Below are 55,352 nucleotides of genomic sequence, written 5' to 3' on the forward strand. Positions count from 1 at the left end.
GCAAGATGCAACTCACGGTAACTCAGTTTCTCACCGTGTTTTAGGTTCTACTGGTCAAAACCAGACTCCTGGTCGCGTATTCAAAGGCAAAAAAATGGCTGGCCATTTAGGTGCTGAACGCGTAACTACACAGGGTCTTGAGATCGTTGCTATCGACACAGAACGTTCAGTTCTAGTTGTTAAAGGCGCGGTTCCTGGTGCTACTGGTGGCGACGTAATCGTTCGTCCTACGATCAAGGCCTGAGGGGAAATAACGTGAATTTAAATACTGTTTCCGGCTCTGCTGTTGAATTATCAGAAGTTGCGTTCGGTCGTGAATTTAATGAAGCTCTTGTTCACCAAGTGGTTACAGCTTATTTAGCTGGTGGCCGTCAAGGTTCAAAAGCTCAGAAATCACGTGCAGACGTTTCTGGCGGTGGTCGCAAGCCATTCCGTCAAAAAGGTACTGGCCGCGCTCGTGCTGGTTCTATTCGTAGCCCAATCTGGGTTGGCGGTGGTAAAACTTTTGCTGCTCGTCCACAAGACTGGTCTCAAAAAGTAAACCGTAAAATGTACCGCGGTGCTATGCAATGCATCCTAGCTGAACTTGTTCGTCAAGATCGCTTAGTTTTAGTTGAAGAGTTTGCTGTTGCAGCTCCAAAAACTAAAGAATTGCTTGCAAAACTTAACGACTTGAATGCGACTCGCGCATTGATCGTTACTGATGCTGTTGATGAGAACCTGTATCTTGCTGCGCGCAACATTCCACACGTTGATGTGGTTGATGCTGCTGCAATCGATCCGGTTAGCTTGATTGCGTTCGACAAAGTTGTTATGTCTGTAGCTGCTGCTAAGAAAATTGAGGTAGAACTCGGATGAACAACGAACGTATCTATCAAGTCCTGCAAGGACCTGTATTCTCAGAAAAAGCACAAGTTTTAGGTGAAACTGCTGGTGTTCAAGTGTTTAAAGTTGCATTAAATGCAAACAAGCTTGAAATCAAAAAAGCAGTGGAACAACTCTTTGGTGTGGAAGTTGTTAAAGTTAACACGACTATCACTAAAGGTAAGTCTAAACGCTTTGGTAAAACATTAGGACGTCGTTCTGATGTTAAAAAAGCATACGTCACCCTGAAAGCTGGCCAAGATGTTGAAATGGCTGACTTGGGCGATACCGCTGAAAGCACAGCGGAATAAGGACGAGAATTATGCCTATTCAAAAATGTAAGCCAACGTCTCCAGGACGTCGCTTTGTAGAGAAAGTGGTTCACGATCACCTTCACAAAGGCGCACCATACTCTCCGTTGGTTGAAGCTAAAAAACGTACTGGCGGCCGTAATAATAACGGTCACATCACGACTCGTCACGTTGGTGGCGGTCACAAGCAGCACTACCGTCTAGTTGATTTTAAACGTAACAAAGATGGTATTCCTGCAACTGTAGAGCGTATCGAATACGATCCTAACCGTACTGCACACATTGCACTTGTATTGTATGCTGATGGTGAGCGTCGTTATATCATCGCTCCTAAAGGCCTTCGCGCTGGCGATAAAGTACAGTCTGGTAACGATGCTCCAATTCGTCCAGGTAACTGCTTGCCGCTTCGCAACATGCCTATCGGTTCTACTCTTCACAACATCGAACTTAAAATCGGTAAAGGCGCGCAGTTAGCTCGTTCAGCTGGTACTTCAGTTCAGCTGTTGGGTCGTGACGGTTCTTACGCTATCGTTCGTCTGCGTTCAGGCGAGATGCGTAAAATTCACGTTGAATGCCGTGCTGTGTTAGGTGAAGTATCTAACTCAGAAAGCAACCTTCGTTCACTAGGTAAAGCTGGTGCATCACGCTGGCGTGGTGTTCGTCCTACCGTTCGTGGTATGGCGATGAACCCAGTTGACCATCCACATGGTGGTGGTGAAGGGCGTAACAAAGGTATTCAACCTGTAAGCCCATGGGGTCAAAAAGCTAAAGGGTACAAGACACGTACCAATAAGCGTACGACTAAGATGATTATTCGCGACCGTCGCGTTAAGTAACAAGTAAAGGAATCTGACAATGCCTCGTTCTCTGAAAAAAGGCCCATTCGTCGATGCGCACTTGTTCGCTAAGGTTGAAGCGGCTATCGCGGCTAATAACCGTAAGCCGATCAAAACTTGGTCGCGTCGTTCGATGATCCTCCCGGATTTTGTTGGTTTAACAATTTCTGTACACAATGGCCGTAACCACGTTCCTGTGATCGTTTCTGAGCACATGGTTGGTCACAAGCTTGGTGAATTTGCACCAACTCGTACCTATCGCGGTCACGGTGTTGACAAGAAATCTAAACGTTAATGGGTGCTATGATGGAAGTAACTGCTAAATTACGCGGTGCCGCTATCTCGGCACAAAAAGCTCGTTTGGTTGCAGATCTTATCCGCGGCAAATCTGTTGCGCACGCTCTTAACATCCTTAACTTCAGCAACAAAAAAGCTGCAGTTCTAGTTAAGAAAGCGTTGGAATCTGCGATTGCAAACGCTGAACACAATAACAGTTTAGATGTAGACGACCTTAAAGTTTCTACGATCTACGTTGATGAAGGCATGAGCCTGAAACGTATTATGCCACGTGCTAAAGGCCGTGCAGATCGTATTACTAAGCGTACTTGTCACATCACCGTTAAGGTAGGGGTTTGATATGGGTCAGAAGGTTCATCCAATCGGTATCCGCCTAGGTGTTGTGAAACGTCATAACGCTAACTGGTATGCGAATCCGAAACAATACGCTGAATACTTGCTTAAAGATCTTCAAGTTCGTGAGTTTTTGATCAAAAAACTTAAAAACGCGATGATCAGCAACATTCTTATCGAGCGTCCTACAGGCGCTGCTAAAGTAACTATTAGCACTGCTCGTCCAGGTATCGTAATCGGTAAAAAAGGCGAAGATATTGAGAAACTACAACGCGAATTAACATCTATCATGGGTGTTCCTGCGCAAGTAAGTATCAATGAAATTGATCGTCCAGACTTAGACGCGCGTCTAGTTGCTGAAGCTATCGCTTCTCAATTGGAAAAACGTGTAATGTTCCGTCGTGCTATGAAGCGTGCGGTTCAAAACACAATGCGTGCTGGTGCTAAAGGTATTAAAGTAGAAGTTTCGGGCCGTTTAGGTGGTGCTGAGATTGCTCGTACTGAGTGGTATCGTGAAGGTCGTGTACCTCTACATACGCTTCGTGCAGATATCGACTATGCGACTATGCGTGCTGAGACTACTTACGGTACGATCGGTGTTAAAGTTTGGATCTTCCGTGGTGAGATCTTGGGCGGCATGAAACAAGTCATGAACCCAGCTCCAGCTGAAGAGCGTCCAGCTAAACGCGGTCGTGGTCGTGGTGAAGGTCAAGAGCGTCGTGGTCGTCGCAATGATCGTTCTGCTGAAAAAGGAGAATAATCCATGTTGCAACCTAAGCGTACTAAATTCCGTAAAGTGCAGAAAGGCCGTAACACTGGTCTAGCACACCGCGGTAGCACAGTATCTTTCGGTACTATTGCACTTAAATCAGTTGAACGTGGTCAAATGACTGCGCGTCAAATTGAAGCAGCGCGTCGTACAATTAGCCGTCGTATTAAGCGTGGTGGTAAGATCTTTATCCGTGTATTCCCGGACAAACCGATTACTTCTAAGCCTCTTGAAGTGCGTATGGGTAAAGGTAAAGGTTCTGTGGAATATTGGGTTTGCCAAATCAAACCAGGTAAAGTCTTGTACGAAATTGATGGTGTTAACGAAGAATTGGCTCGCGAAGCGTTTACGCTTGCAGCAGCTAAACTTCCGTTTAAAACCGCTATCGTGACTCGGACGGTAATGTAATGAAAACTAAAGATCTACGTGAAAAGTCGGTAGAAGAGTTGACAGCTTTGCTTGATGAGCAACAGCTTAACCAATTCCGTCTTCGTATGGCGAAAGCAACTGGTCAATTGGGTAAATCGCATGAAGTTGCACTTACTCGTCAGACTATTGCTCGTATTAAGACCCTCCTTACCGAAAAACAGGGGAACGGACAATGAGTGATAAAACAGTCCGCACGTTAACTGGCAAAGTTGTAAGCGACAAGATGGATAAATCTATCGTTGTTCTTATTGAACGCCAAGTTCAACACCCGTTGTATGGCAAATTAATCCGCCGTTCAACAAAATTACATGCTCATGATGAGAACAACACAGCGAAAGCTGGTGATGTTGTAACCATTAAAGAAAGCCGCCCAATTTCTAAAACTAAGTCTTGGACTCTAGTTGAAGTTGTTGAAGCAGCTGCTGAGTAATTAACGTTCTTGTTGCATCATCGGTCAATTTCGAGTACTCTTTGAGCCTTTCGAAATTTCGACCGGTGTTGCTCGGTTTTGGAGTAGGGCAATGATTCAGACCGAAACTATGCTCGACGTAGCAGACAACAGTGGTGCACGCCGCGTACAATGTATTAAAGTACTTGGTGGCTCGCATCGTCGTTATGCTTCTGTTGGCGACATTATTAAAGTTACTGTAAAAGAAGCAATTCCACGCGCACGTGTTAAAAAAGGTGACGTGATGAATGCGGTTGTAGTTCGTACAAAATTCGGTATCCGTCGTGCAGACGGTTCAGTGATTCGTTTCGACGATAACGCTGCTGTTATTTTGAACAACAACAAAGCGCCGATTGCAACTCGTATTTTCGGACCAGTGACTCGTGAACTTCGTACTGAACAGTTCATGAAAATTATTTCATTGGCTCCTGAAGTTCTATAAGAGGCGATCATGGCTAAGATTAAAAAAGGCGATCAAGTAATTGTGATCGCAGGTAAAGAAAAAGGCAAACAGGGTACTGTTCTGTCTGTTTCTAATGACCGTGTTAAGGTTGAAGGCCTTAACTTGGTGAAGAAGCATCAGAAGCCGAACCGTGCTACAGGCGCTGAAGGTAGCGTTGTAACTCAGGAAGCTTCGCTTCATATTTCAAACGTGGCAGTTTTTAATGCTACAACCCAAAAGGCTGACCGTGTTGGTTACCAAGTGATTGATGGCGTGAAAACTCGCGTATTCAAATCAAATGGTGAATCAGTGGCGGTAGCGAAGTAATAGGTTGATATAGGCCATGGCCAGACTTAAAACACGTTACAACGACGAACTTAAAGCCCAATTACAAGAAGTATTGGGCGTTAAGAATGTGATGGAGATTCCTCGCATCACTAAAATCACGATCAACATGGGTGTTGGCGCAGCTGCTGCCGACAAAAAACTCCTTGATGGTGCTCTTTCAGATATGCAAGCTATCGCTGGTCAAAAACCAGTACTTACGTTAGCTCGTAAATCAATCGCTGGTTTTAAAATCCGTGATGGTTGGCCGATCGGTTGTAAAGTTACTTTACGCGGCGAACGTATGTACGAATTCTTGGACCGTTTGATCTCGATTGCGATCCCTCGTATCCGTGACTTCCGTGGTTTCTCTGCGAAATCATTCGACGGTCGTGGTAACTACTCAATGGGTCTTAAGGAACAAATCATGTTCCCTGAAATCGATTTTGACAAGATTGATCGTATTCGTGGTATGGATATTACCATTACTACGACTGCTCGCACCGATGACGAAGGCCGTGCGCTTATGCGTGCATTCGGCTTCCCGTTCAAATAAGAGGTCGATATGGCTAAGAAAGGTATGATTAATCGCGAATTGAAACGCGAAGCTACTGTTGCTAAATACGCTGCAAAACGTGCTGAATTAAAAGCTGTTATTGCAAACGTAAATGCATCAGACGAAGAACGTTTCGAAGCGATGATGAAATTACAAGCATTACCACGTAATGCATCTCCAGTACGTCTACGTAACCGTTGTGGTTTAACTGGTCGTCCTCATGGTTACTTCCGTAAGTTCGGTTTAAGCCGTAACAAATTACGTGAAACAGTAATGCAAGGTGATGTACCTGGCGTTGTTAAGGCAAGCTGGTAAGGAGCACTATAGATGAGTATGCAAGATACCGTTGCCGACATGCTAACACGTGTTCGTAACGCACAAATGGCAAAGAAACAAACTGTTTCTATGCCTAATTCTAAGTTGAAAGTAGCAATTGCTAACTTACTTCAACAAGAAGGTTATATTTCAAACGTAGAAGTTGCGGATGCTGAAGGCAAACCAACTCTTACTTTGACTTTAAAGTATTTCGAAGGCAAACCAGTTATCGAAACTGTGAAGCGCGTAAGCCGTCCAGGTCTACGTCAGTATCGCGGTAAAGATGCACTTCCTAGCGTTAAGCAAGGTTTAGGTATTGCAATTGTTTCTACAAGCAAAGGCATCATGACTGATCGCGCTGCACGTGCTGCAGGCGTTGGTGGTGAAGTTATTGCTTTTGTTTCTTAATAGGTGATTCCTCATGTCTCGTGTGGCTAAAGCCCCAGTAACTGTACCTAACGGTGTAACAGTTACTCAGAACGGCCGGCAGGTCGAAGTGAAAGGCACTAAAGGTACATTGTCTTTCAACCTGCATGCGCTGGTCGAGCTTAAACAGGAAGACGGTATTCTAGCTATTGCTCCAGTACAAGAGTCGAAAGACGCTTGGATGCAAGCTGGTACTGCTCGCGCTGTGCTTAACAACCTTGTAAAAGGTGTTAGCGAAGGTTTCGAACGTAAGTTACAGCTTATCGGTGTTGGTTATAAAGCTGCGGTTAAAGGTGACGTTGTTCATCTTAACCTTGGTTTCTCTCACCCGATCGATTATGCACTTCCTGCAGGTGTAACTGCTGAAACTCCAACTGCAACTGAAATCATTCTTAAATCTGCTGATAAAGCAGCTTTAGGACAGGTTGCTGCAGATATCCGTGGTTACCGTCCACCAGAGCCATATAAAGGCAAAGGTGTTCGTTATTCTGACGAAGTTGTACTTCGTAAAGAAGCTAAGAAGAAATAAGGCGCGAGGTTCTTATGAACGAAAAGAAACAATCCCGTTTGCGTCGTGCGAAAAGCACACGCTTGCACATCCGTGCATTGGGTGCGACTCGTTTGTGTGTAAACCGCACTCCGCGTCACATCTATGCTCAAGTTATCTCTGCAGATGGTGGCAAAGTATTAGCGCAAGCTTCTACTTTAGACGCTACTCTACGTGCGGGTACAACTGGTAACGTTGAAGCAGCTCAAAAAGTAGGTGCTTTAATCGCAGAACGCGCTAAAGCAGCTGGTGTTACTAAAGTTGCATTTGACCGTTCTGGTTTTAAATATCATGGTCGTATCAAAGCCTTGGCTGATGCTGCTCGTGAAAACGGCTTGGAGTTCTAATCATGGCTAAAGTTGAACAAAACGAAGGTCTTGTTGAAAAGCTGGTTGCCGTTGATCGTGTAGCCAAAGTTGTTAAGGGTGGTCGTATCTTCTCTTTCACAGCATTAACTGTTGTGGGTGATGGTAATGGTCGCGTAGGTTTTGGTCGTGGTAAAGCACGTGAAGTTCCAGCTGCTATCTCTAAAGCACTTGAAGCTGCTCGTCGCAATATGATTACTGTTGACCTTGTTGATGGTACGTTACAGCACCCAATTCATGCACGTCACGGCGCTAGCCGCGTATTCATGCAGCCTGCCTCTGAAGGTACAGGTGTAATTGCTGGTGGCGCTATGCGTGCAGTTCTAGAAGCTGTAGGCGTACGTAACGTGTTGACTAAATGCCGTGGTTCTACTAACGCTGCTAACGTAGTAAACGCAACTTTCAATGGTTTGCGTGATATGACTACTCCTGAAAAGGTTGCTGCGAAACGTGGTCTTTCAGTAGAACAAATTCAAGGGTAATCAATCATGAAAACGATTAAAGTTACCCAGACTAAATCTGCATCGCACCGCTTGAAAAATCACAAGCTTAGCCTGCAAGGTTTAGGTCTGCGTCGTATTGGTCATACTGTAGAAGTGTTAGACACACCTTCTAACCGTGGTATGATCAACCAAGTCTACTATATGGTTAGTGTAGAGGAATAAGCCATGACTCTGCGTTTAAATACAATTGCACCTGCAGAAGGTGCTAAACGTGACAACCTTCGTTTAGGCCGTGGTATCGGTTCTGGCGTTGGTAAGACCGGTGGCCGTGGTGTCAAAGGTCAAAACTCACGTAAGAGCGGTGGTACTCGTCCAGGTTTCGAAGGCGGTCAAACAGCACTTTATCGTCGTTTGCCTAAATTCGGCTTCACTAGCCAATTAGCTTTGAAAACTGCTGAAGTACGTTTATCTGAGCTTGCTAAAGTTGAAGGCGACATCGTGTCTCTTGAAACTTTAAAAGCTGCGAACGTTGTACGTAAAGACATGATCCGTGCTCGTATCGTACTTTCTGGTGAAATTACTCGTGCATTCACTGTTCAAGGTGTTGCATTGACTAAAGGCGCTAAAGCTGCTGTTGAAGCTGCTGGCGGCAAAGTCGAGGAGTAATCCCCAGTGTCTATGACTCCTAGTTCTTCAGGTCATGTCAACATGATGAAAGGCCAACCATTTCATGTGAAATACCGTGAAATTATTCGTCGAATGATGTTTCTCATTGGTGCGTTGTTGGTGTTTCGACTAGGAGCGCATATTCCAGTACCAGGCATCAATAATGCTGCGTTAGAAAACTTGTTTAATGCAAACCAAGGTACCATCCTTGGTTTGTTTAACATGTTCTCTGGTGGTGCATTAGAACGAATGTCTATTCTTGCTCTCGGGATCATGCCATACATCTCTGCGTCGATTATCGTGCAGTTGATGTCAACTGTGGTTCCTTCGCTGGAAGCTTTAAAGAAAGAAGGCGAGCAAGGCAAACGTAAAATTAATCAATACACACGACAAGGTACATTATTCTTAGCGCTGGTACAGGCTATAGGTATGTGTGCAGGCCTGATCAGTCAGGGGATTACCCTGAATACTGGTTTGGCTTTTTATGTTCCTGCAGTAACCTCACTGGTTGCGGGGACCATGTTCTTGATGTGGTTGGGTGAACAGATTACCGAGCGTGGGGTGGGAAATGGTATTTCCATGATCATCTTCGCGGGTATTGTTGCCGGATTGCCTAATCTGATTATGCAATCTTTCTCCTCTGTAGATAATGGCCAGACCAGCCTGATTGGCTTGGTAATTTTTGGTTTGTTATCTCTGGGTGTTTTGGCAGCGATCGTGTTTATTGAGAAAGCGCAGCGTCGTATTCCGGTAAACTATGCTCAAAAACAACAAGGTCGTCGTGTATTTACTGCACAGCAGACACATTTGCCATTAAAAATTAATATGGCGGGTGTGATTCCGGCAATTTTTGCCAGCTCATTACTTTTGTTCCCTGCGAGCTTAGGTCAGTGGGTGGGTAGTGCAGATCCAAATGCTGGATTTATTAAGCGTAGCCTGCAAGATGTAGCATTGGTATTGTCGCCTGGTCAGCCGTTGTATTTGGTGCTCTTTGGTGCGTTAATTATCTTTTTCTGTTACTTCTATACAGCACTGGTATTTAGTCCTAAAGAAGTGTCAGAGAACTTGAAACGCAGCGGAGCTTACGTGCCTGGTATACGTCCAGGTGAGCAAACTGCTCGTTACTTAGATCATATTCTCAATCGTTTGACGTTTATTGGCGCGATTTACATCACCGTCATTTGTTTGATGCCGATGGTATTGCAAAGTTCATTTGGTATTCCATTCTATTTGGGTGGTACCTCTTTGCTGATTGTTGTGGTAGTAGTGATGGACTTTATGGCTCAGCTGCAATCACACCTTACTTCGCACCAATACGATAATCAAACGTTAATGAGAAAAACGACTGCTCATCCTAAGGGATAAGCGCACTTGAGGTTTCATCATGAAAGTACAAGCTTCTGTTAAGAAAATTTGTGGTAGCTGTAAAGTTATCCGTCGTAATGGGGTTATCCGCGTAATTTGTAGCGCAGAACCTCGTCATAAGCAGCGTCAAGGTTAATCTGATTAAGACCTGTTGATTTCTGTAGGCGAATTAGGTTATTATCCGCCCCTCAAGATTTTTGTGGGGCGGTTGATTATCTACTGCCTTTTTGGAGAAAATTGAATGGCTCGTATTGCCGGTGTAAACATTCCGGATAACAAGCACGCTGTTATCTCTCTAACGTATATCTTTGGTATTGGTCGCCATACTTCAAAAGCTATCTTAGCTGCTGCTGGTATTGCTCCAACTACTAAGATCCGTGAATTAGATGACGCTCAGCTTGATGCGATTCGTGCAGAAGTTGCTAAGGTTCCGACCGAAGGTGATTTACGTCGCGAAATTTCCATGAACATTAAACGTTTAATGGATTTAGGCTGCTACCGCGGTCTTCGTCATCGTCGCAGCTTGCCTGTCCGCGGTCAACGCACCAAAACTAACGCTCGTACCCGTAAAGGTCCGCGCAAACCTATTAAGAAATAAGATTTCTGGAAGCTAAAAGATGGCTAAAGATACTCGCGCACGCAAGAAGGTCACTCGTACCGTCTCTGAAGGTGTCGCACACATTCACGCTTCTTTTAATAACACCATTGTGACTATTACCGATCGTCAAGGTAATGCACTGGCTTGGGCCACTTCAGGTGGACAAGGCTTCCGTGGATCACGTAAATCAACTCCGTTCGCTGCTCAGGTAGCTGCTGAAGTTGCTGGTAAAGCTGCTTTAGACTACGGTTTGAAAAACTTGGACGTCCTTGTAAAAGGTCCTGGTCCTGGTCGTGAATCTGCGGTTCGTGCTTTAGGTGCAGTGGGTTATAAAATTAACAGCATTACCGATGTGACGCCAATCCCGCACAACGGTTGCCGTCCACCTAAAAAACGTCGCGTGTAAGGAGAAACATTCATGGCTCGTTATATTGGTCCAAAATGCAAACTCTCTCGTCGCGAAGGGACAGACCTGCAACTTAAATCAGGCGTTAAACCGTTTGATGTTAAGACAAAAAAACATGCGAAAGTTCCTGGCCAACACGGCGGGGCTCGTGGTGGTAAACAATCTGAGTACTCACTACAATTACGTGAAAAACAAAAAGTACGTCGCATGTACGGTGTTTTAGAGCGTCAATTTAGTAACTACTATAAAGAAGCTGCTCGTGTTAAAGGCGCAACTGGTGAAAACCTGTTGAAGCTACTTGAAAGCCGTCTTGATAACGTTGTTTATCGTATGGGTTTCGGTTCTACTCGTGCAGAAGCTCGTCAGTTAGTATCTCACCGTAGCATCACTTTGAATGGCCGTCGTGTTAACATTGCGTCTATCCAAGTTAAAGCGGGTGATGTGATCGCAGTTCACGAAGGCGCTAAGCAACAATTACGTATCAAAAACGCAATTGAATTAGCTACTCAACGTGGCATGCCTTCTTGGATGGAAATTGACCATTCTAAATTAGAAGGTACGTTCAAAGCTGCACCGGATCGTTCTGATTTACCTGCTGAAATCAACGAAAGCTTGATTGTAGAATTGTATTCTAAATAATCCTTGAGGAAGCAATATGACGCGTACTGCAAATGAGTTTCTAACTCCGCAAGCGATCAAGGTCGAAGCGGCAAGCGGGACCTCGGCAAAAGTTATTCTAGAACCATTAGAGCGTGGCTTTGGTCATACTCTTGGTAATGCTTTACGTCGCATCCTTCTTTCTTCTCTACCTGGCGCAGCTGTGGTAGAAGTTGAGATTGAAGGGGTCGAGCACGAGTACAGTACTTTGGAAGGCTTGCAGCAGGACATCGTCGAGCTCTTGCTGAACCTAAAAGGATTGTCGATTAAGCTGTTCGATCAAAATGAAGCTTATTTAACATTAGAGAAACAAGGTGCAGGCGACGTAACTGCGGCTGACCTTCGTTTACCTCATAATGTTGAAGTGGTTAACCCTGAACATTTGATCGGTACTTTAAGTGCCTCAGGCTCATTGAAAATGCGTCTGAAAGTGGCTCAAGGTCGTGGCTACGAGACTTCTGATTCACGCTTCCCAGAAGGTGAAACTCGCCCAGTGGGTCGCTTGCAGTTAGATGCGTCTTACAGCCCAATCAAACGTGTTTCATATACCGTGGAAAACGCGCGTGTAGAACAACGTACTGACCTTGATAAACTGATCATTGATCTTGAAACTAACGGTACTGTAGATCCTGAAGAAGCGATCCGCAAAGCTGCAACTATTTTGCAGCAACAAATTGCGATCTTCGTTGACCTTCAGAAAGATCAAGCACCTGTTGCTCAAGAGCCTCGTGAAGAAGTTGACCCAATCTTGCTTCGCCCAGTAGATGATCTAGAGCTAACTGTTCGTTCTGCTAACTGTTTGAAAGCAGAAAACATTTACTACATTGGTGATCTTGTACAGCGTACCGAAGTTGAGTTGCTTAAAACTCCTAACTTGGGTAAAAAATCGCTTACTGAGATCAAAGATGTTCTGGCTTCTAAAGGCTTACAACTCGGCATGCGTTTAGAGAACTGGCCACCGGCTAGTCTCCGTATGGACGATCGTTTCGCCTATCGTAGCCGTTAATTAAGTAGGACTATCACCATGCGTCATCGTAATAGTGGTGTGAAATTAGGCCGTACAAGCAGTCATCGTAAAGCGATGTTCCAAAACATGGCTAACTCTTTGTTCGAGCACGAGTTGATCAAAACAACTGTGCCTAAAGCAAAAGAGTTACGTCGTGTAGCTGAGCCTTTAATCACTTTAGCTAAAAACGATACAGTAGCAAACCGTCGTTTGGCGTTTGCTCGTACTCGTTCAGCAGCAACTGTTGGTAAATTATTTACCGTTCTTGGCCCTCGTTACAAAGAGCGTAACGGCGGTTATCTACGTGTTCTTAAAGCGGGCTTCCGTGCAGGTGATGCTGCACCGATGGCTTACGTTGAGCTAGTAGATCGCGAAGTTAACTAATTTCGTGAAGAATAACGCAAGTTGTTCGAAAAGGTCGGTTGAATAAACCGGCCTTTTTTAATGCCTGTATATTTTAATTTAAAGTGATTCAGTTTCAGATAACTGATCTGGCCTCAAAAGATAAAAAAATAACGCCTTTTTAATAAACTTGACATTGTGTATTGTCAGTTTTGTGATTTAATAAAAACAGATAGCATCGCTTAGGTAAAAGAACAAGATGGAAAAGCAGGTAGATATTTTAATCGTGGGTGCGGGGATCTCGGGGATTGGTCTGGCAGCGCATCTTTCTAAACATTGTCCACAACGCTCTTTTGAGATTATTGAACGCCGCGAAAGTATTGGCGGAACTTGGGACCTGTTTAAATATCCGGGAATCCGTTCTGATTCGGATATGTCGACTTTTGGTTTTAATTTTAAACCCTGGAAGAAAGAAAGCGTGCTTGCCGATGGCGCATCCATCAAAAATTATCTGACTGAAGTGGTGGATGAGTTTAAGCTACAGCCGAAAATCCATTTTCAGCATCGGGTCTTAAGTGCCAATTATGATTCTACAACCTGCAAATGGTCAGTAGAGATCGAGGATGCACACGGTAAGAAGCAGATCTGGATCGCCAACTTTGTACTGGGTTGTACCGGTTATTATAATTATGATCAGGGTTTTCAGCCGGAGTTTCCAAATCAAGATGCATTCAAAGGTGAATTTATTCATCCGCAACATTGGCCGGAAAATTTAAACTATAAAGGCAAAAAAGTGGTCATCATTGGCAGTGGTGCGACCGCGATTACCTTGGTTCCTGCGATGGTGAAAGGTGGAGCAGGGCATGTCACCATGTTGCAACGTTCCCCAACTTATATTGCTTCTGTACCCTCGGTCGATTTTATTTATTCAAAAATGCGTAAATATCTGCCCGAGGAGGTCGCTTACAAGCTGACACGTGCGCGTAATATCGGCATGCAGCGCGGGATTTATGCTTTGGCACAGAAACAGCCAAAATTATTAAAATCGCTTTTGCTTAAATCGGTGCAACTTCAGCTAAAAGGTAAAGTGGACATGAAGCACTTTACCCCGAATTATGAACCTTGGGATCAGCGTCTGTGTGTGGTGCCGGATGGGGATCTGTTTAAAATTTTACGTGAAGGGCAGGCATCGGTTGCAACGGATCAGATAGAAATCTTTACCGAAACGGGAATTCAGCTGAAATCCGGTCAACATCTGGAGGCTGATATTATCGTCTCTGCCACTGGCCTGAATATCCAAATTCTCGGCGGGATTCTGGCGACGATGGATGGTCAGCCTATCGATACCTCACAGCATATGCTGTATAGAGGCATCATGGTCAGTGATATACCGAATATGGCGCTGATTATTGGCTATATTAATGCCTCCTGGACACTTAAAGTCGACATTGCAGCTGAGTATATTTGCCGTCTGTTGAATTATATGGATCAGCAAGGTTATGCGCAGGTGATTGCTCAGGGAGATCAGAGTGAATTGCTTCAGGATACCGTCATGGGCAGTCTCAGTTCGGGTTATATTGCCCGTGCTGCAGACGTGATGCCAAAGCAGGGCAAACATGCACCGTGGAAAGTCAGCAATAATTATCTGGCAGACCGTAAGGAGCTCAAACAGGCTTCGTTTGAAGATGGCGTGCTGAAATTTAGAAAAAACAGCAATGCTTTAAAGCATAAACCGCGTCTGGTTTCTTAAAGTTATATTTTTGCATACAGAAAAAGGAGTCCTAAGAGACTCCTTTTTTATGAATCCATTTTAAAGTGAACGGGCGATGAGTTCTTTCATGATTTCATTGGTACCCGCATAAATCCGATTGGCACGGTTGTCGATATAGGCACGGGCAATTGGATATTCCAGCATATAACCATAGCCGCCATGCAATTGCAGACATTCATCAACGACTTTGCTGTACATTTCTGAAATCTTGTATTTGGCCGCAGCAGCGGCATCTACGCCTAGTTCGTGATTGAGTTGCAGCTGCATACAGCGATCCAGATAAGTGCGGCACACATCGATCTCGGTACGTAGTTCTGCCAGTTTAAAACGGGTATTTTGAAAATGGCTGATGCTCTTGCCAAATGCCTGACGTTCCTTGGTATATTTCACTGTATGGGCAAAAGCGGCTTCAGCGCCTGCCTGACAGATAATCGCCACAATCAGGCGTTCCCAAGCCAGTTCTTTCATCAGCATCATAAAGCCCATGCCTTCCAGACCGAGCAGGTTTTCTGTGGGTACCCGAATATTGTCAAAGAACAGTTCGCAGGTATCCTGACCTTTCATGCCAATTTTATTCAGCGGCTTGCCTTTACTAAATCCGGCACGCTCTGCTTCGACCATAATCAATGAAAGATTGGCTGAACCTTTGTCATTATTGCCGGTTTTACAGACCACAATCGCCATGTCACAGAGATAGCCATTGGTAATAAAGATTTTGGAACCATTAATCACATAGTCATCGCCATCGAGTACTGCCGAGGTACGCACTGCTTGCAGGTCAGAGCCAGTTCCCGGTTCGGTCATGGCAATCGCGGTGACGACCTCTCCAGACGCCATTTTCGGTAACCATTGTTGTTTTTGAGCTTCATTACCAAAATTCAGCAGATAATTGGCGACGATATCCGAATGCAATGAAAATCCGGTCGCTGAGTCTCCAGCATAAGCCTGTTCCTCAATCAAAATCATGCTATACAGCCGGTCTACGTCAGAGCCGCCATATTCTTCAGGCATGGTAGCGCAGAGCAATCCAAGCTCACCGGCTTTATTCCACAGCTCTCGATCCACATGTTGCTGACTTTCGTAACGCTCGGTATGTGGAATGACTTCTTTCTCATAAAATTTACGTACCGTCTCGCGAAAAGCCTCATGTTCGGTACTAAAGAGTTGGCGCGGCAGCATTGGAGCAAGTGGACGAATGGCTGCAGATTGCATCTTGTTATTCCTTATTTTGATCTGTTGGGTTTAACTTAGGCCATGCCAAGATCAGCAGCAATGAGCGGAATGTTCAAATGACTTAAATCTGCTGATGCTTTTGGTCATTTCTATGAAATCCCTCGAAATTCAGCCAGCGCTTCAGGTAAACTATTCGGGTTTATAACGAGTTGGGGAAATTCGATGACTGATGACATCAGCTTAGAAGAGCGTAAAGTGATTTATCGTGCGCGTCGTGGTCTAAAAGAACTGGATGTATATTTTGATCCCTACGTAAAAAACCATTACCTGAATGCTAAGCCTTTCGAAAAACAGATGTTTGCAGAGCTGGTTGAGCAGGAAGACCCGGATTTGCTGGACTGGTTTATGGAAGTGTCTGAGCCGCCGCGTCCTGAACTGAAAGATTTTATCAAGAAGCTTAAATTTTACGTTCATGGATAATCGTTGCTTCAAGCTGAAACGCAGTCTGTGTGCATTGGCGTTTCAGCTTTTTATTTTTGCACTGCTGATGTATCTGTTGTATCAGTTATTACCGATTGCACTTTGGGCAGTGTGTGCTGTCATAGGCTTGGTAATTTATCAGCTATTTTACCGCAAGACACCAAAGATTGAGCAGTTTGAATATCTGGATGGACGTGAATGGTCATTGACTACCAAAGCACGACCGACCCGTCGGGTATGTATTAGTCACGTAATTGATCATCAGGCGTATATTGTGGTGTATTTTCAGCATGCCAAGGCGCGACCTTTATTGATCTGGTGTGATCAATTGCCCTTCAAACAATGGAAATCCTTAAAATTATTGACTAAATTAATTTAGTTGTAAAACAAACGCATTTTAATGATTTAATTAAAATGCTCATAAAACAAATATTTAGACCAAATTCCTATTTTTATTGTCAGACAGAAATCAAGGTTAATCCATGACTTAGAGAAATTGTCTGACAATTTATTCCCTATGTTTTATTTTTAGCCTGTACATTTAACTCACCAACAGCAACTACGGGAGACCTTAATGGAATTTCCAGTATGGATGTTTCTGATCGTAGCGATTGTTTTAACGCTGGTGATCGGACGACTCGGGACAGTGTTGAAGGATAAATTTTCATCTTAATCAAGCAGGGTTTTATCATTTTTCTGCTTGTACAGTTAATAAGTAGCATGTGCTGAACCGTCGCAATGCTACTTTTTTTTGCCCAAAATTTGGGATTCTCCTAAATACAGTCAATTGCAGCGCGGCCATTTAATGGCAAAGTGCCTCGTCTAAATTAGAGTAAATACTCTTTTATTCACAAAATGCTTCTGATATCTTTAGCAGAAAGATGGACATAATCACAATTATAGAGGACAGGAAAATGTCAGGCGTCCGTAAAATATGCCAAGGTATGGCGACCATTGCAATAACAACAACAGTTTTGACGGGGTGTTCTCAGGTCATTAAAACCGGTGCCAATGTTGCACTGGGTTTCACCGAAAACCATATTGTCCCGCCGATTTTAGCGATGGATGATGCTGAAATGGTGTGTAATTCAGGGAATTCTTTAACGCCGGCCATTATGGCGACCAAAGAAATGGGGGCGGATCCGACCCGGGTAGCCGTGCTGATGTATTCGGCTGCCGGTATTTGTGCCGAGCAAAAAGCGCTGGAAGCGGAGTTACGCTATTTACGCGCTTCAAAAACCAATCAGGTGGCAGAAGCCCAGGATGCCCGAATCGAGCAGAAGCGCTGGGCGGCACTGGCGGCACAGCGTCAATATACCGGTTATCAACTGTTCCAGAGCCGTTATGAAAAGAAATATCAAAAAGCCCTGGGTGAAGAATGCCCGCGCATGAACAGTGATATCGAGCAAACAGTTTACCTGCTGGGTATGCTCAGTGGTTTGCAGGCCATGACCAATGATATTAACTCGGGTGGTGCAGTGCATGTACCGAAAGATATTGCTGCCGTGGTTGAGCGTGGCATGGTGTGTCTGGATAACGCGAAATTCTGGGGTGCTCCGAATGCGACCCGTGCAGTGATCTGGACCTTATTGCCGGGCGCAGGGGAAGGCAAGCCTGACCCTTACCAAACATTAAAACAATCTACACAAATTGGTGAGCAAAAAGGTGTACGTTTATCTCATGCCTTGTATGCCGTAGCGGCTCAGGCCAGTGGCGATGATGCCAAAGTTCGGGATGCCTTGAAAACCTTTGCTCAGGCCCGTACGGAGGAAAAACCGGTAAATCCGCAATTCAAGCTGATTGACAGCATGGCCGCGATTATGGTCAGTGGCATATCAGATCGTTACTGGACAGAAAATACTGGTATACGTAGTGGCGATGATGGCATGCAACGTTTCTGGGATGAATCCGACAGTTCTTCCGAGCTCGATGATCTGTTCAGTGCGGATCTGTAATGCAGATACTATGCATGAAGCTTCAGGGATGAAGTCAAATTAGATGGTCAGGGAGGACAACAGGCCGATGCTAGATCAACATTTTCGACGAAAAATTATTTTTCTAGCGGCTTTTGTCTCTCTCTCTGCATGTCTGCAAATTTTTCAGGATCATTTTATCTACTGGCAAGAGAGTCTGCTGGGTGAATTCTGGCGACTCTGGACAGCGCACTGGGTACATGTGAGCTGGATTCATTACTTTCTAAACATTCTCGCCTTTATCTGTTTACCTTTCATTTTTCCACGCGCTACCGTCTGGCATTTCTGTGCCATTTTGCTGATCTTGCCACCGTTGATCAGTTTAAGCTTTTATTTTTTCTTACCCAATATTGAAGCCTATGCTGGCCTGTCGGGCGTGCTGCATGGTGCCTATATCGCCGTAGCCGGTGTACATTTGCTGTATAAGCGGGAACGCGGCTTTGCGGCGCTGGTATTATTTTTGATTTTTGCCAAACTGGTCTGGGAAAACACCATTGGCAATGTCGGAACGGCGCAGCTGATCGGTAGTCCGGTTTTGGTTGAGGCGCATTTACTTGGGGTGATTTGGGGCGTGATTCTGGCGCTGATCTATATTGTGAGCAATTATTTTCGGGATAATTAAAGTGCAGAGATAAATAATTTACTTGGCAGAAAATACAAAAAGAAAATATAAATTGTCATTTTTATTGTGCCAATTTTCATGCAAAGTCAAAACATAGAATAAAGATCCTGACCTTTGAAAAGGAATTTTCTAGGCAGAAGGGAAGATCAGCGTCCTAGACCAAGCATCAGGCCGCTAAAATAAAAATAGGAATACACATGCAAAATAATGATCAAAACAGATCAGGATTAGGTCTGTTGCGTTATATATGGACAGAGTGGATCTCGACCTTCGTCGTGCTGGTTTTACTTTTGCTCACTTTGATTATTGGCACCGGGGAAATGATTCACGGTCAGTTGCTGCGTATGGGCGAGCGTATTTACGGCGATCCGGCAACCGGAATGCAATATTCATTTTTAAGGGCTGAGCCGACGCGTCCACAATGTGAACGCAATATTAATGTCGATCAACGCGTTCAGCAGCAGATGAAAGCCGATGCGGCTGATGAATATGCCGACTTCTTTGGGGTACGTTCGGAAGCGGATGTGCGTGCTGCGGTATTACAGGCACAGCAGGTCTGTGAAGAATCCTACCTGTTTTATGATAAAGCCATTCAGCATGTACAAGCTCATCCAAGTATTCGGGCTTATCGGACCTTTGAAACCTCTTTCTTTGGAATCTTCAAGTTTGGTACGGAAAACCGGGCTTTGCTTCTGGTCATTATGGTGGTTTTTGCTGCGATCAGTGCCACCCTAAAAACCCATCATATTGGCTTACGTAGTCCGAGCACGCGTATCGACTTTAAAGTTTATTCGGTCGCCATGCTGGTCGCTAATGCTTTCCTGGCATTTTCATCCTATAGCCAATATCAGTCCGTATTGAACTCGGGCGTGCCGATGGGGGAAATGAAGTACATCTACTGGCTGTGGATGATTCTGTTCAGCACACTCACCCTGATCAGCTTGTATCAGGTGATCAAACAGCCAAAACCAACGCGTGAGGGCGGCAGTTTTTGTCTGGCCTTTTTGAGTGTACCGCTATATGCCTATATGGCCATTACCACCGGAATAAATTTCACCTTCTTTATGGACTATCCAATGGGACAGGGGATTTACCTCGGTCAATTGGTGGAGTTTTCTAGTATCTTCCTGAATCTGGCCTTGTTTATCTGGGCCGGTATGTTGCTGAAACAGACCCGTGTCGTGGACATGTTCCTGAATATTCTGCGTCCATGGAATCTGGCACCTGAAACCCTAACCTGGTTAATCTTGCTGGCAGCTGCATTACCGACCGCCTATACCGGAGCATCAGGGATTTTCGTGATTGCCGCAGGTGCGATTATTTATAAGGAAGTCTGGAATGCGGGGGGGCGCCGTCAGTTTGCACTGGCCGCCACTGCAATGTCCGGTTCACTGGGCGTCGTTTTACGTCCTTGCTTGCTGATTGTCGTGGTGGCATCACTTAATAAAGAAGTGACCACCGACTTGCTCTATCACTACGGGATTTATGTCTTCCTGCTCAGTTCAACTTTATTCCTAGTAATTTCCCTGTTCTTTGCAGAAAATAAATTCCGCATTGCTGCACCCACTATAGCTGCTCCTCAATCCGGTCGTGCCTTCATTGCGATTATTCCTTATATCGTGATTTTTATTCTGATCTGGTTATTCTATAAATATGCTTTGTCGACTGACTTGAATGAATTTACCGCACCGGTGATGATGCCAGTCATTCTGCTGATGATTGTCTTGTTCGACAAATTGCGCCATGAACCTGCGCCGTTGCCTGCAGTGGGGCATTGGGATGAAACTTTGACCGCAACTTTAAACTCAAGATCGACACCTGAACTGGCGACAGCCGGTGCCGCGGCCAATGCAGAATATCGTGAAGCTGAACATAGCGAACAACCAGGCAAAGAGCTGGCTGTTGATCATGCTGTGCAGCGTTCAAAAGCGACTGAAATTTTACGTAAGGTCGGTTTCTGGAAGTCTATGCATATTTCGACCAGTGAGACCGTGGGGCATATTGGTGCCTTGGTCATCCTGATGGCACTTTCGGTGAGTGTGGGTGGCTTGCTGGAACGTATGGAAATTATGGAAGCCTTCCCGACCGACATCAGCAGTACCATTCTGGTGATTTCCCTGATTGTCGGCTTGATGATTTTTGTAGGGATGATCATGGATCCATTTGGCGCGGTGATTCTGATCTCGGCGACCGTGGCTCCAGTGGCCTATCAATACGGCATTCATCCAGTACATTTCTGGATGATTACCCTGATTGGTTTTGAGCTGGGTTATGTGACGCCACCGGTTGCGCTGAATCATCTGCTGGCCAGACAGTCGATTGGCGATGCCGAAGTGGCCGAGGCGGATGCAGAAGTACGACACTTGTCTTTCTACTACCGTTATGAACGCTGGATTTTGCCGGTGATAGTATTGCTGCCTGCGATGCTGATCATTGCCTATGTGCCTTATATCTTTAAGCTGTTCGGCTGGTATCAATAAGAGAAAAGCAATAAAAAAGCACCTACGGGTGCTTTTTTATTGTATTTAATTTGAATTCTTTGATCAGATCTTCGATGAATTCAAGCGCTTTTGCAGGATCGGACTACACAGTAGAATCGCACAGAAAATCAGCCCCAGCCCAATCAGGCTATAAAGGTCTGGAACTTCCTGCCAGAACAGAAAGCCCCACATGCCGGCAAAGAAAATCGCCACATAGTTGACCGGTCCAATCTGTCCTGCCGGAGCCAGCTTGTAGGCATTTGACATAAATAGTTGGCTGAAATTGGCCAGGATGCCGGCAGTAATCAGATAGCTGAGTTCTGTCAGGGTATAAGGTCGCCATAGCCAGAACATCGGAATCACTGAAATCAGGGTGCCAATAAAGCAGAAATAAAATACGATTTTTTCCGGAGACTCGGTTTTAGTCAGTGCCCGAACCGTGACAAAGGCCATCGCCGCCAGAAAACTCGCACTCAAACCAATGACCGACATCAGGTTAATTAGACCCGAATCCGGTTTGGCAACACAGAGTACCCCGACGAAACCAATCAGAGCTGCGGCTAACATGCTTGAGGTAATTTTTTCCTTGAGAAATAGCCAGGCAATTAGTGGAATAAAAATCGGGGAAGAATAGGTGAAGACCATGGCATTGGAGAGTTTTAAATGTGCGATGGCATAGAAAAAGCCGTACATGGCAGTCAGGCCGACCACTGCACGCCAGGTGTGCATACACAGCTTTTCAGTTTTGAAAAAACCAATGCCTTTATTGAAAATGAAAGGCAGGAAAATAAAAAGCCCAACAAAATTGCGAAAGAAGACCACGGTGGCATTATCAACTGTTGCCGAGGCATAACGGATACACACGCCCATGACTGAAAAGAGAAAAGCAGAGCAGGTCAGTAACAGAATGGCTTTAAGCAAATGCGGAGCGGCTGGGGCGGACATGAAAACAACTGAGCTAGAAGATCTGACGATATTCTAGCTGAAATGCTGTCGAGATTTACTGGCTTTGAGCAAGTTGTGCTTCAAGTAACTTGATCTGTTCCTCTTTCAGTTGAATCAACTGGTCGGCATCGCTATGCTGCGCATCCAGTGTGGCTTTTTGTTCATTGAGCTGAACTTGGATGTCATCTAATTTAGCCACTTCTTCTTTGGCCAAACTGGCATTCTCCGGCACTGGTGCATCTAACAGCTGATTTGATACCAGTGCTTTAGCTTCGATCGTCTCAGGTGCTTTCGCTGCCGCCGTATCTTCTTCAGTTTTCGCCGCAGGTTTTGCTGCCGGAACAGCCGCGATATCTTCCTGATGTATGCGTTCCGCTTCACCGGAAGAGGCATTCAACCACTGATATAGCAATACCAATGCAACGACAGTAACTAAAGCCCCCATAATCCCCATTAAAAGTTTGGGGTTATTTCTTTGTTCTACTGACATAGCTTGAACCTTGATTTTTATTTTACTGAACGAGGTTTAAACTGAATCACGCCAACTTCATCTGGAACAGCTGGTGTTTCTGGTTGATCAACATGTGTGGGACGATTTTCTTCATAACCACATTCAATACATTCGATCCATTCATCTTCACCAGAGGTCAGCATGACGACGCGATCTAACGCCTGACATTTTGGACATTTTGCGCCTGCAATGAAACGACGTTTAATGGTCATCATACTCACCTTGTGATCAACTTAAAAAGCTAGTTTAAGCGTTTTTAGAGGGGTTCGTCCAACCTTGATGACGCAGCAATGCATCTATTTTTGGCTCGCGTCCGCGGAAATTGATAAATGCGTCAAGTGCTGTGTCTTTTCCGCCAACTGCGAGGATATTTTCCCGAAACTGCTTTCCGGTAGTGGTATTAAAAATACCTTCATCTTCAAAGCGGTCGAAGGCATCACTGGCCAAAACTTCGGCCCATTTATAGGAATAATATCCCGCTGCATAACCACCGGCAAAAATATGACTGAAGCTGTGCTGGAAACGGTTATAGTCGGTGGTCGGTAGAACCGCATATTTTTCACGGATCTCATTCAAAGTAGCCTGAACCTGTGCTGCATTTAAAGCCGGATTGGCTCGGTGAATACTCAGGTCAAACAGGGCAAATTCAAGCTGACGCAGGGTTTGCATGCCAGACTGGAAGAAACGTGCATCCAGCAGGGCTTTCAGCAGTTCAGCCGGCAAAGATTCTTGGGTTTCTATGTGCTCGCTGAGCAGATCCAGACTTTCCTGATCCCAAGCCCAGAATTCCATAAATTGGCTTGGCAGCTCGACCGCATCCCACGCCACGCCATGGGTACCTGCCACGGCAATATTGTCTACTTCTGTCAGCATATGATGCAGGCCATGACCAAATTCATGGAACAAGGTGATGACTTCATCATGGGTCAGCAGTGCAGGGCGATTGCCGACAGGTGGAGTAAAGTTACCGACCATATAGCAAATCGGTTTTTGCAGGCCATCACTGGTCTGCATACGGGAACGGAAACCGCTCATCCAGGCACCGCCACGTTTGCCCTGGCGTGCATACAGGTCAAAATAGAAACCGCCAATCACCTGACCCTGATCTTCCAGTTCAAAATAACGTGCATCCGGATGCCATACAGGCGCTTCACGTTCAATCACCTGAATGCCATACAGACGATTCACAATACTGAACAGACCTTGCAGGATTTTCGGTGCAGGAAAGTAAGGTTTCAGCGCTTCCTGTGACAGGTTAAATTGCTGCATTTTCAGCTTTTCAGAATAATAGCCGCTGTCCCAAGGTTGCAGATCACGGATGCCATCTTCAGCAGCAATCGCTTTCAGTTCAGCAATTTCTTGCTCTGCCGGTGCGCGGGCATGTTCTGCCAGTTCATGCAAGAATTCATCTACTGCCTCTACACTTGGTGCCATTTTGCTGGCTAAGGACAATTCCGCATAATTATTAAAGCCAAGCAGTTTTGCCATTTCCAGACGCAGACTGAGGATTTCTTCGATCAATGCAGTATTGTCAAACTCGCTCTGTTCAGCCTGATCTGACGCACGCGTGGTATAGGCTTTATACAGTTCTTCACGCAGAGGACGATTTTCTGAATGGGTCATGATCGCCAGATAAGACGGGAAATCCAGCGTAGCCACTGGTTGATCCAGCTCGCGTTGCTGACCATATTGTTTTAACAGCTCAATATTACTTGAAGATAGACCGGCTAACTCATCTTCATTCAGCGGTCTGAAATAGGCTTGAGTCGCATCCAGCACATGGTTGGAGAAGTCGGAAGATAATTGGGACAGACGCGCAGAAATTTCCGCATAACGTTTTTTCGCTTCACCTTCCAAAGCCACCCCAGACAGTTTGAAATCACGTAAGGCTAATTTAATGGCGCTTCGCTGTGCTGCCGGTAGTTCATTATAAATCGACGCATCATAAATATGCTGATAGGTCTGATACAGCGCCGTATGTTGACCCAGTTGCGTATAATATTCGCTAAGACCCGGTAAAAGTGCTTGGTAGACATCACGGGTTTCGGCATTGTTCATCACGGCATTTAAATGTGACAGGATGCCCCAAGACTCACTCATATTGTTTTCAAGTGTGTCGACATGTTCCAGTGTGGTTAGCTGCTCCTGTAGTGAAGTAGGCGTTTCGGTAAGGTCATTCAGGAACTTTTGCCCTTCAGCGATACAGCTTTCAATTTTTTGTTTTAGCTCAGCCAGCGTAATCTGATCAAATTGCGGAACAGGCAAAGTTGCCTTTTCTAAAGTCATGTCGGTCTGCCAAATTAATTTTCAGTGTTAGTTCTAGAAGTAAGGCTTCTTGATCGAGAAATCAAGCTTGACCGGTGATTTATTCTGAAGCAGGAGGTATCGAGATTTATTCAATCTCGTTCACAATAATGTTCAAGCTACTTTTGCTAATGTTGAGTTGTAGTTGAACTGATTGATGTTGCCCGTTGAAACTCCGAAGCTGATAATTCAAGAATAGGCAAAATTCTATAGTCTGTTTCAAAGAAATAGGAAATATGTCTTTGCAGATCTTTGAATTTCACTGCCTGAGTGTGGATCAAAATAGGATGCAGTTTTCCTGTCAGTTTTGTTTAGAAATAGGGCAGGTATATGATCAGAATGATCTAAGTTGATGATTCGATGCAGTGAGCATTTTTATTCTAATCATATTTATTCTGGATAAGGTTTAAAAGAAAAAAGAGCGCCGTAGCGCTCTTTTTAAACCATCAAAAATTATTCAGTCTTGGCTTTTGCATTCGACTTTTTCTTTTTGACCTTGGCCTTTTTCTTTACTTTATCTTTAACCTTTGCTTCAGACTTTCCTGCAGATGGTTTAGCAGACTTTTTACTGTAAGAGCTGGGTTTTCCTTTTCCTTTTTTGCGTCGTATGGGCTGTTCTCCATCGGCGCTCAGGTTGGATTTAGATTCACGTTCATTGTTGCCAAACACTTCTTCTGTCGCTGCTGGACGTGATACTGGTTTTTTCTCGCTTACGCGCGGTGCACGAGCACGAACTGCACGGCCGGCATGACTGAGTTGTTGCACCAGTTCAAAGTCGATTTTGCGTTCTTCCAGATTGACACCGGCAACCTTGATTTTGACTTCATCACCCAGACCAAAGACCTGACCACGGTTCTGGCCAATCAGATTCTGGCTGCTTTGATCAAAGACAAAGAAGTCATCGCCTAGCTGGCTGACATGCACCATACCATCAACATACAGGTCTTTTAGCGTGACAAACAGGCCAAATTCTGCCGTTGCACTGATGATGCCGACAAATTCTTCGCCCAGATGCTGCTGCATATAATGGCATTTCAACCAGGTCGTCACCGAGCGCGACGCTTCATCTGCACGACGTTCTGTGGCAGAGAAATGGTCACCAGCTTCATCTAAAGCACCACCTGACAGCGGAGATGGCTTGTTATTTAAATGTGCTTTGATGGCGCGATGCAATAGCAGATCCGGATAACGGCGAATTGGTGAAGTGAAATGTGTATAGGCTTCATAAGCCAGACCATAATGGCCTGCATTACTCGCACCATAATAAGCCTGCATCATGGAGCGTAATAACACCGCATGAATACTTGGTGCATCAATCCGTTCTTTGGTCGCTTCAATCACCGCCTGATAATCTTTCTGAGTCGGCTGTTCCGGGAAATTCAAACCCAGCAGCTTGACGAAGTCACGGACTTTCTGGATACGTGAGAACTCAGGTGGCTCATGCACGCGGTACAACATTGGCATTTCATTTTTCAATGCATATTCTGCGGCTGCCACGTTGGCCAGCAACATACATTCTTCAATCAGCTTATGCGCATCATTACGGCTGCGTGGAAGAATTTCTTTAATTCCGCCCAGTTCGTCGAAGGTCATGTAAGTTTCAACAGTTTCAAATTCCATGGCATGGCGTTCAGCACGTAAACTTTTAAGAACTTGATAAAGTTGGAACAGGGTGTTGATCGACTTGCGAACTTCGCGATCTTCGGTAATCGCCTGACTGTCGCCTTCCAGATACTGTGCGACCTGATCATAGGTCAAACGTGCCTTGGAATGCATGACAGACGGATAGAACTCAAAACCGGTGACACGGCCAGCACGTGACAGTTTTAAATCACAGACCATACAGAGGCGGTCAACGTTCGGATTTAACGAACACAGGCCATTCGACAATGCTTCAGGCAGCATTGGTAAAACGAAGTGCGGGAAGTAGACAGATGTCCCGCGTTCCTGCGCTTCATCATCCAGCGGTTTGCCTGGACGCACATAATGGCTGACATCGGCAATGGCTACGACTACACGATAACCACCGCCGGGACGTTTTTCGGCATAAACGGCATCATCAAAGTCACGTGCATCTTCACCGTCAATAGTAACTAAGGCTAAATCACGCAGATCCACACGACCTTCATGGTCTTTGGCCGTTGGTTCTTTAAAGCTCTCGGCTTCTTTAACAACTTCTTCCGGGAATTCATAAGGCAAACCATATTCTAAAATGGTTTGTGGAATGATGATTTCAGTATCGGCCTTGTCTGCCATGGACTGCACAATATGCCCAGTCGCGAATTCTTCACGGGTCGGATAGGTATCAATCGCCACACGAATCGAGTCACCCAGATTGACTTGGGCATGTTCAATCAGTTCTTTTTCAAGGGTAATTGGCTGATGTGCATTCGGGTTGGCTGGCTGGATAAAGTATTCACCATCATACTCTGACACTTTACCAATGATCTGTTTGACACGATGCTGCACAACTTCCGTAATGTAGCCCCAGGCCTTACCTTTACGGTCTACCGAAGTCTGACGCACTTTAACGCGGTCACCATTAAAGACCAGGCGCAGTTCACGCTCAGCCAATAATAGGTCGTCCTGGCCGGAAATGTTGGCAGTTCCCATCCCTCGGGAATTGATATAAACCGTCGCTTCGGATTCAGGTTGCTCGACGGCAATCTGAAACTTGTAGCCGTCTTTCATCAGTTGCCCGTCACGCACCATCGCAATTAAACGATGGCTCAGGGCATCAATACTTTTTTGATCTGCAATTTCAAAATGTTCGACCAGGTCTGCATGGGACTGGGCATTGTTCTTTTCGATGGTTTCTAAAATGAGCGTGCGGCTAGGGATAGGGTTGTCATAACGTTCGGCTTCAGCTTTTGCTTCAGGATCGACCCAGTTTTTCATCATGTCTTTAAATTTATCTTAGGAGATAGGTTTAGCATAAAACATGTGTGCGCAGACTGCACGTAAATGATTGCAATAATCCATTTAAGTTTTCAATTTTCTGTTAATTTTCGATAACTGGAAATTTATGCAGTTTTTTTGCCATCAAAATGCACGAAAAATCGAGGAATTGCTTAAAAAGTATTTAAACGAGCAAAAATATGCACTTTTTTTTGATGCTGCGCTTGCAGTGCTATGCCGAAATTTGTATTATGGCCGCACGTTACGGTGAGATGGGTGAGTGGCTGAAACCACGTCCCTGCTAAGGACGCATACGGGTAACTGTATCGAGGGTTCGAATCCCTCTCTCACCGCCACGCTTACTTATGTCGCGCGCTCATAGCTCAGCTGGATAGAGCACTTGGCTACGAACTAAGGGGTCGGGAGTTCGAATCTCTCTGAGCGCACCAACTTGAACAATTAACCGCACATGTTGCGGTTTTTTTGTGCCTAAAATTTACAGAAACACCAGACATTACATGCTAAAAATAAGTCTCAGGCGAGTGAATAAAAATAAAGGCAGTCGTGATGAGAAAAATCATTGTCCAGGAGTTTTTGACCCTCGATGGCGTGATGCAGGGGCCCGGCGGCCCAGAAGAAGATATATCTGGTGGCTTTCAATATGGTGGCTGGGTGGCGCCGTATTTTAATGCGGAACCTGATCCGGCATTTGATGTCATTATGCAAAAATGGATGCAGCCCTCCGATATTCTTTTAGGGAAACATACTTTTCAGATTTTTGAATCTTACTGGCCCACACATACTGAAGACTGGCCGGGAATCAATGACGTCAATAAATATATTCTTTCTACTAGTCTGGAGCATTCCGACTGGCAAAATACCCTTTTTCTGAAAAGCATTGATGAGATAATCAATCTTAAAGCATCGGGAGAGGGGGATATTCGCGTGTATGGTAGTGCTGCAGTGGTACAGACACTTTTCAAATATGAGCTTGTGGACGAACTTCGTCTGCTGACTTTTCCAATTATACTCGGTGTTGGCAAACGCCTGTTTAGCCATGAATCAATACCCGCCGCTTTTCAATTGATAGATCATCTGGCCAGCTCAAATGGTATTGTGTTTACGCATTGTCAAAGGGCAGGAGAAGTAAAGACTGGAACAATAGGCGAGTGATAAAGAATACAAGGGTGACGGTCGTTTTATATTTGAATTCTATTCTGGCTGGATACTTGGTTGAGAATACTTAAAGTTGACCCATTGCGTGGTGCAGGAATTTTTTGGAAAATACGGCTTCTTGGTTGAATTAATTAAGTGCTTTTAGCTCTAAATCCGTAAAAGTTTTCAGTAGAAAACTATAAATTTTGATACATCGTTTAATTACTGTACATTCAGTTGTGATTTTATTAAAAAACACTTAACAAGACTGAAAAAGCTCGTATAATGCACCCCATCAAGACGTCGCGCTCATAGCTCAGCTGGATAGAGCACTTGGCTACGAACTAAGGGGTCGGGAGTTCGAATCTCTCTGAGCGCACCAATCTTGATAAGAATTCTGAAAAAACCGCACGTTGATGCGGTTTTTTTACGTCTGTGATTTTTAACTATTTTTCATATAAAAAACCAATAACTCTCTGCTTCCTGCTCATCTTAATTTCTGCTGCACTTTCAGTGCATAAACGGTATTGCCACCTACCGCAGGTAAAACATCGTAATAGGGTATGCTGCGCATGGCTCTTAATAAGAACGGCGCCTGATCGTGAATCTTCATGCTGCTGGTAATTTGAAATAAGGTACCCTGTGACTGCGGCAATAAGCGCATGCCACCTTTCACAAACTTTAAGTCACCGCCATTGGCATTGAACTGGTTTTGCAAGGAATCAGGCTGGTAAAAACGCATTTTGAAGTTAAATGGAATCTGAATCACCCCTAAACCGACCGACACCTTATAGTTGGCATCTATATTCTGGGTATTGACCGGATTCAGTTCGACCTTCTTGATTTGCCGGGGGAAAAGTTGCTGCGTCGCTTCAGCAGCCAACCATGGCCGCAATTTTTTGACCGGATGCGCAAAATATTGATAGGTGCTGCTAAATCTTAAATTTTCTGAGACTTTTCCTTCTTTAATCTGATAGTTCGGCAAAATGAAACTGACCGGTTGACCAGACTTTTGGCTGATCTGGGCAATTTTTTGTAGCTGTTGAGGGTTGAATCTAAGTTGCGGAATCGGAGTTGCTAGTGCTGCTGTATGCTCGATTTTAAAGCGTTGTTGTAGTGCTTCCAGCAGAAATGCATTGGTACTCGGCGGAATGCCGAGTTTGGCTTCAGGTAGCGCATTCAGGATTTTACTGAATAAAAAGCCTTTGGGCTGGTTCAGGTCGCCCCATTGGGTGACAGTCACCAGCGTTCTATGCGGACCCAGTGCAAACCACTCCAGTTTTCCTGCACCATAGAGAATTGGCGCATCAATAATTAAGGTGCTGATGCTGTTTTCACCCAGATGATGCTGCATCACTACGGTTTCTTTAAAGTTCAAGACTGGAATCGGGGTCGGGATATGAACCTGATATTTAACCTGCTGAATCGAACCCTGCTGCTCCAGCACCTTGGCCGACTTTAAGGTCGGAAACAGACCGACATAATTCGGATAATGTTGCAGCAATTTTTCAACCTGAGCTTCAGCCACAGGCAATACTACAGCCGCACTATAAAACTGTGTCTTGCTGGCTGCATTACTGTTTAAGGTGGGAAGCTGAGTTTTACTGGTTGGATGCGCATAAATCAGAATCCGCTCGCCGGTTAATTCTGCCAGTTGCTGGGCATTGCCCTGATAAGCACTCAGACTGCTCGGCAGTTCGGCATTCCAGGCAATGATTTTGGCCAGTGCTGGAGCAGAAGCTGCCAAACAAACACCGATGAGCATGCATTGCTTTAATCCTTTCATTCAACATCCTGTTGCGTATTTTTTGTTTTAATTGCTGTTTATTTAAAACCAAATGCACGTATTTCCAAAGCAAAGTTATGTAATTGATGCGACAGGCCATAAGCGCTATGGATATTTTGGTATAGTATTGGGCAAGATTTTATTTTTGATGTGATGCTATGACTGAGTCAGCACCGACTTTATCGACCCGTTATTTTCTGACTTTAGAAGAATCTCAGGATGGTTTTGCCCTGGCGACTTTTGGCAAAAAGCAGATTTCACGTTTTCTGACCCCTTTGGTCAGTATCGGGATCATCATCTGGGGTTTCTCGATGGGCTTTGATGGCGTTGGACGTTATTACGTGGCTTTGGGTGCATTCTTCCTGATCCTGCAAGGCATCATGCGTTACTGGTTCCTGCCGATGATGTTTAAACGCCAGTTTGTTAAATATCAGTTTGGTAAAAGCGAACAGGGTATTGATTTGTATCAGGACTATGCGGAAATTTTTACCAATGATCGTAGCAAGCTGGTGCCATATAGCGAAGTGCAGAATTTTGCTGTTGGTAAACTGACTTATATGCTGGAATTGAAAAACCGTACCGTGGTTATTGTGCCGAAGCGTGCATTTAAGGACGGCACTGAACAGAGTATGTTCGAGCATACATTTAAAAAATAATTCAGATATCTATAAAAGGAAAAGGGAAGTTTTGATCATGAGCACACGTCCATCCAAAATCGTTTGTGTGGGTCGCAGTTATGCCGATCATGCCAAAGAACTCGGCAATGCGATCCCTGATCGTCCGGTATTGTTTATCAAGCCACCGAGTGCCTTAAGTTCGCTCGAAGCAGGCATTGAGTGGAATCCGGAATGGGGCAATTGTCATTATGAATGTGAACTCAGCTTGCGTATTGACCGGACTTTAAGCAAAGAAAGCGATCCTGTGAAAGCACTTGAAGCTGTGGGTGCGGTGACTTTAGGTCTGGACTTAACTTTGCGTGATTTACAGGATGATCTCAAGAAAAAAGGCCAGCCTTGGGAACGTGCCAAAGCCTTTGATGGCTCTTGTCTGTTGTCGGATTGGGTACCTGTCGCCGATGTAGTCACTGACTGGAAAGATGTGCATTACACACTGCAAGTCAATGATGAGCTGCGTCAAAAAGGTGATACCGCTTTATTGATTTTTGATATTGCGACCTTGCTGGCTGACATCAGTCAGGTCTTTACTTTGGAAGAAGGGGATGTGGTGATGACCGGTACCCCGGCAGGTGTTGCAGCATTGCATTCAGGCGATCAACTGAAAATGACCCTCAAAGGGCAGTCTCAGGATTATGTCTGGACGACTTTTGTGAAATAACCAAGATTTTGAATCAAAGGAGCCTATTGGCTCCTTTTTCATAGGCATAATTTTAATCATTAACAGTATAACGTTTGCGAAATTGATCTGGGGTGCTTCCCATCCAGCGTTTAAACATGTTGATAAATGCCGAGGCATTGGCATAGCCCAGATCAAAGGCGATGCTTTCAACGCTATGACCTGCATTTAATAAAGACATGGCCTGCATCACTTTCAGGCGTTGCCGCCATTCATGCAGTGACATTCCCAGTTCTTTCTGGCTATATCGCGCTAGCGTCCGCTCGGTTAAATTGACGCGTTCGGCCAGTTGCCGCAGCGAGCTCTGATCTGCCGGATGCTGATGTAAATAATCTAAAATCTGTTTCAGCAGTACATGTTCTGAATGCGGTAGATAACTGCTGACCAGTTGGGCTTGCTGGAGCTGATCGAGCAGTACCTGTAGCAGACGTTGATATTCAGCTGAATCCTCGAATGCTGGATGGTCTTGCTGATGTAGTTGTTTCAGGTGGGTAAATAAAGCAGTGACCAAGGGGGCGCTGAGCAGGATGCCCGGTTGAGTGGGCAGTTGGCCACAAAGTGATTCATGCACATACAGAGTGCCATGAGAAACTGCGGTACGGTTCAGACCACGATGCTCTAAATTCGGTGGGAGCCAGATGCCGTGAGGTGAAGGCGTCACATAATTTATATGATTAATATTCACTTCCATCACTCCATGAAAAGCATAGACAAATTCTCCCCCGGCATGGCCATGTAGCGGATAAACAGATTGCGCAGGATCCTCCCTGAAGCTGATCCACAGAGGTGCTTTAATCAGATCATGGGTCGGAAGTTGCTTGAGCGAAGCTGAATCTGCTTGGATTTTTTTATGCATCACCGAAATTGCCTGAATAACACCATCATTTGTCTGTTTTGAAGTATATCTTTTATTTCTGACACTTTTATAGTGTACCTTCCAAATGAGCAACAGGACCGTATGTGAGCCAGCGTCAGGCATTAGATGCCAAAGCATCTGCCATCATGTTTGTATTGTGTATGTTGTGGGGTTTACAACAGGTGGTACTGAAGTGGGCCGCGAATGATATTTCAGCCCTGATGCAAATTGCCTTGCGTTCAGCCTTGTCTGCGCTGATGGTTTATCCCTTGATTCAGCAAAGCGTACGCCGTCAACTGTGGAATGCACGCTATTTACCTGCAGGATTGCTGGTCGGTGTGTTGTTTGCAACCGAATTCTATCTGATTGGTGAGGCACTGCGTTATACCTCAGCCTCGCATACGATTGTTTTACTCTATACCGCACCGATTTTTGTGGCTTTGGGTTTGCACTGGAAATTGCCGGCAGAGCGTTTGTCTGCTGTGCAATGGGGCGGAATATTTCTCGCCTTTAGCGGAATTGTAGTCAGTTTTCTGTTACGTCCACAAACGGGGTCAGGTCTACAGACTGATGCCTTGTGGGGAGATTTTCTGGCCTTGCTTGGCGGCGTATTCTGGGCAGCCACCACAGTCAGTGTACGTCTGAGCCGGCTGGCTGAAGCACCTGCAACCCAGACTTTGTTCTATCAATTATTGATGGGTGGAATCCTGTTATTGCCTCTGGCTGTTCTGACTGGGCAAGCAGCTATTCAATGGACGGTGTTGTCTATTTCCAGTCTGATTTTTCATACCGTACTGATTTCCTTTGCCAGTTATCTGATCTGGTTCTGGATGCTGAAACATTATCTGGCATCACGGTTGGGGGTATTTTCCTTTTTGACCCCTGTATTCGGCATGCTGTTCGGGGTGCTGATTCTGGATGAACATATCGAAATCAATTTTATTATCGGCACCTGTATGGTGATGTTGGGCGTGATTCTGGTGAGTTTGCAGGGATGGCTGAAAAAACCGAATATTAATAAAACTATTCAAGAGCAAGTATGAAAAACTGGTCTGTAAATTTAGCGACCTGGATTGGCCTGTCTTCCATTCTGATCTGGGCCAGTCTAGTCGCTGTAGTGAAACTGATTACTGAATCCACCAGTGCAGTGCAGGGGATTGCTTTAATTTATAGTTTTAGCAGTCTGGCGATTTTGGCATTCACGGGTTTCCCAAAAATCAAGCAAATGTCCAAGCGCTATCTGTTCGGTTGTGGCGCTTTATTTGTGGCTTATGAGATTCTATTTCTGGTTGCCGTGGCATGGTCGGATAATCGTGAACAAGTGATGCTGATTGCCATGATCAATTATCTGTGGCCACCCTTGATGATTGTTTTTTCGATTTTTGCCCGGCAGTTGCAGGCCCGCCTCTGGGTGATTCCCGGCTTTCTGCTCGCCGTAATGGGACTGATGCTGGTGGTCAATCCAGAAATCACTAATCTGCCGAAGTTTATGCAGGCTTTAGCTGAAAATCCTTGGGCCTATGGCTTTGCCTTTCTCGGCGCTTTGTTATGGCCTTGCTACTGCGTTCTAACTAGGACCTATGGCCGCGGACAAAATGGTGTACCGATTTTCTTTTTGGTCGCTGTAATTAGCTTATGGTTCTTACATTTAGGATTAAACGAACCTTTTATCATGCCCACATTCAAGCTATGGTTGGGAGTTGCAGTGGTGGGTAGTCTGATTGGCATCGCCTATAGTAACTGGAATCAGAGTATGCAGTTCGGCAATATCAAGGTGCTGATTTTAGCCACCTATTTTATGCCGATTCTTTCTTCGGTCATGTCAATGCTGATTCTGGATGTCAGACCCGAACTCAGTTTTTGGATCGGGACGGGTTTGGTGACTGCAGGCGCTATAGTCTGCTGGAAATCTACCGCTATCAGTTAAAAAAATCCTCTCAAGCGAGAGGATTTTTTTATTTATGTCGGAACAGTTCGGACAATGGGAAATTGAGTTTTTCTTCCAGATATTGATCAGTTTCCTGTAATCTAGGTGAGAAATTTTGCATCCAGATGTCATCAGTCTGGGCATTGGTGAGATGGTTTTTGCGTGGCAGTGGATAAGGCAATTGCAGATAAAAATTCCAGAAGCTGACCTGATCCAGATCGCGAACCAGCACATATTCATTCTCATCGGTGCGTTTGATTAGATTCTGCTTTTCAAACATGGCGACATAGCTCGGCCAGCGGCCAATTTCATCTCGGCCCAGCACTTCAAGCGCTTGTGCTTCACTGATGCTTTCACCGGTTTTCTGTTTTTTATAAAAGAGTTCTAACAGATCTAGCAGCATGACGATGGGATGGCGTTTATTGTCCTGCCCCGATTCGAACGCTGTCAGGGCATAACTGATTTCAACACCCAATAACACAATAATCCACGACAGATAAATCCAGAGCAGGAAAATCGGCACAGCGGCGAAGGCGCCATAGACAATTTCATAACTGGTAAAGTTTGACATGATATAGCCGAACAGGTTTTTCAGAAGCTCAAACACCACGGCACTAAACAGACCGGCAATAAAGGCAGATTTAAGCGGTACACTGCGATTCGGGATGGTCCAGTTCAGAATGAAAAATCCGAGTACAGTCAAAGAAAAGGAAATCGCCCAGAGGACAAAGGCGCCATCCAGCTCATAACCGGCAAAGTTATTGCTGAGAATGCTCATGGATGCCACTGTCGAAGAAATCACAAATGCACTGCCGAGTAAAATCGGCCCGAGTGAAATGATGGTCCAGTAACGCATAAAGCCCATAATTCCGCCCCGTGTTTCAGTCACACGCCAAATCCGATTAAACACCGTTTCGATACTGCTGAGCATCAATACTGTCGTCACAAACAGGAACAGAATACCAATGATGGTGAGATTGCTGGATTTATCGGTAAAGGCATTCAGGGCTTTATCAAAGGCAATGGTGGTTTTGGGCAAAAAATTACTATAGATCAGCTGCTGCAGTTGTTGCCGCGCAGGTTCCAGCGCTTTAATGGAAGAGATAATTACCAGAAAAACCGTCAGCATCGGCACTACGGCAAACAGAGTCGTATAGGTCAGTGAACCTGCCTGTTCACGACAGCGGTCTGCTTCAAAACGTCGCAGTACAAATAAAACAAATTGAAACCAGTGTTTTTCATAGAAAGGTAATTTCTTTAAATACTTAACAATCATCTGCATCCAATCTCAATTTTTTTAATCATCATGAATTTTCATCATCAGCTTAACCAAAAAACTTGCAAAGTATCGTATAGTTTTATTTTTTTAAGTAATGAATAAGAACCATGATGCAACCTTATGTCCTTGTTTTATATTACAGCAAATATGGCTCAACCAAAGAAATGGCGCATCTGATTGCCAATGGAATTGAAGCGGCAGGCGTGGCAGTAAAAATCAGGACAGTTCCAAATATATCCAGCATGGTAAAAGTCGCTGAACCGAGTATTCCGGCAGAAGGGGATATTTACTGTACTCTGGACGATCTGGCGCAATGTGCCGGCCTGGCGCTTGGTTCACCGACCCGTTTTGGCAATATGGCCTCTGAAATGAAATATTTTTGGGATCAGACCACGAGTCTGTGGTTGAATGGGGCGCTACACGGTAAACCGGCTTGCGTGTTTACGGCATCAGGTTCCATGCATGGCGGACAGGAAAGTACTTTGCTGACCATGCTGCCGCCGTTGTTCCATCATGGCATGATGATCATGGGGCTTAGTAACTCAACACCGGCACTCTCGAATACCAAAACTGGTGGTACGCCTTATGGCGCTAGTCATGTCAGCGGCCCACGGCATGATCAGGGCCTGAGTCAGGATGAAAAAATTCTGTGTGAAGTACAAGGCAAGCGTTTAGGTGAAGTGGTACTGAAACTCAATCGAGTCTGACAAGCACTCACAGGAAATGAAGAATGAACTTCATTTCCTGAATTTTATTAGGCTTCTTTTTGATCTTTTTGATCTTTTTGATCTTTTTGATCTTTTTGATCTTTTTGATCTTTTTGACTAAATCTGTATTTGCATTTCAGACATTGATAATCCTGAAACAGATTACGGTCGACAGAAACCCCGGCTTTTTTCCCCAGAAAATTACCGACCACACCGCCGGTAATCCCGACACTGATTGCACCGACAAAAGTGCCTACGGTTCCGCCGACAATCACACCTAAAGGTCCGGCTACTGTACCAATTGCAGCGCCAATCGATGCACCTGAAGCAGCGCCACCCACAGTCCCTGCAGTTGCACCCGCTGAACTCATGAGAATGCCGCCAATTTTCTTTAAATTCTGTTCATGATCGCGCTGTTCGATATCAGCTGAGCCACATTTAGGACATTGCATAGATTGTTCCATCAAGGATTGAGATGTGCTTGTTTTAGGTTTGTCGGGAATAGGATGTGTGCCCTGATCAGCACTTATTCATAACATACAACAACACACTAGATAAGTTTTGAATTCGCAAATCAGAAACATTGCATACTCACTTGATTCTAGTTGAGTTCACGTTAAAACATTGTATTTCAGCTGTAAATATATGCCTTCTTGGTTGATTAACGCAATTCTTAACCTGTCATTGAGGAAATGGCAAATCTCAAGATCATCAGAAATGTTCTTCTCTCATCAGTCTAAATATTGCGATCTTAGGTAGGCCATTTCTGAATTCGAAATGAAAAAGGAAGGGAAGTCGAAAAATATGTAAACGAGTTCTTATCAGGTCTATTCAAGTTTTCAGCCAAAATACATCTGAATATTGGCGTTTCTTTATAAGTCACCTTCATTGTAATTGATTAATTATATTTTAAATAAATCGTGACATTTATCCTTATTAAATAGAAGTTCTAATAAAATAAAAATTTACGACTTTTAAAATATAAAAAGTATAATAATTCTAATCTTTATTAGATAAATTTTTGATTATTGATAATATAAAAAATATATTATTTTAATCAAGTTTTTTATATGAATTTTATATTCAAAAAAAATTTATATAATGATTTCTTACAAATCACAAATAATAAACAAATATATATTAATTTAATAAAAACAATAATTTATATTTTTAAATAAAACAAAAAAATAAGTGAATAGGGATAAGTTTTACATTTTATAATTTTATGTGATTTAATATTCTTCAGATAAATTTAATCTTACTTAAATGAAAAATTAAATAAATATCTTAAGTCAGAGGATATTAAGATTATGAGAATATTAGTTATCAATCTGGGTTTATTAGGTTTATGTTTTCTGAGTAACGCTTATGCCACCTCTGATGAGTGGACTCAGCGTTGGAAATCATCCAGTGCCCGTTCCAATGAGAATCTAGTTCAAGCCAATCTGATCGAACTTAAGGAGTCAGACTATTATTCCGGATTAGGTAAAACCACCGTTCATAGCACCTCAACTACTTCCATCGGGACGGTAAATACCCCGACCAACAATATCAATGTAGAGGGTACAGACAACAGTATCGATATTACGAGTGAGTTGCTGAATGAAGCACCAGTCAATTCAAATACCAACCAAAATCCTCAGCGCTGTCTTAATTTAAGTAACAGACCAGGAGAATCACAATGTTGAATTTCTCCTCGACCAGAAGACATATATCTTTCGTGAGTGCCACTGTCCTTTTCAGCTCTTTTTTAACAGGCTGCACAGGCTTGGCACCTTCAAACAAGAAGCCAGTTAGCTTGGTACAAGGCCCCCCAATTACTGATATTTTTACCCCTTTTGATATGGCTTTATCCTGCCTAAAAGGACAATTACGTAGTGATGTGAGTTTCTCCGTGGGGGCAATTCTGGATCAAACCGGTAAGGATGTAGTTACCAATGGTGGTAGCGGAAAAATGGTGACCCAAGGTGCGGGAGATATGGTGCAATCTGCCTTGTTTCAGGCGGGGGTAAGCTTAATGAACCGGCGTGATCCCCGGATTATCGAAAGCGAAGCCAAGTGGGGCATTCGTGATCCAAGACAAATCCAGGCTTCTGATTATTATGTGACAGGCAGTATTAACAGTCTGGATTTTATTCCGGGTGGTGGTTTTGACATGCAGATCGCTGGTGTCGGTCCGAATTATAGTCAAACCCGGATTATGGTCGGTCTGGATTTATCTTTGACCGATACCCGTAGCAGTAAAGTCGTGGGCAATGTTTCATTGCAGAAGCAAATTGCTGCACAGGATTATGGCTTAAGTGCAGGCAGATTCGCTGGTCGTACACTCTTAAACATTCAGATTGGAAAAGGAGAACGCGAGGCAACTAACTTTGCCTTGCGCCAAATGTTGAATCTGGCCACTTTTGAATTGCTGAGTCAGGTTGTCCCACCCGCCGTATTTGAAAGTTGCCGTGCGCAGATACCGCCAGAGCTTGGTCAATTGAACTTAACCCGAAGTTCTGTCGCTCTGCATAAATACAAGAAAAACCAGCAACAAAATAGTACAGCTTCAAGCAGTGTTGTTCAGGAGTCAGTCTCAAGCCAGGCAGACTCATCTAATGAAAAAAATAAGTCAACCAACTCACCGAGCAAAGATACGAAACCGCCAAAACAGAAAGAGTCCGAGGTGATTCAAAACCCTGAAGCAGAGCCTGAAATGAGCAAACAGGACTTGATTAAATATATTAGCAAGAAGCAGCATCCACCTTCTTCAAATGAAAAGAATGAAGAAAAAGATACTCAAGAAAAGGCTGATAAAGAACAAGAAGATGAAAAAACCACAACGCTATGGGAGGCCAATCCTGAGGTGGTCGAAAATTACTGGTCTAGCACCCAGCGTGATTAAAAATATTTAAAAATGGGCTCGCTCCCATTATAAGAAGGAGTACTTAGCGAGAGGTACTTCAAAACAAAAGTAGGAAGAACAACGATGAAAAACACGATCAAAACAATCGCTTTATCCGTCGCCTTTCTGTCTAGCGCAGGTATGGCATATGCCCAAGGAGATGAAACACCTACTGACGTCACCGTAGATACAGGCTTGCAAGCTACCTTGGATTCTATTTCTCAGCAGGTTGAAAATGGTTCTGCTTTGAATCTTGCAGTGAATACAGGTGATGTTGATGCAAGCGTTGATTTAGAAGCAATTGCAGAAGCTACAAGAGAAGCACCAGAGGCCATTAGTTCAATTGAAGGTACAATTGAAACTACTGCGATTGGTGCCGCGAATACAGGTAGTATCAGTATTGAGCAGGGTAGCTACAATAAGGTGGTATCAGACATATCAGATGCCACGGATAACTACGACTACAGTGCAGTAACCAGTGCAACTAATAATTCTGAAACTCTAGAGGAGCTATCAGAGGTTTCGGATAGTTCAGATATCTCGGAAGTTATAAGTTCGACACTGAGTACTGACTATAGTGAGGAAATCAATGAAACTTTAAGCAATTATAGTGTAGCGAATATTGCCTATAATGCGGGTGCTATTGATGCATCTGTCAGTGCTATTTCAGAAGGAACTCAAACTGCTATTAACAACAGCATCACAACTACCGCTATCGGTGCTGTGAATAGCGGTAGTATCACTGTGACTGTTAAATAAACTCTTTTTTCGAGGTGAACACAGGTCTAACTATTGGCAGATAGTTAGGCCTCTTTATTTTATAATAACATCCACATAAATTGTTGTTTATTCATCGGATAAAAAAGTACTTATTGTTTGACACTCTCTATTTCAGAAATTGAGTAGTCTGGAGCTTAAGATTAAGTCATTTATCTAGGATCAAATCTGGAAGAATAAATAAGAATTTAGGCTGAGCTATAGCCGAGTTTTGGATATTTTAAATTTATATCATCAGAAAAACGCAATAAAAAAAGAGCGCATCAGCGCTCTTTTGAAATTCATTGGCGAGCTTAGTCGCGAACAAATTCAACTGTGCCATTTGCTAAAGACTTCACACGTGCCAGTGATTCCACACGGTAGCCTTTTTCAAGCAGCAGATCACGACCTGGCTGGAATGATTTTTCAATCACAATGCCAATACCGACTACTTCTGCATTTGCCTGATGAATCAGGTCTGCAAGACCTAAAGCTGCTTGACCATTAGCCAAGAAATCATCGATCACTAAAACCTTGTCGGTTGAGCTGATGTGTTTATTTGAAATCGCGATCGTGCTTTCAGTTTGTTTGGTAAATGAAAAGACTTTAGAACGATATAAATCATCTTTCAGGGTCAGAGACTGGTATTTACGTGCAAAGATCACCGGTACGCCAAGCTCTAGGCCGGCCATTACGGCAGGTGCAATACCTGATGCTTCAATCGTAATAATTTTGGTAATACCAGCATCCTTAAACAGACGCGCAAATTCTTGACCAATCAGTTGCATCATGACTGGATCAATCTGATGGTTTAAGAAAGAGTCTACTTTCAAAACTTCTTCAGAGAGGACGATGCCTTCAGCCAAGATTTTCTGTTCTAGTGCATGCACGGGAGAATCCTCAAGAGCAGGTGCTTTTTCAAGCAAAAGCGTATTGTAAAAAGCACCCGGAAAAAATCAAGTGAAATTCGCCAAAAACTTAGTTGCTTGCACCTTTATAGTCAGTTAACAGTAAACCATAGGAGGTTTTCTTGTCGACATGCGAAACTTTGACTGGAAGATAGTCAAGTTTTGGTGCCAGCCAGAAAATGGTTTCACGACCTGGTTTGCTATGTTTCATCACCACTTTAATGGTATTAAAAGATCCGTATTTGGTACTTATAGTCTCTGAACCCTGTTTGACAAACTTGCGGCCTTCAACTTCTTTAGCATCAGCGATGTAGTAATTTGCTTTCAGGCCTGAATTTTTTAAATCTTCACGGATCTGCAATTCCGCATTCAACTCATCCAGAACATCTGCTCTCCAGGCAAAAGAACGTTTTTCATCATCTTTCTTGGTACTGATAGTTTTGCTGGAAGGATTGAAATTAATACTCATAGTGTTGTTATGCACCAATACTTTACTACTGCGACTGAAACTGCTTGAGCCGATCTTGCCATTATTAAAAGTAAAGCGGCTGGTTTCGGTTGCAGAGGCAATCCCTCCAGCTTTTGCAGCAAAGACATAAGTCCAGTTATTGCCAGATTTACTTAGAGTCCGTGTTGCAGAACCCATGTTCTTGCCATTATAGCTAAATTGATAACTGGCCTGAAAAGGAGTCATGGCAAAAGCCTGGCTAGAAATACCAGTGAACAGTATCGCGCTGCTCAGACCCGTGGTCATCACTAAAGTTTTGAATACAGTCTTCGCCATCAGTTATTTTCCTATATTGGTTAAACGGGCAAAAAATATCATTTATTGCACCCTTTATTATTTGGGCAAAATATGGAAGTTGAAGGGATATTTCTGCCAAAAATGTATATTTCATGTAGTTTTATGGAACTTTTGTTCAAAAACTACGTTTGACATGATTTAAGAAGGATCTTTCTGTTTGATAGGGGTGACCCGGTTGTCATCCATCTTGTCTTCATCCCAGTTCTCTTCCTGATCTTGGGAAAGTTTTCTAAACAGGGCGGCCAGATTGACATTACCAATCACCACCAGTTCGGCTTCACGAAGTACTGCGTGATTCACATGAACTTTGCCCAAGGTATCAATGACCGATCGGCTTTTACCTAACCAGCGATTTAAATCCAGATAGAGCAAGTCATCGATGACTTTAATCACGCCCAGTTTTTCCAAAATCATTCCCAAAGGATCTTTATTCAAGACACGTTGATAGAAGAACAGGCCAAAACGCACGCCAAGTTTATAAAGCATATTCGGATATTTGGCTTCAATCAGCTGGGTATCACTAATTTGCTCGAACACGATCAACTGGGTGGTTTTATTCAGTTCCATCTGTACCAGTTTCAAATCAACCGATAAAGTGACAATCAGGCCTTTATAATCCAGTGTTGCGTAGAGACGCAGCCAGTCTTCATGTAAATCTGCGTGTAAGTCTTTCAATGCATCGACATTGTCTGTGACAAAGCGCTGAAAGGTTGCATTTAGGAAGACTTGCGATAGGGGAAATTCACGCTCATCTTCAATAAATCCTTCCGCCCTCTGATACACTTGGCGGATTCGGTTGGAAATATTGGAAATTAGCGTTTGCATACTGAAGCGTCCTGGCAACTTTATTTTTGACTCGGGATGTATCTTGTCGAATTGTATGAAAAATACAAGCGTTCATGCTTGAAGTTTAGCAAAATAAATAGCACCATTTTTATAGTTTTAGTTATGTAACGTTGAAGATTTGATGGATTTGGCATTTTAAAAAGATAAATGACGAATCCGTTTATTTTTAATCTTTCAAATACTTTTTTGGGGAGCTGAACTCATTATTGAGTTTAGGCGAATGTGAAAAAACGATGATACTCATGCCTCTGGTCAGAACTTGGTGGAAAGATCCAGTGTTTAGCAGTGCGTTGCTTGCCGCAGGCATTCTGCATTTGATCGTGCTGACACTGGAATTTGGTATGCCGCAAGATCGGGATACCAGTACCAAAGAAATCGCGGTCAGCTTGCGCCAGACTGATGAAAAAATTGAGCATGCTGATTTTCTGGCCCAAACGGACCAGCAGGGTTCCGGCCAGTTTAGAGAAGCTCATCGCATGTCGAGTGATATGCCATCGCCATTAATGGAGCAACATGCAGGCGAAGAACTGCAAGAAAGTCTGGAGATGCTGCAACAACAACAGGAACTCAGTTTTGAAGAAAAAGTCCTGATGACCACCTTGAGCTGGCAAAAGCAGGCGGAAGAAAATCAGCGTAAAAAAATGCAGGAGCAATTACAGAGCCAGTTTCAGGCAAAAGCGGCCATGGTCGCCAGTCTGGAAGCGCAATATTTACAGCGTCAGCAAAATTTCAGTCGTCAGCAAAAAATTAAGACTGTGGATGGTATTCAGTCCAAACAGGATGTTTCGGCCGCATATCTGGAAAAGTTCCGTGAAAAAGTGGAATTTTATGGTAACCGTTATTATCCGGAAGCAGCAAAACAACAGAATCTAGCAGGGGAAGTGCGGCTGATGGTGATCCTGAACCAGAATGGCGGAATTCGTGCCATTCGACTGATTGACAGTTCAGGACATGCCATGCTGGACGAAGCAGCCAAAGCTTCCGTGCGTAAGGCAGCCCCATTTGGTGCTTTCGACAGTAAAATGAAAGAAATTTCCGAACTGCGGGTGATTCGTACCTGGCGATTTGATCCGGCAGAAGCAGAATTTGAGGTGCGTTAGACCATTTTATTCATTTGTAAACCCTCCCTTTAACTCCCTCCCAACGGGAGAGAGAACTATCATTGAGCTATAGGTATTAAAACTCCCTCTCCTTATGGGAGAGGGTTGGGGTGAGGGTAAACAATAAAAAAAGCGAGCCGAAGCTCACTTTTTATAGCAAGAAAATTTTAGCCTTGTTCTAAATACGGATTATCAAAACCAAGTTTTGCTAGAATCTCGATTTCAATGCCTTCCATTTCTTCGGCATCTTCATCCGAGGTTTCATGGTCATAGCCCATCAGGTGCAAAGTGCCATGTACCAGCATATGGGTAAAGTGAGTCAAAGGCGCTTTTTGCTGTTCCAGCGCTTCGGCCAGCACTACAGGAATACAGATCACCAGATCACCAATGGGAAATGCATCCAGAAACTGCGCCATTTCATCTGGAAGTTCACTCGGAAAAGACAGGACATTGGTCGGTTTGTCCTTGCCGCGATATTCCAGATTCAGTTTATGACTTTCGTCATTGTCGACACAGGCAATTCCAATTTCGCAATCACTTTGAGTGCCAATATGACGTAAAGTGGTTTCTACAACTTTTTTAATATAGGCACGTTTCAGCACCAGTTCAGGCGACTGAAAGTCCTGTTGTAAGGAAAGACTAAGTTTCAACACAAATCCTTAAGTTTAAAGCTTAATGCTGTGCGTCTGCCGCAGCATCATTTTCAGCGATCAAGGCATCCTGACGTGCTTTACGTTCGGCACGTGCTTCAGCACTTAAACGCTGCTGTTCACTGTCCCAGCCTTCGTAGGCTTCGACAATTTTCTGTACCAGCTGATGACGTACCACATCACGCGAATGGAAACGGGTGATATGAATTTCAGGAATTTTATCAATCACACGCAAGGCATGTGACAGACCGGATTGCTGACCACGCGGTAAATCTACCTGAGTTACGTCGCCGGTAATCACGGCACGTGAACCAAAACCTAGGCGGGTCAGGAACATCTTCATCTGTTCTGGGGTGGTATTCTGCGCTTCATCCAGAATCACGAAAGAATGATTCAAGGTACGGCCACGCATATAAGCAAGCGGAGCCACTTCAATCACCTGACGTTCGATCAGCTTGGCCACTTTTTCAAAGCCAAGCATTTCATACAGCGCGTCATACAAGGGACGTAAATAAGGATCGATTTTCTGGGTTAAATCTCCCGGCAGGAAACCGAGTTTTTCACCGGCTTCAACCGCAGGACGAACCAGCAGAATGCGCTGGATTTCATTGCGCTCCAGCATATCCACTGCAGCTGCAACGGCAAGATAGGTTTTACCTGTACCGGCAGGGCCAATACCAAAAGAAATATCACTTTGCAGAATGCGCTGTACATAGCGTTTCTGGTTGGCACCACGCGGGTTGATCCGGCCTTTACGGGTTTGCAGCCAGACATTGTCCAGCCCCGTATGTTCCTGATCATCCAGATCTTGCTGAAGTTCACGGTCAGTCTGGCTGCCCTGAATCATCAGATGTAAAGTATCTGCACTAATCTGCTGACTATGTTCAGATTCTTCATGAAGACGTTGCAAGAGCATTTCGGCTCTCTCAACGGCATCGATTCCACCATCAATAATAAAACTTTCTCCACGATGGGAGATTTTGACGTCTAAACGTTGTTCAATTTGCTTCAAATGGCCGTTATAGGCACCTAACATGGCTTGTATACGGTCCATCGAAATTCCAGGAAAAGCTACTGTACGTCGAATCGCTGCAGTCAAGAGTGTTCCTTATGAAGTGTGCGTTATATGCTCTACATTACGCCACGTCAGGCTCAAGATTCAAGAGCTCACCATAAACTAAATTCAAAGTTTTAATTTCGGTAATTTCAATCTCGGCAAAGCGGCCTACCCAGGCAGGGTCACCAATAAAGTTGACATAACGGGTATTGTCCGCCGTACCGACCAGAATATTCGGATCTTTATCAGAAACTTTTTCGATCAGTACACGCTGGATAGACCCGAGCATGGCATCCGTCTTGTCAATGCTTGAACGCTTAATCCATTGCTGAACTTTAGCCAGACGTTCTTTTTTCACATCTTCAGAGATCGTATCTTCCAGTTCTGCCGCAGGCGTACCCGGGCGTTTTGAATAGATAAAACTATAAGAGTGGTCGAAATCTAGATCCTGAATAAACTGATAAGTCTCTTCAAAGTTTTCGTCAGTTTCACCAGGGAAACCAATGATAAAGTCTGAAGATAAATGCATATCTGGGCGAACTGCACGTAACTTTTTAATCTTCTCGATATAGACATCAATGGTGTGGTTGCGCTTCATGGCCTGAAGTACATCATTGGAACCGCTTTGTACCGGCAGATGCAGATGTGAAACCATTTGTGGCAGGTCACGATAACACTGGATCAGGTCATCATTAAATTCCAGTGGATGCGAGGTGGTATAACGAATACGGCCAATGCCCGGAATATCTGCAACCAAACGTAAAAGATCGGCAAAGGTACAGATATTGCCTTCAAAAGTTTCACCGCGATAACCGTTTACGTTCTGACCCAAAAGTGAAATTTCACGCACGCCTTTTTCTGCCAGACCCGCAATTTCAGCGAGCACATCATCCAGTGGACGAGATACTTCTTCACCACGCGTATACGGCACCACACAAAAAGAACAGTATTTAGAACAGCCTTCCATGATCGAGACAAAAGCTTTATAACCTTCAACACGCGGTTCAGGTAAAAAGTCGAATTTCTCGATGTCCGGGAAGGAAATATCCACCAGTTTGATTTTTTCTTTTTTCGGCTTTTCGATCTGCTCAAAATGCTGATCCAGCATTTGCGGCAAACGGTGCAGGGTTTGCGGGCCAAAGATCATGTCGACATAATTGGCACGTTTCTGGATGTTATCGCCTTCCTGAGACGCCACACAACCACCAACACCAATAATCAGGTCAGGATTTTTATCTTTAAGCTTACGCCAGCGACCCAGCTCGGAGAAGACTTTTTCCTGTGCCTTTTCACGGATCGAGCAGGTATTCATCAGCAGAATATCGGCATCTTTAGGATCGGTGGTCAGCACATAGCCATGAGAATCGCCTAACAGGTCTGCCATACGGTGACTGTCGTACTCATTCATCTGACACCCTTGCGTTTCGATGTACAGTTTTTTGACTGAAGCATCGCTAATTGGGGTGTGCGCTGGCTGGGTAACAGTGTTTTCTGAGGCAGCTGGGGCACCATTCGGAATGAAGGTTTGAACCGTCATGTAGGCTCCTACAAGGTAATACGTTGAAAGAGTGAACGAACAGCCTGATTGATGCATCAAACAGGTGAATAAAAATTCAATTCACGGACTGAAATCTTGGAAAGGCGCATATTTTAGCAGGAAAGTCGCTTAAACTTATAGCCCAAATTAACTGTGGAAAAATATTGATTTATGGGCAAAAATTGTCTGTAGATTAATATTGCTTAATCATAAGGTTACATAACTGAACAATAGAGTTGGTTATAATCTTCAAACTAGCTCTTATGATATGCAACATGGGCAAAGCACAAAATCGATGATAGAAGGCAAAGGGATGTTGAAACACACTAAAACTATGTATAAATACTATAAATTAATTACTTTAAGTGTGGCATGTATCTGTTCAGCGAGTACACAGGCAGCAGAAGAACAATTTAATGATGCCTTGCGTGCAGCCAATGCAGGCAATATTGAACTGTTACAGCAATATCGTCTGTCTATGCAGAATGATGCCTTGGGCTATTATCCGGAATACTGGATTTTAAACCAGAATCTTGCCATGCAGCCTGTCAGCCAGATTATCAGCTTTGCCCAGCGTTACCCTCAATCCGCCATGGCTGAAAAGCTGGCAGCGGACTATGTCGAAGAAAAAGTAAAAATGGCAGACTTTAGCACTGCCCAACCGGTATTGCCTTATGTGACCAATGCCGATCCTGCCGAAGCCTGTGCAGTGGCACAAGTGCGTGCCAAAGCTGGTGATGAACTGGTTTATGCCGAGTTTAAAGAAGTCTGGTTAACCACCAACAGCCAACCCGATTCTTGTACTGGTTTAGGCCGAATGATGTTATCCAGTCCACTCATGACCTCAGAAGACCGTCAGCAGCGACTCTGGGGACAACTTCGTGCCGGACAGTCAGGTCAGGCCATTGCGACAGCGCAAGGCATTGGTCTAAATCTGTCTCTGGCACAACTGAATTCGATTCAGGCCAATCCCACTAATTATTTGTGGTCTGCGCCTAAAAGTACTGCGGCAGAGCATGCCTATCTGATTTATGCGCTGGGACGTCTGGCCGATAGCGATTTGGACTCAGCTTTGTCTATCGTCAAACGTACCGCAGAAGGCACACCTGCATCTGTACAACGCGCCTTATATCGTGCTGTCGGTTATATCGGTGGTACTACAGTGATGAAAAACAACTTCAATCGGGAAGTGTTGAATGCGCTAGATGCCAGCTATGGCCTGCCATTTAGCCCGGAAGAAGCCGAAATTTATGCACGTCAGGCCATCCGTTTTAGTGCTTGGGAAAGCCTGATTCGTGCCATTGATAGCATGAGTGTTAATCAAAAGCAGGAAGACCGTTGGCAATATTGGCTGGCGCGTGCCAGCGAACAACGTACTGATCGTGCTTCCAAACAGGCAGCAGAAAGTATTTATCGTAAGCTGGCGACCGGAGATGACTATCACAATCTTCTGGCACGCGACAAGCTGGGGCAGGTGACTGCGAGTACACCAAATCCAGCGCAGCCATCCAATCAGGCTATGCAGCGCTTGAATCAGGATATTCATTTCCGCCGTGCTTTCACCTTACGTAATATCAGCGCCCCGGAGAACTATATTAACCGGGAATGGAACTGGGCAGTGCGTCAGGCTTATCTAAAGAAGGATGATGACCTGTTGCTGGCCGCGGCAAAACGTGCCATGGATATGGGCTGGCATGATCGTGCCATTTATGCCGCTGACCGTACCGCGAACAAGCATAACTATAATTATCGTTATCCAATGCCACATCAGAACTATGTGGTCAGCCATAGTCGCAATGCCGGCATAGATCCTGCCTGGGCCTATGGTTTGATGCGTCAGGAAAGCCGTTTTAATACGGTGGCACGTTCACATGTAGGCGCGGGTGGTCTGATGCAGATTATGCCGGACACGGCCAAGCTGGTGGCACGTCAAATGGGTGAAGCTTATAACCCGGCGGCACTCACCGATATGAATACCAATATTCGCTACGGAACATTCTATTTATCTACGATTCAGCGTCAGCTTAGCGATAGTCCGGTTCTGGCAACGGCAGGCTATAATGCCGGTCCAAACCGTGCCCGTCGCTGGCAGCCAGAATTTCAGGGGATTGCCGCAGATCAATATACTGAAAGTATTCCTTTACTTGAAACCCGGGATTATGTGAAACATGTCATGACCAATGCCACGCATTACGGTATCTTGTTAGGACAGGGGGCACAGTCAGTGGGTAAACGCATGCAACTGATACCATTACGTAATACACAATAAAATTAAAATTATTGGGGGATGGTGATTTATTCATGAAAATAATGAAGGATCGTCGAGTCTGGGCTGGATTGGTTGCGCTTGTGGTTTTGGCCAGCAGTCCGGCAGTGTTTGCTACGCCGACAGACTATGTCATGGATGTACAAATGGTCCCGGCCTTATGTAGTCTGTATCCGGAATATGCCAAGAAACGAAAATGTCTGGAAGGTTATTCGCTGAATATCTCTGGCTTATATCCTCAGACCACATCACAAAATTGCACGACCAATAGCTCTGCGAAACTGTCACCACTTCAGTCCAAGGTAGTGGCCAGGATCATGCCGGATGACAATACCCGGACAATCTTATGGCGCAATATCGGTGGCTGTGTGCCGATGAATGCCAGTCAATATTTCCGGACGATTATCAATTATGCAGATCGTCTCAAAGTGCCTGCAGAACTGACGGAACAGGAAAATATTACGATTTCTGTCGATACATTGCGGGCCAAATTCCTGAAAATTAATCCACAATTACCGGGTAATGCCTTGAGATTTAACTGCCAGCAAACCCAGTCGGCCAGCGTACTTACCTCGATCAAGGTCTGTTATCGCCCCAATGGCAATTACAAATCCTGTCCTGCCAACATTATTAATACATGCCCAAAAACTGTCACAATAAAAGGAACATACTGAGCTTTTTTGCCGATTTAATTTATATTTCCTATCAGACTTTAGGTGAAATCCGTCCTCTTTTATATGCATCTGACAAAGGATTGGAGTACAATCTTTCGCGTTTACGATTATTAGATTAAATACTAACTATTTAATCGCATTGAATATCCTCAATTGGAGATAATTAGATGAAGCAAGCAGTTCGTGTTGCCGTTACTGGCGCTGCAGGTCAAATTGGTTACAGCCTATTATTCCGTATCGCAAGCGGCGAAATGCTAGGTAAAGATCAACCAGTGATTTTGCAATTGCTCGAAGTTCCTTTTGAGAAAGCTCAGCAAGCGCTTAAAGGCGTAATGATGGAGCTTCAAGATTGCGCATTCCCATTACTAGAAGACATGATCGGTACTGATGATCCTAAAGTTGCATTTAAAGATGCTGACTATGCGTTATTAGTTGGTTCACGTCCACGTGGTCCAGGTATGGAACGTGCTGACCTGCTTAAAGTGAACGGTGAAATCTTCATCGGTCAAGGTCAAGCATTGAACGAAGTTGCAAGCCGTGACGTTAAAGTTCTAGTTGTTGGTAACCCTGCAAACACGAATGCTTACATCGCAATGAAATCTGCTCCAGATCTCCCAGCGAAAAACTTCACTGCAATGTTACGTCTTGACCACAACCGTGCTGCATCTCAAATTGCTGCTAAAACTGGTAAAGCGGTTAAAGACATCAAAAATCTTACAGTTTGGGGTAACCACTCTCCAACCATGTATGCCGACTACCGTTTTGCAACAATTAACGGCGAAAGCGTTAAAGACATGATCAACGACCAAGAATGGAATGCAAATACATTCCTTCCGACTGTTGGTAAACGTGGTGCTGCGATCATCGAAGCACGTGGTTTGTCTTCTGCTGCTTCTGCTGCTAATGCTGCAATCGACCATATGCGCGATTGGGCTCTTGGCACAAACGGCGAATGGGTAACGATGGGTATCCCTTCTGACGGTTCTTACGGTATCCCTGAAGGCGTAATGTTCGGTTTCCCTGTAACAACTGAAAACGGTGAATACAAAATCGTTCAAGGTCTAGAAATCGACGAATTCAGCCGTGAACGTATCAACGTTACGTTGAACGAACTTGAAGAAGAGCGCGCAGCAATTGCTGATATGCTTAAATAATTTGATCTTTTTAGATTAAGTTGAAGAAAAGCACTCCATTTGGGGTGCTTTTTTTATGTCACTCACTTTAATCAACAAAAAATAACAAGCTGTGAAGGAGAGACAACTGAGTTTTCGCTATGAGCGATCTAAGGTAGAGACAAGATTATAGATAAAAAAGATGGAGGTTCAGATGTTAGAACAACGCGCCACCTTCGAACTTTTCTTTGAACAATTGGGTCTGGATTCGAGTCCGGAAGCGATTGATGAGTTTATTAATACGCATCAAATCGGTATGGATGTGCCCCTGCATAAAGCTCCTTTTTGGAGTAAATCACAGCATGACTTTCTGATCAGTCACTGGAAGAAAGATGATGACTGGGCCATTTTTGTTGATGTATTGAATGAACAATTACATATTGAGGCAGAGGGTTCAGGTTCCTGTGACATACCCGGCCATAAATCAACCTAAGAATTCGAATCTCAACACGCTCATAATTTAACACTACGATGGAGTCTATTTATGCTTACGGAACAACAGTTAACTTTAGAATTATTATTTGAACAATTGGGTTTGCCTTCTGATGAAGCCTCAATTAATCAATTTACCCATACCCATCAATTGCCATCTGAAGTCGCATTGCCAGATGCCGAATTCTGGAGTGAGGGACAAAGTGCCTTCCTGCGTGAACATTGGCACCAAGATGATGAATGGATTGTCATTATTGACAAGTTAAATCAGCTGTTACATGTGGAAAGCGACAAGCAAAGCTTTTAAATGCATTCATACAAAAAGAAACAACAAACCTAGTCAAATGACTAGGTTTTTTTTGCCTTATCTTATAAGTTAGATCTATAAATAATTACAATTTATCTGATATAAGGAGGGCGCGATGCTCGCAAAGAACCAACCATCCTTAGAGCTCTTGTTTTCTCAGCTCGGTCTCGCCAATAGTCCTGCGGCTATTGAATTGTATGTACGCACCCATCAACTGCCAGCAGGGCTGTCCTTGCATGATGCGCCATTCTGGAATAAAGCCCAGCGTTCTTTATTGATTAGCCATTTGGTACAAGATGATGATTGGGCAATTTGGGTCGATGAACTGAATCAGCAACTGCACATGGACGCTTATAGACGTCAACCTGCTTGATCATTTTTCCTATATTTTTCTGATATTTAAAATAAGATGATATAGCTTGTATTAAAAAACGCCTCATTTGAGGCGTTTTTGTTCTTTGGCTTAATGCATTTTGCTTTTTAATATTTTGTTAAACCATTCGTGCTGACGATAATCATTAAATGCATGATGCTGCTGTAATAATTCCAGCTCAAATTCGGCAGTGGTGGTGTACTTACCTAACCAGTGGCGGGTCAGGGCCGGCTCATTTTTACTGGCACTGGCATAGGCCAGAAAGAAATAAATGTCCCCATGTTCATAATTGGCCATTGGCTTTAAAATTTGCTGAGTAATCAGGGCGAAATGGTGCTCTTTGGTCAATTCAAAAAACATCATATAAGCCTTGGCCAGATGCAAAGATAGGTTGATATACATGCGCAGCGGCATTTCTTCAAATTCTACCCGGCCTTGTTCCAGCAACACTACGGCTTCTTGCAGGAAATGTCGCTGTTCCTGACGCAGTTCACTTAAAGTCACCAGCTGTAAACGAAGATCAGCACGTTCAAGCGTTAATTCCGGCGTATTGCCTTTTAAATACAATTGGTCAGTTTCACCCAGACGTTGAATAATCTGTTTGGTCGTTAATCGCATCAACGCAATCCTCATTTCTCAATAATGGCTATATGAGGTTAAAAATTAAAATTTAAAGCGGCAGCGTGTCTTAGAGTAGTGAGGTATCACTTCTTAGCCAGGCGGTAATGGATAGGCGTTGCTGTTTAGAGATTAAAACTTCATGTAATAAATCGCTCTGGAACAGCGCCATTCGGTTCGGTTTTGGCTGGATAATATGCCACTGGCCATGTTTGTCCTGCAGGCGTAGTTCACCGCCCCAGTCCGTCTGCCATTGTCCATGTAAATAATACACACTGGAAATCATCCGGCCATTTTTATCTTGAGGATTGTCGCGGTGCAGGGTATAGAACTCACCCGCGTGATAGCAAGCGAAATGTGCTTCGACATCTTTGATGCCTAAATAAAACGCGCGGTTTAAAATTTGGGAAAATTGTTGAAGTGTTTGGATGTGTAGGTGGGAAATTTGAAATTCAGGTTGTAACCAAAGAATATGATCACTACGGATGTTGTTAACTACACCATTTTGAATGGCTGCATTACGAAATTCGTTTAAGTGGCTTAAGCATTCTTGGCTCACTGCATGTTGATATTCGCTAGAGTAAGCATCGTCAACAATACTAAAGCCATGTTGATCTAAATCATCTAAGATTTGATCAACATTCCAATCCCCTGGGATGATAACTGCTTCCATTTTTTCAATTCTCGATAGTGTGGTAAAAAAAGGTCCGCTATTTTAGTTCAATAATCGTTTCTGAACGAACTAGTTTTTCATGTTAAAATAGCAATTGATCTTAGGAATAATTGAAACATGAATTACCGTCACTCTTACCACGCAGGCAACTTTGCCGATGTCATGAAGCACGTTTTATTGCTTCAGTTGTTGACTCGACTGAATGCAAAAGACAAACCTTATCGCTATGTAGATACACATGGTGGTGCAGGTAAATATGATTTGTCGACTGCCGAAGCGCAAAAATCAGGTGAGTTTTTAAACGGTATTCATCGTCTTATTAAGCTGGATGATTCGATCAAGCGTAATGCACCTGAAGGCGTACAACAATACTTGAAAATTGTTGAAAACATGCGTGAAAACTTTGGTAAGGGTGCTTATCCGGGTTCGCCGTGGTTTGCGCTAGAAGGCATGCGTGAAATTGATAAAGCGACCATTTTTGAAATGCAGCGTGATGTATTCCAGCAACTTCGTCATAATATTTTTGACAAGCGTGCCGGTTTGCATGAGCGTGATGCATACGAAGGTCTGTTGGCAGTCATTCCACCGAAAGAAAAACGTGGTCTGGTGATGATTGATCCGCCGTATGAGCTGGAGCGTAAAGATTTCCCGCAGTTGGTTGAGCTGCTGGTTGCCGCGTATAAGAAATGGCCGACAGGTGTATTCGCCGTTTGGTATCCAATTAAAGACCGTGCCATGATTGAACGCTTCGAGAAGAAAATGTTCAAGACTGGTATCCGTCGTCAGTTGGTGTGTGAAGTCTGTGTATGGCCGGATGATACCCCAGTAGGCTTGAACGGTTGTGGTTTACTGGTGATTAACCCGCCTTGGAAATTCTCTGAAGATGCTGATGAAGCACTACAGTGGTTATTCCCGCATCTTCGCATGAGTGAAAACGGTGGTCACGCTGCAGTTCGTTGGTTAGTGGGCGAGTAATTTTTTTAAAGATCAGGTCATAGCTAGGATCGACAAGAATGACAAATATAAGCAAACCGGAACGCGACTCTTCAACCGAAGTGCCTTTTGATGGCATCACCTTTGAGGTGGAAGAAGAGGAGCATACTCAGGAAGGGCAAAAAGTTAAGCGTCGAGGCATCTATCTATGGCCGAACCTGATTACAACGGCCGCGTTGTTATCAGGTTTCTACTCGATTATTGCTAGTATGAATGGTGATTTTCAGCAAGCTATTTATGCGATCTTTATTGCGGCATTACTGGATGGACTAGATGGCCGTGTGGCACGTGCCATTGGTGCACAAAGTCCTTTCGGCGAACAGTTTGACTCGC

The 55,352-nt window shown here is 44.2% G+C and carries 68 protein-coding genes, 3 tRNA genes and 1 pseudogene (2 of these 72 running past the window's edge); 54 read left to right on the top strand and 18 right to left on the bottom strand.

The annotated features are described in order from the left end of the window. The 28 genes and pseudogenes from rplC to MWG72_RS02665 form a co-directional block, all read left to right on the top strand. Positions 1-244, top strand: the 3' portion of a protein-coding gene (rplC, locus tag MWG72_RS02530; RefSeq protein ID WP_004645054.1) for a 50S ribosomal protein L3. 395 nt of this gene lie to the left of the window's left edge; only the last 244 of its 639 coding nucleotides appear in the window; its start codon lies beyond the left edge, outside the window; the stop codon is at positions 242-244. Between the two features lie 11 nt (positions 245-255). After that, positions 256-858 carry a 50S ribosomal protein L4 gene (rplD, locus tag MWG72_RS02535; protein WP_004281511.1) on the top strand — a complete coding sequence of 201 codons (603 nt, stop codon included), beginning with the start codon at positions 256-258 and terminating at the stop codon, positions 856-858. Further along, on the top strand, positions 855-1,175 hold the full coding sequence (gene rplW, locus MWG72_RS02540) for a 50S ribosomal protein L23 (RefSeq protein WP_004281510.1): 321 nt from the start codon (positions 855-857) through the stop codon (positions 1,173-1,175). Before rplD ends, rplW begins: the two co-directional genes overlap by 4 nt. 11 nt (positions 1,176-1,186) lie before the next feature. Beyond that, complete coding sequence (gene rplB, locus MWG72_RS02545) at positions 1,187-2,011, top strand: 50S ribosomal protein L2 (RefSeq protein WP_004281509.1); 825 nt, start codon at positions 1,187-1,189, stop codon at positions 2,009-2,011. 19 nt (positions 2,012-2,030) lie between these two features. Continuing rightward, entirely contained in the window at positions 2,031-2,306 is a 276-nt protein-coding gene (gene rpsS, locus MWG72_RS02550) for a 30S ribosomal protein S19 (RefSeq protein WP_004281508.1), read from the top strand. Between the two features lie 11 nt (positions 2,307-2,317). After that, complete coding sequence (gene rplV, locus MWG72_RS02555) at positions 2,318-2,647, top strand: 50S ribosomal protein L22 (RefSeq protein WP_001982638.1); 330 nt, start codon at positions 2,318-2,320, stop codon at positions 2,645-2,647. A 1-nt stretch (position 2,648) separates the two neighbouring features. Next, positions 2,649-3,465 (top strand): annotated as a pseudogene (gene rpsC / locus MWG72_RS02560) (30S ribosomal protein S3). After that, positions 3,405-3,818 (top strand): 50S ribosomal protein L16, encoded by a 414-nt coding sequence (rplP, locus tag MWG72_RS02565; RefSeq protein WP_004281506.1) that lies wholly within the window; start codon positions 3,405-3,407, stop codon positions 3,816-3,818. Before rpsC ends, rplP begins: the two are co-directional and overlap by 61 nt. Further along, the gene (gene rpmC / locus MWG72_RS02570) at positions 3,818-4,015 is read left to right on the top strand and encodes a 50S ribosomal protein L29 (protein WP_004281505.1); all 198 of its coding nucleotides are present in this window, start codon (positions 3,818-3,820) and stop codon (positions 4,013-4,015) included. Before rplP ends, rpmC begins: the two co-directional genes overlap by 1 nt. Beyond that, on the top strand, positions 4,012-4,269 hold the full coding sequence (rpsQ, locus tag MWG72_RS02575) for a 30S ribosomal protein S17 (protein ID WP_004281504.1): 258 nt from the start codon (positions 4,012-4,014) through the stop codon (positions 4,267-4,269). The genes rpmC and rpsQ overlap by 4 nt, the downstream gene beginning before the upstream one ends. A gap of 91 nt (positions 4,270-4,360) precedes the next feature. Further along, the gene (gene rplN / locus MWG72_RS02580; RefSeq protein WP_004281503.1) at positions 4,361-4,729 is read left to right on the top strand and encodes a 50S ribosomal protein L14; all 369 of its coding nucleotides are present in this window, start codon (positions 4,361-4,363) and stop codon (positions 4,727-4,729) included. A gap of 9 nt (positions 4,730-4,738) precedes the next feature. Further along, the gene (rplX, locus tag MWG72_RS02585) at positions 4,739-5,056 is read left to right on the top strand and encodes a 50S ribosomal protein L24 (protein ID WP_004281502.1); all 318 of its coding nucleotides are present in this window, start codon (positions 4,739-4,741) and stop codon (positions 5,054-5,056) included. A 16-nt stretch (positions 5,057-5,072) separates the two neighbouring features. Beyond that, on the top strand, positions 5,073-5,609 hold the full coding sequence (rplE, locus tag MWG72_RS02590) for a 50S ribosomal protein L5 (RefSeq protein ID WP_004645057.1): 537 nt from the start codon (positions 5,073-5,075) through the stop codon (positions 5,607-5,609). 9 nt (positions 5,610-5,618) lie between these two features. Continuing rightward, positions 5,619-5,924 carry a 30S ribosomal protein S14 gene (gene rpsN, locus MWG72_RS02595; protein ID WP_004732275.1) on the top strand — a complete coding sequence of 102 codons (306 nt, stop codon included), beginning with the start codon at positions 5,619-5,621 and terminating at the stop codon, positions 5,922-5,924. A 12-nt stretch (positions 5,925-5,936) separates the two neighbouring features. After that, the gene (rpsH, locus tag MWG72_RS02600) at positions 5,937-6,332 is read left to right on the top strand and encodes a 30S ribosomal protein S8 (RefSeq protein ID WP_004281499.1); all 396 of its coding nucleotides are present in this window, start codon (positions 5,937-5,939) and stop codon (positions 6,330-6,332) included. 13 nt (positions 6,333-6,345) lie between these two features. Next, a complete protein-coding gene (rplF, locus tag MWG72_RS02605; RefSeq protein WP_004645059.1) occupies positions 6,346-6,879 on the top strand; it encodes a 50S ribosomal protein L6 in 534 nt (177 codons plus the stop codon). 14 nt (positions 6,880-6,893) lie between these two features. Continuing rightward, positions 6,894-7,244 (top strand): 50S ribosomal protein L18, encoded by a 351-nt coding sequence (gene rplR / locus MWG72_RS02610; protein ID WP_004281497.1) that lies wholly within the window; start codon positions 6,894-6,896, stop codon positions 7,242-7,244. 2 nt (positions 7,245-7,246) lie between these two features. Beyond that, the gene (gene rpsE, locus MWG72_RS02615; protein WP_004281496.1) at positions 7,247-7,744 is read left to right on the top strand and encodes a 30S ribosomal protein S5; all 498 of its coding nucleotides are present in this window, start codon (positions 7,247-7,249) and stop codon (positions 7,742-7,744) included. A gap of 6 nt (positions 7,745-7,750) precedes the next feature. After that, on the top strand, positions 7,751-7,927 hold the full coding sequence (gene rpmD / locus MWG72_RS02620) for a 50S ribosomal protein L30 (RefSeq protein ID WP_004281495.1): 177 nt from the start codon (positions 7,751-7,753) through the stop codon (positions 7,925-7,927). 3 nt (positions 7,928-7,930) lie between these two features. Next, entirely contained in the window at positions 7,931-8,371 is a 441-nt protein-coding gene (gene rplO / locus MWG72_RS02625; protein WP_004281494.1) for a 50S ribosomal protein L15, read from the top strand. A gap of 45 nt (positions 8,372-8,416) precedes the next feature. Continuing rightward, entirely contained in the window at positions 8,417-9,736 is a 1,320-nt protein-coding gene (secY, locus tag MWG72_RS02630; RefSeq protein WP_180037316.1) for a preprotein translocase subunit SecY, read from the top strand. Between the two features lie 19 nt (positions 9,737-9,755). Further along, positions 9,756-9,872, top strand: coding sequence for a 50S ribosomal protein L36 (rpmJ, locus tag MWG72_RS02635; RefSeq protein ID WP_000867907.1), 117 nt, complete (start codon positions 9,756-9,758; stop codon positions 9,870-9,872). Between the two features lie 105 nt (positions 9,873-9,977). Next, entirely contained in the window at positions 9,978-10,334 is a 357-nt protein-coding gene (rpsM, locus tag MWG72_RS02640) for a 30S ribosomal protein S13 (protein ID WP_004281492.1), read from the top strand. 19 nt (positions 10,335-10,353) lie between these two features. Continuing rightward, on the top strand, positions 10,354-10,740 hold the full coding sequence (gene rpsK / locus MWG72_RS02645) for a 30S ribosomal protein S11 (RefSeq protein ID WP_004281491.1): 387 nt from the start codon (positions 10,354-10,356) through the stop codon (positions 10,738-10,740). Between the two features lie 12 nt (positions 10,741-10,752). After that, entirely contained in the window at positions 10,753-11,379 is a 627-nt protein-coding gene (gene rpsD / locus MWG72_RS02650; RefSeq protein ID WP_004281490.1) for a 30S ribosomal protein S4, read from the top strand. Positions 11,380-11,395: 16 nt separating this feature from the next. Then, a complete protein-coding gene (locus MWG72_RS02655) occupies positions 11,396-12,403 on the top strand; it encodes a DNA-directed RNA polymerase subunit alpha (protein WP_004281489.1) in 1,008 nt (335 codons plus the stop codon). An 18-nt stretch (positions 12,404-12,421) separates the two neighbouring features. Further along, positions 12,422-12,787 (top strand): 50S ribosomal protein L17, encoded by a 366-nt coding sequence (gene rplQ, locus MWG72_RS02660; RefSeq protein ID WP_004281488.1) that lies wholly within the window; start codon positions 12,422-12,424, stop codon positions 12,785-12,787. Between the two features lie 217 nt (positions 12,788-13,004). Continuing rightward, positions 13,005-14,495: a flavin-containing monooxygenase gene (locus MWG72_RS02665; RefSeq protein WP_247143165.1), complete on the top strand. Its 1,491-nt coding sequence runs from the start codon at positions 13,005-13,007 to the stop codon at positions 14,493-14,495. A 60-nt stretch (positions 14,496-14,555) separates the two neighbouring features. On the opposite strand, the gene MWG72_RS02670 is transcribed toward MWG72_RS02665, so the two are convergent. Next, positions 14,556-15,728 (bottom strand): acyl-CoA dehydrogenase family protein, encoded by a 1,173-nt coding sequence (locus MWG72_RS02670; protein ID WP_247143166.1) that lies wholly within the window; start codon positions 15,726-15,728, stop codon positions 14,556-14,558. A 183-nt stretch (positions 15,729-15,911) separates the two neighbouring features. On the opposite strand from MWG72_RS02670, the gene MWG72_RS02675 reads away from it, so the two are divergent. The 5 genes from MWG72_RS02675 to MWG72_RS02695 all read left to right on the top strand — a co-directional run bounded on the left by MWG72_RS02675 (position 15,912) and on the right by MWG72_RS02695 (position 21,244). Beyond that, complete coding sequence (locus MWG72_RS02675; protein WP_044113188.1) at positions 15,912-16,169, top strand: FAD assembly factor SdhE; 258 nt, start codon at positions 15,912-15,914, stop codon at positions 16,167-16,169. Continuing rightward, a complete protein-coding gene (locus MWG72_RS02680) occupies positions 16,162-16,548 on the top strand; it encodes a hypothetical protein (RefSeq protein WP_247143167.1) in 387 nt (128 codons plus the stop codon). Before MWG72_RS02675 ends, MWG72_RS02680 begins: the two co-directional genes overlap by 8 nt. Positions 16,549-17,083: 535 nt before the next feature. Beyond that, entirely contained in the window at positions 17,084-18,124 is a 1,041-nt protein-coding gene (locus MWG72_RS02685; protein ID WP_004732263.1) for a hypothetical protein, read from the top strand. Between the two features lie 67 nt (positions 18,125-18,191). After that, on the top strand, positions 18,192-18,764 hold the full coding sequence (rrtA, locus tag MWG72_RS02690) for a rhombosortase (RefSeq protein WP_247143168.1): 573 nt from the start codon (positions 18,192-18,194) through the stop codon (positions 18,762-18,764). A gap of 197 nt (positions 18,765-18,961) precedes the next feature. After that, positions 18,962-21,244: a TRAP transporter large permease subunit gene (locus tag MWG72_RS02695; protein ID WP_247143169.1), complete on the top strand. Its 2,283-nt coding sequence runs from the start codon at positions 18,962-18,964 to the stop codon at positions 21,242-21,244. Between the two features lie 63 nt (positions 21,245-21,307). On the opposite strand, the gene MWG72_RS02700 is transcribed toward MWG72_RS02695, so the two are convergent. The 5 genes from MWG72_RS02700 to rnr all read right to left on the bottom strand — a co-directional run bounded on the left by MWG72_RS02700 (position 21,308) and on the right by rnr (position 27,905). After that, complete coding sequence (locus MWG72_RS02700) at positions 21,308-22,189, bottom strand: DMT family transporter (protein ID WP_213686829.1); 882 nt, start codon at positions 22,187-22,189, stop codon at positions 21,308-21,310. A 55-nt stretch (positions 22,190-22,244) separates the two neighbouring features. Continuing rightward, entirely contained in the window at positions 22,245-22,679 is a 435-nt protein-coding gene (locus MWG72_RS02705; protein WP_005101172.1) for a restriction endonuclease subunit S domain-containing protein, read from the bottom strand. Positions 22,680-22,696: 17 nt separating this feature from the next. After that, on the bottom strand, positions 22,697-22,906 hold the full coding sequence (locus tag MWG72_RS02710; RefSeq protein WP_171054337.1) for a YheV family putative zinc ribbon protein: 210 nt from the start codon (positions 22,904-22,906) through the stop codon (positions 22,697-22,699). A gap of 40 nt (positions 22,907-22,946) precedes the next feature. After that, positions 22,947-25,001, bottom strand: a complete 2,055-nt coding sequence (locus tag MWG72_RS02715) for a M3 family metallopeptidase (protein ID WP_247143186.1) — start codon at positions 24,999-25,001, stop codon at positions 22,947-22,949. A gap of 456 nt (positions 25,002-25,457) precedes the next feature. Beyond that, positions 25,458-27,905, bottom strand: coding sequence for a ribonuclease R (rnr, locus tag MWG72_RS02720; RefSeq protein WP_016806776.1), 2,448 nt, complete (start codon positions 27,903-27,905; stop codon positions 25,458-25,460). A gap of 263 nt (positions 27,906-28,168) precedes the next feature. Here rnr and MWG72_RS02725 point away from each other — a divergent pair. The 4 genes from MWG72_RS02725 to MWG72_RS02740 all read left to right on the top strand — a co-directional run bounded on the left by MWG72_RS02725 (position 28,169) and on the right by MWG72_RS02740 (position 29,439). Continuing rightward, positions 28,169-28,258: transfer RNA gene (locus MWG72_RS02725), tRNA-Ser, on the top strand. 16 nt (positions 28,259-28,274) lie between these two features. Beyond that, a tRNA-Arg gene (locus MWG72_RS02730) sits at positions 28,275-28,351 on the top strand. Positions 28,352-28,469: 118 nt separating this feature from the next. Next, entirely contained in the window at positions 28,470-29,075 is a 606-nt protein-coding gene (locus MWG72_RS02735) for a dihydrofolate reductase family protein (protein ID WP_247143170.1), read from the top strand. A 287-nt stretch (positions 29,076-29,362) separates the two neighbouring features. Next, positions 29,363-29,439 (top strand) — tRNA-Arg (locus MWG72_RS02740). Positions 29,440-29,544: 105 nt separating this feature from the next. Here MWG72_RS02740 and MWG72_RS02745 read toward each other — a convergent pair. Beyond that, entirely contained in the window at positions 29,545-30,843 is a 1,299-nt protein-coding gene (locus MWG72_RS02745) for an SRPBCC family protein (RefSeq protein WP_005101162.1), read from the bottom strand. 158 nt (positions 30,844-31,001) lie between these two features. On the opposite strand from MWG72_RS02745, the gene MWG72_RS02750 reads away from it, so the two are divergent. Next, entirely contained in the window at positions 31,002-31,499 is a 498-nt protein-coding gene (locus tag MWG72_RS02750) for a YcxB family protein (RefSeq protein ID WP_004281456.1), read from the top strand. A 37-nt stretch (positions 31,500-31,536) separates the two neighbouring features. Next, entirely contained in the window at positions 31,537-32,178 is a 642-nt protein-coding gene (locus MWG72_RS02755) for a fumarylacetoacetate hydrolase family protein (protein WP_005108618.1), read from the top strand. Between the two features lie 52 nt (positions 32,179-32,230). On the opposite strand, the gene MWG72_RS02760 is transcribed toward MWG72_RS02755, so the two are convergent. After that, on the bottom strand, positions 32,231-33,052 hold the full coding sequence (locus MWG72_RS02760) for an AraC family transcriptional regulator (RefSeq protein ID WP_247143171.1): 822 nt from the start codon (positions 33,050-33,052) through the stop codon (positions 32,231-32,233). 104 nt (positions 33,053-33,156) lie between these two features. On the opposite strand from MWG72_RS02760, the gene MWG72_RS02765 reads away from it, so the two are divergent. Both MWG72_RS02765 and yddG read left to right on the top strand, forming a co-directional pair. After that, positions 33,157-34,095 (top strand): DMT family transporter, encoded by a 939-nt coding sequence (locus tag MWG72_RS02765; protein WP_180086863.1) that lies wholly within the window; start codon positions 33,157-33,159, stop codon positions 34,093-34,095. Then, positions 34,092-34,979: an aromatic amino acid DMT transporter YddG gene (gene yddG, locus MWG72_RS02770; RefSeq protein WP_247143172.1), complete on the top strand. Its 888-nt coding sequence runs from the start codon at positions 34,092-34,094 to the stop codon at positions 34,977-34,979. The genes MWG72_RS02765 and yddG overlap by 4 nt, the downstream gene beginning before the upstream one ends. Before the next feature lie 28 nt (positions 34,980-35,007). On the opposite strand, the gene MWG72_RS02775 is transcribed toward yddG, so the two are convergent. Next, positions 35,008-36,255 (bottom strand): YihY family inner membrane protein, encoded by a 1,248-nt coding sequence (locus MWG72_RS02775; protein WP_004645086.1) that lies wholly within the window; start codon positions 36,253-36,255, stop codon positions 35,008-35,010. Positions 36,256-36,368: 113 nt separating this feature from the next. On the opposite strand from MWG72_RS02775, the gene wrbA reads away from it, so the two are divergent. Next, complete coding sequence (wrbA, locus tag MWG72_RS02780) at positions 36,369-36,965, top strand: NAD(P)H:quinone oxidoreductase (protein WP_034438516.1); 597 nt, start codon at positions 36,369-36,371, stop codon at positions 36,963-36,965. Between the two features lie 47 nt (positions 36,966-37,012). Here the strand turns inward: wrbA and MWG72_RS02785 are convergent, their stop codons facing one another. Beyond that, complete coding sequence (locus tag MWG72_RS02785) at positions 37,013-37,429, bottom strand: hypothetical protein (RefSeq protein WP_161785344.1); 417 nt, start codon at positions 37,427-37,429, stop codon at positions 37,013-37,015. An 846-nt stretch (positions 37,430-38,275) separates the two neighbouring features. Between MWG72_RS02785 and MWG72_RS02790 the strand changes: the two genes are divergently transcribed. The 3 genes from MWG72_RS02790 to MWG72_RS02800 all read left to right on the top strand — a co-directional run bounded on the left by MWG72_RS02790 (position 38,276) and on the right by MWG72_RS02800 (position 40,611). After that, positions 38,276-38,653: a hypothetical protein gene (locus tag MWG72_RS02790; protein WP_005108624.1), complete on the top strand. Its 378-nt coding sequence runs from the start codon at positions 38,276-38,278 to the stop codon at positions 38,651-38,653. Further along, positions 38,647-39,852 (top strand): CsgG/HfaB family protein, encoded by a 1,206-nt coding sequence (locus MWG72_RS02795; RefSeq protein WP_247143173.1) that lies wholly within the window; start codon positions 38,647-38,649, stop codon positions 39,850-39,852. The genes MWG72_RS02790 and MWG72_RS02795 overlap by 7 nt, the downstream gene beginning before the upstream one ends. Positions 39,853-39,936: 84 nt before the next feature. After that, positions 39,937-40,611, top strand: a complete 675-nt coding sequence (locus MWG72_RS02800; protein WP_005101144.1) for a hypothetical protein — start codon at positions 39,937-39,939, stop codon at positions 40,609-40,611. Positions 40,612-40,922: 311 nt separating this feature from the next. On the opposite strand, the gene MWG72_RS02805 is transcribed toward MWG72_RS02800, so the two are convergent. From MWG72_RS02805 to MWG72_RS02815, 3 genes are all read right to left on the bottom strand, one after another. Continuing rightward, positions 40,923-41,498, bottom strand: coding sequence for a xanthine phosphoribosyltransferase (locus MWG72_RS02805; protein ID WP_005094083.1), 576 nt, complete (start codon positions 41,496-41,498; stop codon positions 40,923-40,925). 88 nt (positions 41,499-41,586) lie between these two features. Continuing rightward, positions 41,587-42,300 (bottom strand): DUF3108 domain-containing protein, encoded by a 714-nt coding sequence (locus MWG72_RS02810; RefSeq protein ID WP_071850839.1) that lies wholly within the window; start codon positions 42,298-42,300, stop codon positions 41,587-41,589. A 159-nt stretch (positions 42,301-42,459) separates the two neighbouring features. Beyond that, a complete protein-coding gene (locus MWG72_RS02815; RefSeq protein ID WP_044113162.1) occupies positions 42,460-43,146 on the bottom strand; it encodes a hypothetical protein in 687 nt (228 codons plus the stop codon). Positions 43,147-43,409: 263 nt separating this feature from the next. Here MWG72_RS02815 and MWG72_RS02820 point away from each other — a divergent pair, with 263 nt between their 5' ends. Next, positions 43,410-44,267 (top strand): energy transducer TonB, encoded by an 858-nt coding sequence (locus tag MWG72_RS02820; RefSeq protein WP_247143174.1) that lies wholly within the window; start codon positions 43,410-43,412, stop codon positions 44,265-44,267. A gap of 167 nt (positions 44,268-44,434) precedes the next feature. Here the strand turns inward: MWG72_RS02820 and ybeY are convergent, their stop codons facing one another. Genes ybeY through miaB form a run of 3 tightly spaced genes read right to left on the bottom strand, consistent with a single transcriptional unit; the run spans position 44,435 to position 47,511 of the window. Continuing rightward, positions 44,435-44,917: an rRNA maturation RNase YbeY gene (ybeY, locus tag MWG72_RS02825; RefSeq protein ID WP_247143175.1), complete on the bottom strand. Its 483-nt coding sequence runs from the start codon at positions 44,915-44,917 to the stop codon at positions 44,435-44,437. 22 nt (positions 44,918-44,939) lie between these two features. Beyond that, positions 44,940-46,016 carry a PhoH family protein gene (locus MWG72_RS02830; protein WP_004732214.1) on the bottom strand — a complete coding sequence of 359 codons (1,077 nt, stop codon included), beginning with the start codon at positions 46,014-46,016 and terminating at the stop codon, positions 44,940-44,942. A gap of 37 nt (positions 46,017-46,053) precedes the next feature. Further along, complete coding sequence (miaB, locus tag MWG72_RS02835) at positions 46,054-47,511, bottom strand: tRNA (N6-isopentenyl adenosine(37)-C2)-methylthiotransferase MiaB (protein ID WP_247143176.1); 1,458 nt, start codon at positions 47,509-47,511, stop codon at positions 46,054-46,056. Between the two features lie 334 nt (positions 47,512-47,845). On the opposite strand from miaB, the gene MWG72_RS02840 reads away from it, so the two are divergent. From MWG72_RS02840 to MWG72_RS02865, 6 genes are all read left to right on the top strand, one after another. After that, complete coding sequence (locus MWG72_RS02840) at positions 47,846-49,780, top strand: lytic transglycosylase domain-containing protein (RefSeq protein WP_247143187.1); 1,935 nt, start codon at positions 47,846-47,848, stop codon at positions 49,778-49,780. Between the two features lie 32 nt (positions 49,781-49,812). After that, positions 49,813-50,451, top strand: a complete 639-nt coding sequence (locus MWG72_RS02845) for a ribonuclease T2 family protein (RefSeq protein WP_247143177.1) — start codon at positions 49,813-49,815, stop codon at positions 50,449-50,451. Between the two features lie 167 nt (positions 50,452-50,618). Further along, positions 50,619-51,605 (top strand): malate dehydrogenase, encoded by a 987-nt coding sequence (locus MWG72_RS02850; protein ID WP_004281429.1) that lies wholly within the window; start codon positions 50,619-50,621, stop codon positions 51,603-51,605. A gap of 172 nt (positions 51,606-51,777) precedes the next feature. Next, complete coding sequence (locus MWG72_RS02855; protein WP_004281428.1) at positions 51,778-52,056, top strand: DUF2789 family protein; 279 nt, start codon at positions 51,778-51,780, stop codon at positions 52,054-52,056. A gap of 51 nt (positions 52,057-52,107) precedes the next feature. Beyond that, complete coding sequence (locus MWG72_RS02860) at positions 52,108-52,362, top strand: DUF2789 family protein (RefSeq protein WP_247143178.1); 255 nt, start codon at positions 52,108-52,110, stop codon at positions 52,360-52,362. A 115-nt stretch (positions 52,363-52,477) separates the two neighbouring features. Beyond that, positions 52,478-52,735 (top strand): DUF2789 family protein, encoded by a 258-nt coding sequence (locus MWG72_RS02865; RefSeq protein WP_004645106.1) that lies wholly within the window; start codon positions 52,478-52,480, stop codon positions 52,733-52,735. A gap of 90 nt (positions 52,736-52,825) precedes the next feature. Here MWG72_RS02865 and MWG72_RS02870 read toward each other — a convergent pair whose 3' ends face one another. Then, positions 52,826-53,353 (bottom strand): hypothetical protein, encoded by a 528-nt coding sequence (locus MWG72_RS02870; RefSeq protein ID WP_247143179.1) that lies wholly within the window; start codon positions 53,351-53,353, stop codon positions 52,826-52,828. 70 nt (positions 53,354-53,423) lie between these two features. Next, entirely contained in the window at positions 53,424-54,026 is a 603-nt protein-coding gene (locus MWG72_RS02875; RefSeq protein WP_004281424.1) for a 2OG-Fe(II) oxygenase, read from the bottom strand. Positions 54,027-54,143: 117 nt separating this feature from the next. On the opposite strand from MWG72_RS02875, the gene MWG72_RS02880 reads away from it, so the two are divergent. Continuing rightward, on the top strand, positions 54,144-55,001 hold the full coding sequence (locus tag MWG72_RS02880; protein WP_004281423.1) for a 23S rRNA (adenine(2030)-N(6))-methyltransferase RlmJ: 858 nt from the start codon (positions 54,144-54,146) through the stop codon (positions 54,999-55,001). 38 nt (positions 55,002-55,039) lie between these two features. Next, a protein-coding gene (gene pssA / locus MWG72_RS02885) for a CDP-diacylglycerol--serine O-phosphatidyltransferase (RefSeq protein WP_005108642.1) crosses the window boundary here: on the top strand, positions 55,040-55,352 show its 5' portion. It continues 509 nt past the right edge of the window; the window shows 313 of its 822 coding nt (coding positions 1-313); the start codon lies at positions 55,040-55,042; its stop codon lies beyond the right edge, outside the window.

This window comes from Acinetobacter lwoffii (assembly GCF_022967985.1).
GTDB lineage: Bacteria > Pseudomonadota > Gammaproteobacteria > Pseudomonadales > Moraxellaceae > Acinetobacter.

Coding starts and splice junctions, on each gene's coding strand:
- rplW (WP_004281510.1), top strand. CDS start 855: ATGAACAACGAACGTATCTATCAAGTCCTGCAAGGACCTGTATTCTCA.
- rplB (WP_004281509.1), top strand. CDS start 1,187: ATGCCTATTCAAAAATGTAAGCCAACGTCTCCAGGACGTCGCTTTGTA.
- rpsS (WP_004281508.1), top strand. CDS start 2,031: ATGCCTCGTTCTCTGAAAAAAGGCCCATTCGTCGATGCGCACTTGTTC.
- rplV (WP_001982638.1), top strand. CDS start 2,318: ATGGAAGTAACTGCTAAATTACGCGGTGCCGCTATCTCGGCACAAAAA.
- rplP (WP_004281506.1), top strand. CDS start 3,405: ATGTTGCAACCTAAGCGTACTAAATTCCGTAAAGTGCAGAAAGGCCGT.
- rpmC (WP_004281505.1), top strand. CDS start 3,818: ATGAAAACTAAAGATCTACGTGAAAAGTCGGTAGAAGAGTTGACAGCT.
- rpsQ (WP_004281504.1), top strand. CDS start 4,012: ATGAGTGATAAAACAGTCCGCACGTTAACTGGCAAAGTTGTAAGCGAC.
- rplN (WP_004281503.1), top strand. CDS start 4,361: ATGATTCAGACCGAAACTATGCTCGACGTAGCAGACAACAGTGGTGCA.
- rplX (WP_004281502.1), top strand. CDS start 4,739: ATGGCTAAGATTAAAAAAGGCGATCAAGTAATTGTGATCGCAGGTAAA.
- rplE (WP_004645057.1), top strand. CDS start 5,073: ATGGCCAGACTTAAAACACGTTACAACGACGAACTTAAAGCCCAATTA.
- rpsN (WP_004732275.1), top strand. CDS start 5,619: ATGGCTAAGAAAGGTATGATTAATCGCGAATTGAAACGCGAAGCTACT.
- rpsH (WP_004281499.1), top strand. CDS start 5,937: ATGAGTATGCAAGATACCGTTGCCGACATGCTAACACGTGTTCGTAAC.
- rplF (WP_004645059.1), top strand. CDS start 6,346: ATGTCTCGTGTGGCTAAAGCCCCAGTAACTGTACCTAACGGTGTAACA.
- rplR (WP_004281497.1), top strand. CDS start 6,894: ATGAACGAAAAGAAACAATCCCGTTTGCGTCGTGCGAAAAGCACACGC.
- rpsE (WP_004281496.1), top strand. CDS start 7,247: ATGGCTAAAGTTGAACAAAACGAAGGTCTTGTTGAAAAGCTGGTTGCC.
- rpmD (WP_004281495.1), top strand. CDS start 7,751: ATGAAAACGATTAAAGTTACCCAGACTAAATCTGCATCGCACCGCTTG.
- rplO (WP_004281494.1), top strand. CDS start 7,931: ATGACTCTGCGTTTAAATACAATTGCACCTGCAGAAGGTGCTAAACGT.
- secY (WP_180037316.1), top strand. CDS start 8,417: ATGAAAGGCCAACCATTTCATGTGAAATACCGTGAAATTATTCGTCGA.
- rpmJ (WP_000867907.1), top strand. CDS start 9,756: ATGAAAGTACAAGCTTCTGTTAAGAAAATTTGTGGTAGCTGTAAAGTT.
- rpsM (WP_004281492.1), top strand. CDS start 9,978: ATGGCTCGTATTGCCGGTGTAAACATTCCGGATAACAAGCACGCTGTT.
- rpsK (WP_004281491.1), top strand. CDS start 10,354: ATGGCTAAAGATACTCGCGCACGCAAGAAGGTCACTCGTACCGTCTCT.
- rpsD (WP_004281490.1), top strand. CDS start 10,753: ATGGCTCGTTATATTGGTCCAAAATGCAAACTCTCTCGTCGCGAAGGG.
- MWG72_RS02655 (WP_004281489.1), top strand. CDS start 11,396: ATGACGCGTACTGCAAATGAGTTTCTAACTCCGCAAGCGATCAAGGTC.
- rplQ (WP_004281488.1), top strand. CDS start 12,422: ATGCGTCATCGTAATAGTGGTGTGAAATTAGGCCGTACAAGCAGTCAT.
- MWG72_RS02665 (WP_247143165.1), top strand. CDS start 13,005: ATGGAAAAGCAGGTAGATATTTTAATCGTGGGTGCGGGGATCTCGGGG.
- MWG72_RS02670 (WP_247143166.1), bottom strand. CDS start 15,728: ATGCAATCTGCAGCCATTCGTCCACTTGCTCCAATGCTGCCGCGCCAA.
- MWG72_RS02675 (WP_044113188.1), top strand. CDS start 15,912: ATGACTGATGACATCAGCTTAGAAGAGCGTAAAGTGATTTATCGTGCG.
- MWG72_RS02680 (WP_247143167.1), top strand. CDS start 16,162: ATGGATAATCGTTGCTTCAAGCTGAAACGCAGTCTGTGTGCATTGGCG.
- MWG72_RS02685 (WP_004732263.1), top strand. CDS start 17,084: ATGTCAGGCGTCCGTAAAATATGCCAAGGTATGGCGACCATTGCAATA.
- rrtA (WP_247143168.1), top strand. CDS start 18,192: ATGCTAGATCAACATTTTCGACGAAAAATTATTTTTCTAGCGGCTTTT.
- MWG72_RS02695 (WP_247143169.1), top strand. CDS start 18,962: ATGCAAAATAATGATCAAAACAGATCAGGATTAGGTCTGTTGCGTTAT.
- MWG72_RS02700 (WP_213686829.1), bottom strand. CDS start 22,189: ATGTCCGCCCCAGCCGCTCCGCATTTGCTTAAAGCCATTCTGTTACTG.
- MWG72_RS02705 (WP_005101172.1), bottom strand. CDS start 22,679: ATGTCAGTAGAACAAAGAAATAACCCCAAACTTTTAATGGGGATTATG.
- rnr (WP_016806776.1), bottom strand. CDS start 27,905: ATGATGAAAAACTGGGTCGATCCTGAAGCAAAAGCTGAAGCCGAACGT.
- MWG72_RS02735 (WP_247143170.1), top strand. CDS start 28,470: ATGAGAAAAATCATTGTCCAGGAGTTTTTGACCCTCGATGGCGTGATG.
- MWG72_RS02745 (WP_005101162.1), bottom strand. CDS start 30,843: ATGAAAGGATTAAAGCAATGCATGCTCATCGGTGTTTGTTTGGCAGCT.
- MWG72_RS02750 (WP_004281456.1), top strand. CDS start 31,002: ATGACTGAGTCAGCACCGACTTTATCGACCCGTTATTTTCTGACTTTA.
- MWG72_RS02755 (WP_005108618.1), top strand. CDS start 31,537: ATGAGCACACGTCCATCCAAAATCGTTTGTGTGGGTCGCAGTTATGCC.
- MWG72_RS02760 (WP_247143171.1), bottom strand. CDS start 33,052: ATGCATAAAAAAATCCAAGCAGATTCAGCTTCGCTCAAGCAACTTCCG.
- yddG (WP_247143172.1), top strand. CDS start 34,092: ATGAAAAACTGGTCTGTAAATTTAGCGACCTGGATTGGCCTGTCTTCC.
- MWG72_RS02775 (WP_004645086.1), bottom strand. CDS start 36,255: ATGATTGTTAAGTATTTAAAGAAATTACCTTTCTATGAAAAACACTGG.
- wrbA (WP_034438516.1), top strand. CDS start 36,369: ATGCAACCTTATGTCCTTGTTTTATATTACAGCAAATATGGCTCAACC.
- MWG72_RS02785 (WP_161785344.1), bottom strand. CDS start 37,429: ATGGAACAATCTATGCAATGTCCTAAATGTGGCTCAGCTGATATCGAA.
- MWG72_RS02790 (WP_005108624.1), top strand. CDS start 38,276: ATGAGAATATTAGTTATCAATCTGGGTTTATTAGGTTTATGTTTTCTG.
- MWG72_RS02795 (WP_247143173.1), top strand. CDS start 38,647: ATGTTGAATTTCTCCTCGACCAGAAGACATATATCTTTCGTGAGTGCC.
- MWG72_RS02800 (WP_005101144.1), top strand. CDS start 39,937: ATGAAAAACACGATCAAAACAATCGCTTTATCCGTCGCCTTTCTGTCT.
- MWG72_RS02810 (WP_071850839.1), bottom strand. CDS start 42,300: ATGGCGAAGACTGTATTCAAAACTTTAGTGATGACCACGGGTCTGAGC.
- MWG72_RS02815 (WP_044113162.1), bottom strand. CDS start 43,146: ATGCAAACGCTAATTTCCAATATTTCCAACCGAATCCGCCAAGTGTAT.
- MWG72_RS02820 (WP_247143174.1), top strand. CDS start 43,410: ATGCCTCTGGTCAGAACTTGGTGGAAAGATCCAGTGTTTAGCAGTGCG.
- miaB (WP_247143176.1), bottom strand. CDS start 47,511: ATGACGGTTCAAACCTTCATTCCGAATGGTGCCCCAGCTGCCTCAGAA.
- MWG72_RS02840 (WP_247143187.1), top strand. CDS start 47,846: ATGTATAAATACTATAAATTAATTACTTTAAGTGTGGCATGTATCTGT.
- MWG72_RS02845 (WP_247143177.1), top strand. CDS start 49,813: ATGAAAATAATGAAGGATCGTCGAGTCTGGGCTGGATTGGTTGCGCTT.
- MWG72_RS02850 (WP_004281429.1), top strand. CDS start 50,619: ATGAAGCAAGCAGTTCGTGTTGCCGTTACTGGCGCTGCAGGTCAAATT.
- MWG72_RS02855 (WP_004281428.1), top strand. CDS start 51,778: ATGTTAGAACAACGCGCCACCTTCGAACTTTTCTTTGAACAATTGGGT.
- MWG72_RS02860 (WP_247143178.1), top strand. CDS start 52,108: ATGCTTACGGAACAACAGTTAACTTTAGAATTATTATTTGAACAATTG.
- MWG72_RS02865 (WP_004645106.1), top strand. CDS start 52,478: ATGCTCGCAAAGAACCAACCATCCTTAGAGCTCTTGTTTTCTCAGCTC.
- MWG72_RS02870 (WP_247143179.1), bottom strand. CDS start 53,353: ATGCGATTAACGACCAAACAGATTATTCAACGTCTGGGTGAAACTGAC.
- MWG72_RS02875 (WP_004281424.1), bottom strand. CDS start 54,026: ATGGAAGCAGTTATCATCCCAGGGGATTGGAATGTTGATCAAATCTTA.
- MWG72_RS02880 (WP_004281423.1), top strand. CDS start 54,144: ATGAATTACCGTCACTCTTACCACGCAGGCAACTTTGCCGATGTCATG.